This is a genomic window from Calothrix sp. NIES-3974, from assembly GCF_002368395.1.
Classification (GTDB): Bacteria; Cyanobacteriota; Cyanobacteriia; order Cyanobacteriales; family Nostocaceae; genus NIES-3974.
This window is the reverse complement of sequence record NZ_AP018254.1, coordinates 4,094,676-4,152,346: the sequence shown is the minus strand read 5'-3', so window position 1 is coordinate 4,152,346 and position 57,671 is coordinate 4,094,676. Positions and strand designations below refer to the sequence as shown.

Here is a 57,671-nt window from a genome sequence, read left to right as displayed (position 1 = left end):
GGGGGATGTACGAATAATTTCCGGGAGCGGTTTGAGGAAATGAGCGATCGCAAAAATTAAGGATGTCGCCCAAATCGTCACCGACCGACTGTAATCCCTTCTCAGTTCATCATACATCCAACCGCGAAAAAATAGTTCTTCTGCCAATGCTGTCCCCATTGCCGTCGGAATTGCTTCCAGAATCCAACGGCTAATAGGTGCTGTCGATGGTTGCCATTCCAACCATCCTAATCCAGCTTGGACTAAAAATAATAATTGAATACTAATTAAGCCAATTGCTAAACCATTGCTGAACTCAAGCAAATTCCTGCGACTAAACTCCAACCCATAATGGGTAAAAGCTTGATGCTGCTGGTGAATAGCTTGACTCCAAGCGGGTAGTAAAAGCAAAAATGCGATCGCCAGCAACCCCATTGTCAAAATGGTGACTAAATTCGCATCATCGGGAATCAGTAAGTATATGGGAATCGCAATCGGTAGCCATAAAAAGGCTAAACACAAAACAAATCCAAGTATCCGCAAAGGAACGGGTAGGTGGGCAATGGAAATTCCGTAAATACGCATATAAAACTATCACCAGACATCTGCTGATAGACGTATTTTCCTACGTCTCGTTTCGTCTTGACGAATAATCAAGGATACCTGGTAAAAAATTAACCTATTCATCTGGCTCAATTGTACTCGTCAAACCCTTATTTTTGAGGGTTTCACAATAAAATTCTGCATGTTCTTGAGCGCAGGTAATTACAAGGGCAATTCCATTGGTATGGGCCTCCATCATAATATCTACGGCTTGGGGCTGGGTCAAGCTCGGTACCGTAGTTAGTAAAACCTGTACTACGTACTCCATCGGATTAAAGTCGTCATTATGGAGCAAAACGCGATACCGAGGTGCAATTTTTCTAACTGTAGAAGGCTTGGCTATGGTTTCGACTGACACGGCTTTTGCTGTAATTTTGATATCATGACTACAATGGTAACGTTAGCTGTTTAATCAAACTTAAACACTAACTCAATAATTTTATAACATTATGGAAAATCCAGGTGCGAACCAATTCTGTTGGCGATCGCTAACCATCTTCTCAACCCAGTAATTCCCACGCAAGCTTACCACGTTACTATTTATTACTATTTAGCTTGAGGAAATATTTATCCCTATGGCTAAAAATACTCATTTTTCCGTTGGACAAATCCTGTACCTGCAAAATCACCACGTCCGCTTGTATTGCCAACTCATCGAACATGTTGTTTCCCGTCGTCTATTTTGGGTACGTCCCCTATTCCTGGTGGAAACTGCAATTGAATCAGAATCCCTAATTACCGATTTGCAAGACGCGTCTGATTTGCTGTGGCCAAGCGAATTCTTTCAACCAGCTTTGGATACAGAAGTAATTAATTACCTGACCCAACTAGGAGAGAAGTCCACAAAACCTTCGGCAACCTCCACTATACCTACCAATCAGATTCTCAACCGCTTTATCCAAGATTTTTGGTCAATCCAACGCTCTTAATCTGTTTTTATTTCCCTGCATAAAAACGCAAGCCTGTAATTATCTTGTTTCTTTTAATACTTGCCTTTACCTGAAGACTTTAGTATTTAACGATACATATGCCATTTATAGAACAGCTTGATTTTCAAAGACTAGAAACCAATTGGATTCTACCCGCATCCATTTCCGCCATCAGTAATTCTAGTGCTTCGTAATCTACGTCAGAGATGTAACCCCTTTCCGTTAGCTCCCAGTTAATCTCATTTTCAATTTCTGGTGTGAGTTTCTTGATATTTAACGCTTTCTCTACTAATTGACGAATCACATACTTGTTTTGCATAGGGAGTAATCCAATCAGCTCCAAATGTAATTATCTCTGTTGTGGCTGAGTATAAAACGTGATTTAAAACCATAGCAGGCTGTGATCTAAATCACAGTACTAAATGTATAAATAAACACATTTATATTCTTTTTCTGGATACCTTACACTCGTACACCATTAGCTTTTTCACGGGGTAAGTTTACTGATCCGAGTAATTCTCATAATCTGTACAAATGTTGATTGTGTATGAGCAGAAACGAGTAGTTGGACAAAATTAACTTTACTCGTTCAAACAAGGAAGAGAGAATCAGGAACACAAAAAGCAAGATATGCAATTAATTTTGTCTGAGTACTTATGTTTATCAAGAAATTTTCCGTAAAATGTATCAATTTGTACAGTTTTTTAGGAGATTATGACAATCTTTAAATAGAGGTTGGAAAGGAATAAAGATTCAGCAAAGAAATGTCAGACAAATGGTCGATGTGGAGAGAAAAAGTTTATGGTCAAATGAAGCTCATCTATCTTTAAAGCTGAATAGATTTAATAGGATTTTAACTATGCAAGCAACACTTTCCAATCCCAAGTATCAGGTAATTTGTCCCCAGGGAAATATAAATGCTGCCAATGCTTTAGAGTTTGAGCGAAGCCTAATCACTGCCATGCAACAAAATAATGCACAAGGGTTGCTTGTTAACTTAGAAGCAGTTGAATCGATCGATAGTGCTGGATTAATGGCTTTGGTTTCGGCTTTAAAACTATCCCAATCCCAGGGACGGGATTTTTGTTTGTGTTCAGTTTCGCCAGCATTACGAATTATTTTTGAATTAACCCAATTGGATCGGGTGTTTGAAATTAGGGACTAAAAATAGGATTTTCTCCATAGGGGCAGGTTTTTCCCGCGTTACCTAACAAGTCAGGAGGGGTAGAGAGTATTTGATGGGTAAGAAAAGGCAGGTAGTAGCGCTTTAGCACCTTGATTGCAAAGCTCTTTCGACGCTAAAGCCACTACTACAAACCCCTCAAAACCTATGGGAGAGACTACTAGTAGGAATAAAAATATTCCCAAGCAATCCGGATTTTGAATTATTTAGGCGCGAATATATTTATGATATGAGGTAAAAGCATTGAGTTTCCTGTTCTGTAGCAATTGATCATAGATATGTTCTCAACCAGGAATCAGTGTTAAGGTTGGAGTTAAAATGACTATAATCTTTGGAGTTGCTTAAAAATATAGCGAAGTGGCTGTTGCAGTCGATCGATTAATTACATCACAAATCAACAAACCCGCCCGATATTTAGGTAATGAGTTGGGTGCAGTCCATAAGCCTTGGGATGCGGCGCGCGTGCGCTGGGTGTTGACCTATCCGGAAATTTATGAAGTTGGGGCATCAAACCTGGGGCATATAATACTGTACAATATTATTAATGCCCAGCCTCGACAACTTTGCGATCGCGCGTACCTACCAGCACCGGATTTAGCTGCGAAATTGCGGGAAACCCAAACACCTCTATTTGCAGTGGAATCGCGACGGGCACTGGTGGATTTTGATATTTTAGGCTTTAGTTTGAGTTATGAGTTGGGGGCGACTAACATTCTGGAAATGTTGGATTTGGCAGGTATCCCCTTTACTTGGTCAGAAAGGGATACAGGCAACTATCCACTGATTTTTGCCGGGGGACAAACCGCCACCTCCAATCCCGAACCCTATGCCGACTTTTTTGATTTTGTGGCCTTAGGTGACGGTGAAGAATTATTACCGGAAATCGGCCTTGTCGTGGAAGAAGGTCACGCCGCCGGATTAAGTCGAGAAGAATTACTATTAGATTTAGCCCAAGTTCCCGGTGTTTACGTACCCCGCTTCTACGACCTGGCTGAAAATGGTTCTGTACGTCCTGTACGGAGCGATGTCCCCGCCAAAATTATCCGCCGTACTGCTACCCCCATCCCTGCCTACTCCATCGGTTTAGTTCCCTTTGTACAAACAGTTCATGACCGTTTGACCATAGAAATTCGCCGTGGTTGTACCCGAGGCTGTCGTTTCTGTCAACCGGGAATGTTAACCCGTCCAGCACGGGATGTGGAACCAGATCAGGTAATCGAGGCAATTACCAAGGGAATGCGCGAAACCGGTCATAACGAGTTTTCCTTGCTATCCCTATCCTGTTCCGATTACTTGGCCCTACCAGCCGTCGGCATGGAAATCCGAAACCGATTGCGGGAGGAAAATATTTCCCTATCACTCCCCAGTCAACGGGTAGACCGATTTGACGAAAATATTGCCAATATCCTGGGTGGGAACCGACAAGGTGGTCTCACTTTTGCCCCCGAAGCTGGTACTCAGCGAATGCGGGATATTGTCAATAAGGGTTTGACAAATGCTGAACTGTTACAAGGCATCAAAACTGCTTGGGAACAGGGTTGGGATAAAATCAAACTCTATTTTATGATTGGATTGCCAGGGGAAACCGATGCCGACGTTTTAGGTATCGCCGAGACTGTTGCTTGGTTACAAAGGGAGTGTCGGGGACAGAAACGCAAACCCCTGAGTTTTAACTTGACCATTTCTAACTTTACTCCTAAACCCCATACCCCCTTCCAGTGGCATTCCGTCGCCACCAGTGAATTTATCCGCAAGCAAGAATTATTACGGGAAGCCTTTCGGAAAATACGCAACGTAAAGGTGAATTTTACCGACGTGCGCATTTCGGCGATGGAAGACTTTATCGGTCGTGGCGATCGCCGATTGAGTCGGGTTCTCCGTCGAGCTTGGGAATTGGGTGCAGGAATGGACGCTTGGTTTGATAACGCCGAACGAGCCTATGTTGCCTGGGGAGAGGCAATTAAGGAAGCCGGGCTAGACTGGAAATATCGTCAGGTGGAAAACGGTCAGGGTTGGGTTTTAGAATCCCAGTCGCAGGAGACAACCGCATTGGATGCACCCTTACCCTGGGACCACATCGACAGTGGTATCAGCAAAAAATGGCTACAGGCAGACTTACAAAAAGCACTTGCTGCTGCTGTAGTCCCTGATTGTTCCTTTGCCAGTTGTTCCCATTGTGGTGTCTGCGGTACGGATTTTGGCCATAACGTGGTGATTGAACCCCCTGCCATCCCGGAATTCGCCGGCGAATTTATTCCCAAAACGACCAAAAAGCAGCGTCTACGGGTTGCCTTTGGGAAATTGGGGGAAATGGCACTGGTGAGTCATTTAGATTTACTGCGATTATTTGAGCGGGCAATTCGGCGTAGTCAACTACCCGTCGCTTTTACAGGTGGGTATCATCCGATGCCTCGGATTATGGTTGCCAACGCCCTGTCCTTGGGTGCAACAAGTAGCGGTGAATTGGTCGAATTTGAACTAGTAGAGGCAATCTCACCAGCAGAATTCCAGCAGCGTTTAGCCGCAGTTCTTCCCCCAGATATTCCCATTTATCAAGTGGAAGAGATAGAATTGGGAACGCCTGCCCTGACCCAACTCCTGAATGCTGCGGCATATCAATTACAGGTGAGCGCAAGTCAAGAGGCAACCCTGAGCCAATGGCAAAGCTGGATAGAGGAAATCTTGGCAAGGAAGGAAATTCTCTCAGAACATCGGACAAAATCGGGGAAAACACAAACAGTCAACTTGCGCGATCGCCTAACTGCACTAGCAATTGATTCTTTAGAGCAATCCCTTGATGGTGCTGTTGCCAACCTCCGTTATATTGGTAGTTGTCGTAATGATGGCAATTTACTCCGTCCAGAACAAGTGTTGCTGATGTTAGAACAAATTGCTGGCATTGAGTTCGATTTACGGCATGTCCACCGTAGCCGTCTAATTTTGGATCTGGAAACACCAATAAATATTGAGAGAGATGAAAGATCACATGAAGAAAAGAATTGATTTTTAACACAGTTGCGCTAGAATGGAATAATAGGAAAGTATTTTGGCGCTGCATAAGTAGATTGATTCTCGTTCCGTTATCAGGTAGAAAGCCTCAGAATTTTCAACTTAAATTTCTCGCATAATTCCCTGTTGCCGGATGTTCGAGATAGTTTTATCAGCTAGGGCTTTGTTTTAACTACGTCGAAGCGTGAATCAGTCAACCTGCAAGCTCCACAAACTTCTCTAACCATTGATTGAGATGACTGGATTCAGTCCTCACACAAAGTTGATGTATATTTGGAAAGCTGAAAATACCTGGCCATTTGGTTGCTCCAAATTTTCGCCAACTGTGCATCGCACAGACAAATCGGCAAATCCAAAGGTAAAACTGACATGCTTTGCAGTCAAGCTGAGTTTAGGAACTGTAAGTTAAATTCTACCCAAATATGAACAAACTTGCGGAAATGTATACGTAATAGCATAATCAGTAATCAGAACATATGTGTCTCCTTACAGGGACGCAACGTGAACAGATTTGGCGGTAGAAGCTCTTTACCGTTCTAGCCTATGGAGTAAACAAACCCGATAGTAGCTATACTGTCGCCATGCTGGATCAGGAAATAAACGTCAAAACTAATCATGTCTAGCTTTAGACCCTTACTTGGCTAGTTTTGAGTGATTTTTAAAGAGCAGCAACAGCAATGTATATTCAATTTTGTGCCACTAGTACCAGACGACGCAAATAAAGCTAATAACTTGAAATAGCTGAAAAGTCGAGAAGATAGGCAATATTACTTTTACTTATGCCTTGGTGTACTAGTTCAATGTCGAGTTCAGACACAAAGTGGCAAGATAGTCATGGAGCTAACCGATTGTTAGATTCCAATGATCATAGCTACCTGTCAACACAGATTCCCAACACTGGAGAGAACGCCGGGTAAGTAGTAGTGCAAAATTAATTTGACATTCCGCAACGCTGAAATCTTTGTGTTGGCGAAGCCTGTCCAAAGGAAATAAGCTTCGTTCCGAGTCCTGGGGACACACTACGTGTTTACGCAGTATAGCGAAGCTAAGGCTGCGGACAATATATATTTAATTTTGCATCAGCACTTACACCTATATGTACCAAAAGGCGCAAATGGGAATCAGTGATGCGATCTGCAAATGTGCAGCCTTGCAGCAAAAGTTATATGCAACTTAGCTATTTCAATCATCGATATTCCCCTATGATTGAATCTATCTCTAGTCAGGCAATCATCTGCATATCGCTGTAATCATCAATAGCCAATTCCCAGTATTCCAGTAAGGAAACTATGCTAGGTGATTACATTAACTACTCCCTACTCCCTGACCCCACCCAGTATTTTGGGCTGGTCGAGTGCCTAGGGAAATGGAACTGAGTCAAGATTTTGTTTGAATTTAAGATATGACCACGGGAAAAGTAGACGGACGGGTAATTTAATCGCTGAAAACCGGGAGCAACCCTTCTGGAATATTTTCAATCATTATGTTATGTAAGCGCGATACGCCAAGCGTAAAGCAGGATTGCTAATCGCAGTGTGACAAGATTTTGGGTTTAAGTAAGAATTTACACATTTTATCCAGAGCAGCGCGGAGTTAAGCGTATCGGAGCCAGATTTGGGTATCCATAATCTCCAGAACCGTTTGTGCTGCCAGTTTTTGAGGAAATTGAATGCCAAAACAAATTATTATTGCCGAACAGCATCAAATCGCTGCGGTTTTTTCCGAAGACCAGATTCAAGAATTAGTTGTTGCCACCGGACACCATCAAATTGGTGATATTTACCTCGGAGTGGTCGAGAATGTTTTACCGGGGATAGATGCGGCTTTTGTCAACATCGGCGACCCGGAACGAAATGGATTCATCCATGTAACAGATTTAGGACCTTTGAGGCTAAAACGTTCAGCTGCGGCCATTACCGAATTGTTGACACCGCAACAAAAGGTATTAGTCCAGGTGATGAAGGAGCCGACGGGGACTAAAGGGCCAAGATTAACTGGAAACGTCACCCTTCCAGGTCGATACGTTGTGTTAATGCCCTATGGACGGGGGGTAAATCTATCCCGTCGTATCCGGAATGAAAACGAGCGTAATCGCTTGCGCGCCTTAGCTATCCTAATTAAGCCCGCAGGAATGGGATTATTGGTGCGGACGGAAGCCGAAGGTAAACCAGAAGAGGCGATTATTGAGGATTTAGAGAACCTGCAACGTCAGTGGGAATCAATCCAGGAACAAGCCCAATCTAGTCGCGCACCTGCCTTGCTGAATCGGGACGATGATTTTATTCAACGGGTGCTGCGGGATATGTACGGTGCGGACGTGAATCGAATAGTGGTCGATTCCAGCACTGGTTTAAAACGGGTCAAACAATACCTGCAAAATTGGAGCGGTGGACAAACACCCCAGGGACTGCTGATCGATCATCACCGCGATCGCACAGCTATTTTGGAATATTTCCGGGTAAATGCGGCAATTAAGGAAGCACTGAAACCCCGTGTTGATTTGCCTTCCGGGGGTTACATAATTATCCAGCCCACCGAAGCACTAACAGTGATAGATGTCAACTCCGGTTCCTTTACCCGTTCAGCCACAGCGCGAGAAACGGTTTTGTGGACGAATTGCGAAGCCGCGACAGAAATTGCTCGTCAATTGCGTTTGCGGAATATTGCTGGGGTGATAGTCGTCGATTTTATCGACATGGAATCCCGTCGTGACCAACTGCACGTTTTAGAACACTTTAATAAGGCTTTGCGAGCAGATAAAGCCCGTCCCCAAATAGCCCAGTTAACGGAACTTGGTTTAGTGGAATTAACCCGGAAACGCCAAGGTCAAAATATCTACGAACTATTTGGTCAAACCTGTACCACCTGCGGAGGGTTAGGTCATGTAGTCCGCTTACCAGGGGAAACGGAAGCGCGGATTGCCGTCACCCCGATGGAAATACCGGAGCGATTTGTACCGATGCCATCCCGCTCGATGCCTAGTCTACGTCAAAACGACAACCGCGACAGCTATGAAATGGCCAATGAAGGTTTTGATAGCGATGTTGATTATGGCTCCTTGAATTTAATCCACCATCCTAGTTACCAGGAATTAGGAGATAATTCCAAACGTCGGGTTCGTCGTCGTCAACGTCCTAACGGTGGTAATGGCAAAGAAGAGACCCGTATTATTCCTGGTACGGCTGCTTTTGTCTCCGAACCAGACCTGGATTTAGAGACAGATAACGACCTGGAAAGAATGCCAGAATTGCCTACTCCTAACATTGGCAAAGTCGGTTGGGGAGAGCGTGCAGAGCTGATTAAACCCAAGTTAGATCCAGTTAAACCCATCGTCGAACCACCGGAAATTGTCACGGTGGAAATGTCACCCCTCGAACAGGAAGTTTATGCCTATGCGGGGGTTTCTCCAGCTTTGCATACGAACCGTGAGTTGAAAAATCCCAAATCGGTGATTTACAATATCGTCTCACCAGGAGAAAGCAAGGGTGATAAAGCCAATATCCCAAGCGAAATTCCCTTACCCATACCCCGTTCGGTTCCCACTCGGAAAGTGGAAATCAAAGATGAACCGGAAGATTTACCTTCCCCTCCTCCAGTAGCTGAGGAGGAAGTGGTCAAAGTTCCTGAGCCAATATTGAGGGGTGAGGAACCTGAAGAAGAAGAAGGAATGGCCACACCTGCTCCAACTCCTCGCAATCGCCGTACCCGTAAGCGTTCTTCTGCTGCTCGTGTGGAGCAAGAATGAGGTCGCTCGCATCATTTGATTGTCAAACCTGGAATTGGGGATAATTCCCCAATTCAATTATCCTCTATAGTCTTGCTTGTAAATAGGGAGTGGTAAAAACACTTTCATGGGTTATGGCGTAAAAGTACATGTAGGCGATTCCGAAAAAAAAGTTGTCCAGGAGTGGCTAGAATTTAGTCAGTATGTCCATACTAGGGAGGCGATCGCTGGTGTAGATGAAGTTGGTCGGGGGGCATTATTTGGACCAGTGGTTGCCGCCGCAGTTATTTTACCAGCGATCGCATATCCCGATTTGATGGCAGAGGGAATTCAAGATAGCAAAAAACTTTCCCCCCGTCGTCGTCAGAGTTTAGCCGCACAAATCCGTCGAGTTGCGATCGCTTGCCAAGTGGGGGTGATTTCCAATAGGTTAATTGATCGGATTAATATTTTACAGGCATCTTTGGTGGCAATGAAACGGGCTGTGGAAAAGCTAGAAGTCAAGCCTAGTCTGGTGTTGGTGGATGGAAACCAATTAATTCCCAACCTATCCATCCCTCAACAAACAATTATTAAAGGAGATAGTTGTTCTCTGGCGATCGCCGCAGCGAGTATTATTGCTAAAGTATATCGGGACGCAATTATCCTCCGTTTAGCTGTAAAATATCCAATGTACGATTTAGCACGTAACAAAGGTTATGGTAGTGCCAAGCATTTAGCAGCCCTACAGGAATACGGTGCATCAATTTTACACCGTAAATCCTTCAGCCCATGTCAGGGATATCAGCAGCTGGATTTGTTCAATTAATTTTCGATCATCCCCATATCTGTACTTTTCAGTCCATCCCCCAAAATTAAACTTGGTGTTGTCGAAACTTGAGAACGCACCCATTGTCGATAGTCTGCAATTAATTGATGTCGTAATCGCTGCTGAATTGTCAACAAAATACTTTTAAGCAAACTATGACCTGTTGCTTCCAAAATTGGACGAGGAGTTAAGGCAAATAAAGGCGGTAAATCAACGTGAACTTCTAAATTTGCCATCCCCCTCAGTCGGGTTTGTTGATGTAGTTCCTCTGGTGCTAAATATCCTTGCAAGTGCAGGGCAAATCTTTGATTAAAAGCTTCTATACCCAGAATTTCACACCCAGTAGATTCAATCCGAACCACACCTGAATTTTCCACCCAAACCCGCATATCCACAATCGGTTGAATTTTTAGCGAAATAAAATTTAATGCCCGCATTTTATAACGAAATACATCGCTTGATATTTGCTGGACACGACTCATATCCGCTAGAGCATTAATTAATCGGTATGGTTGACGTAAGTAATGTTGAATCGAAATTGACTCGTCGGGAACAGTTATTTCTACCGACTGATTTGCTGTGAATCTGGTAGTCATGCCTATATTATTATCCCTTTTAGCCCCATTATAATATTTGTGAATTATGAAAATATCTATCAATGTGCGAGAATTTGCTGATTCCGAAGATTGAGTTCATTTGACTGCTCTTTTGGAACCGAGTGATTCAGCTAGTAAATATGCACAACAGTAGATTTATACTTTATTGCTTCTTGAATAACTCTTGAGTAAAAAATTATTTTTTCCTTTGTTCTCTGACGACGATATAAGTATTTCTACAGCAAAATACTATTAATAGCTAGTCAATCGTAACTATAGTTAATGATTATTGCTAAATAAGTTACTTATATGTATGTCATGATAGTTATTACCCAAGGCTAAAGTTACGCGTCGCCATTAAAGACGAATTTTCAATTTGCAGTGTGTGATCTGGTAAATTTTGAGTAGGAATTTATCCTTGGTTACAAAATAAATACTGGGTACTGTATCAGCCCTATGATTATCTCAGTATTTTTACTTGTGTAATAAGTTTTACTTTTAAGTTATCCAGCATTTCTCATGGATAATACCAATTTGAAAAAAAGAATGCGATAGATGGAAACACAAAACTTCAATATCAATAACAAGGAGTTCCCAATCTCAAAACCAAGATGGTATAAGTTATGAACATTGAGTGACAACTTAAGCTTAATGTTCTCTCCCTTGAAGGTAAGTAGTGAGTGGTCTAGAGCGATAGTAAATTGACCGGAGTGAAAACACTACTTTCATTTCTAGTGAAAGTCGTAGATTATACTCCCTACCCCCTACTCGCTGTTTTTTAGGAATTTGTGAGATATCTAAATTATGAGCCTTTCAATTGCACATTTAGGTCCACCGGGAAACTACTCAGAGCAGGCCACATTAATCTATACCAATAGTCTAAGGGGAACTCTGGGGGAAACAGCAACTTTATGTCCCTACCCCAGTATTGCCCAGTCTTTAAAAGCTGTGAATGAAAAGCAAACCCAATTAGCTGTCGTACCAGCTGAAAATTCCATTGAAGGCAGTGTAACAATGACAATGGATACGATGTGGCAGCTAGATGGACTCAATATTTGTCAAGCCTTGGTGATGCCGATTGTGCATATGCTAATTTCCTGTGCATCCAATCTAGACAAAATTCAAACAGTTTATTCCCATCCTCAAGCTTTAGCCCAATGCCAAAAATGGTTAGAAACCCACCTTCCTAATGCCCAATTGATTCCCACCAACTCAAACAGCACAGCCTTACAATACTTACCCACCGAAGTCGATGCTGCGGCTATTTGTTCTCAACGAGCAGCAGAGTTATACAATTTACCGATATTGGCATCGGCAATTAATGATACACCAGATAACTGCACTCGCTTTTGGGTGATTAGTCAAACTGACCACCCCATTAATCAGCAATTATCGTCCTTGACTCCAACCCATACTTCCCTTGCCTTTAGTTTTCCAGCCAACGTTCCCGGTGCGTTGGTTAAGCCGTTACAAATCTTTGCCGAAATGGGAATTAACTTGAGTCGAATTGAATCGCGACCCACTAAGCGATCGCTGGGTGAATATGTTTTTTTTATTGATCTAGAAGCTGATGCGAATCAACCCCAGGTGCAAACTGCTATCTCCCAACTTCGCTCCCTAGTGGAAAAGCTGAAGCTATTCGGTAGTTATGATGTCATAAAAATCACAGCAGATTCAGTGATTTGATCGATTGATGGTTAAGTGGAATAAAATATCTTTGCACACTAAATATATTTCCCTTGGGTTTTGACTGTTGACAGTTTGTATCCAAAAATATGAATCACTAACTGTGGAAAGTATACTGTCACCTTCCCCTTGGTTCCTGGGTGGAAAGAAAGTTAACTTTTAACGATAACTTTCAAAGGTATCTTTTAACACCGTTCGAGCTGCCAAATGACTGCGAGTAGAAGTTAAAATCTCCGCTTCTCGATTTAACCTGGCCGCAGTATCTTGTAATTCCAATAAAGCCTGTTGTTCGGAAGCGACCCCGTAGAGATTGCTTGCTACCCAATAGGATAACTCAACTGGTAAATTCGGTATATCTTCAGGCAATTCGATATTTTGCTCCGTTAACTTACCCGACAGACGCACCACATCCTTAAGTAACTGTTCCACCTCCTGAGCTAGGGGACGTAGGTCTTCATGGGTAGGTTCATCTTCAATCCATTCAACTAAACCAACTCGGTAGGGTTTTTCCCGTACATATTCCAGAACCCGAAAACGCTGTTGACCCAAGGTTAAAATTTTCATGCGGTCATCACGGAGGCGTTGGTAGTGAATCACCTCCGCACAACAGCCCACATTAGCGATGGTACCCTTTGCTGGATCGACCATTAAAACCCCAAATCGGCGATCGCTATTCAAGATTGTATTCATCATGATGCGATAGCGAAACTCGAAAATATGTAGAGGTAGAGGTCGAGTTGGAAACAAAACTACGTCTGGTAGGGGGAACAGAGGTAGTTCGCGCACTGCAATTTTAGGAGATGATGTCATTGTCACCGTTGTCTGTGTTGAGAGTTTTAATATTTAATATTTATAAACCAAAATAATTTTTAAAACCTGATACTCTAAGTTGGATTTGGGATTTGGGATTGGGAAACCCTTGTTAGGTCAAGGTTTCATGTTTCCATTTTTTGCATTCTGTTTGCAAATTGGAATGACTCTCGCCCGTAGAATTATTTATATTCTATCATTTTTCAGTGGTAATAAAATCAAAAGCCCAGGATCTATCGATCAAGGGCTAGTTGAAATGGGGTGTGAAACTATGAAAAATAGTCAAACTATTGTATTGTGAGCATTTGAGGTTATTTTGACGGAAAAAGTGCCCACTCAATGGGTATATCAGGCTTGAAAACCTTGTATTTGTAATTTTTTGGGTCTTGTGAAAAGTAGAATAGATGGGTTAAAACTATTCCCTGTAGAAACGACCCGACGAGTCGTCTCTACCGAATCCCTGTTCCCTACCCCCGCTACAAAACTGTTACAGCAGACCCGATTGAAAATTTAGAGTTTAACTTCAATATCCACACCAGAAGGTAAATCTAACTTCATCAGTGCGTCAATTGTTTTTGAGGAAGGTTGATAAATATCAATAATTCGACGGTGAGTACGAGTTTCAAAATGCTCACGGGAATCCTTATCAACGTGGGGCGATCGCAATACGCAATAAATCCGCCGTTTTGTCGGTAAAGGAATTGGACCAATTGCTGTGGCGTTAGTACGATTTGCGGTATCAACAATCTTTTCACACGAAGTATCTAACAAACGACGGTCAAAAGCTTGAAGACGAATTCTAATTTTTTGCTGTTGTAGCGTTGCCATCTGAAGTTTTCCTGGTTCTTTCCGTTATAACTGGGCATCAAAGTTCGAGATTAAGAATTATCACTCTATTTGCGGCAAATATCTGGCAAACGCGGCTAATTCTAAGTCTCGAATTTTAACTAAAATTTACTGAGATTTGCCGAGAAAGAAGCAGAGATGTACTTTCCATCTCTGCCCTATAGTGGATTGATCGGAAATAGTTGTCTCCAGCTATTTCACAATTTTAGAAACCACACCAGCACCAATCGTCCGACCACCTTCACGAATCGCGAAGCGCATCCCCTGTTCGATTGCCACTGGACTAATTAGTTCCACTGTCACTTTAATCCGGTCTCCAGGCATTACCATTTCTGCCGCACTGCCGTCATCGGCGGTAAATGCTTTAATCGTACCAGTTACATCGGTGGTACGTACATAGAATTGGGGACGATAACCAGCGAAGAAAGGTGTTTTCCGACCACCTTCTTTCTCTGTTAACACGTAAACCTCACCTTCAAATTGGGTGTGGGGGGTAATCGAACCGGGTTTAGCCAGTACCATACCACGCTCAATATCGGTTTTCTGGATACCACGCAACAGTAATCCCGCGTTATCTCCAGCCATCCCTTCCTCAAGACTCTTCTTGAACATCTCAATTCCGGTCACGGTCGTGGAGCGGGTATCGCGAAGACCGACAATCTCGACCACGTCACCAATTTTCACTTTTCCACGCTCAATCCGTCCGGTAGCTACAGTACCACGACCAGTAATCGAGAATACGTCCTCAACCGCCATCAAGAACGGCTTATCCACGTCACGTTCGGGTGTGGGAATATAGGAATCAACCGCATCCATCAATTCATAGATTTTATCTACCCACTTATTTTCACCCCGTTTGGTTTTGGGATTAGCAATCATCGTTTCTAATGCTTGTAAACCCGAACCTCTGACGATGGGAATTTCGTCCCCAGGGAAGTCATAGCTAGACAAAAGTTCCCGAACCTCTAATTCAACTAGTTCGAGCAATTCTTCGTCGTCTACCATGTCTTCTTTGTTCAAAAAGACAACCAAGTTCGGTACACCAACCTGACGGGCTAACAAAATATGTTCCCGAGTTTGTGGCATCGGACCGTCCGCAGCCGAGCAAACCAAAATCGCTCCATCCATCTGCGCAGCACCAGTAATCATGTTTTTTACGTAGTCTGCGTGTCCTGGACAATCTACGTGAGCATAGTGACGGCTCTCGGTTTCGTACTCAACGTGGGCGGTATTGATGGTAATACCCCGCGCTCTTTCCTCCGGTGCGTTGTCGATTTCATCATACTTTTTCGCAGCCGCTTGACCTAAAGCCGATAGGGTCATGGTGATGGCTGCTGTCAGTGTGGTTTTACCGTGGTCAACGTGACCGATGGTACCAATGTTAACGTGGGGTTTAGTACGTTCAAACTTTGCGCGTGCCATTAATACTTGCTTCCTTTATCTAGTTATGCGTTCCCTTTGCTTTTTGCAATGATAGCCTCGGCTACGTTGCGAGGTACTTCATCGTAGTGGCTAAACTCCATTGAGAAGATGCCGCGACCTTGGGTTTTTGACCGAATGTCTGTGGCATAGCCAAACATTTCTGCTAAGGGGACTTTTGCTGTCACCTTTGCAATCCCATCATCTGAATCCATCCCTTCGATTTGTCCTCGACGGGAGTTCAGATCACCCATGACATCACCGAGGAAGTTTTCGGGAACCTCAACTTCAACTTTCATCATAGGTTCTAAGAGGACGGGGTTTGCTTTCATTGCGGCTTCTTTGAGCGCCATTGAACCCGCAATTTTAAAAGCCATTTCCGAAGAGTCTACATCGTGATATGAACCATCGACTAGGGTTGCTTTGATATCAATCAGTGGATATCCGGCTAAAACTCCGGATTCACAGGTTTCCTTCATCCCCGCTTCGGCAGGACCTATGTACTCTTTCGGTACTGCACCGCCGACTATTTTGGAGACAAATTCAAAGCCACTTCCTGGTTCTCCTGGCTCTAAATCAATCACAACGTGACCGTACTGCCCCTTACCGCCGCTTTGACGGATAAACTTACCTTCTACCCGAGTCACACTCTTGCGGATTGTTTCGCGATACGCAACTTGAGGCGCACCAACGTTTGCTTCGACTTTGAATTCCCGCAACATCCGGTCTACAAGTATTTCCAGATGCAACTCTCCCATCCCGGCGATGACGGTTTGGTTGGTTTCCTGGTCAACGGTAACACGAAATGTGGGATCTTCTTCCGAAAGCGCCTGCAATGCCTTAGAAAGCTTGTCCATGTCATTTTTGGTTTTTGGCTCAACCGCCACCGAAATGACTGGTTCCGGGACATACAGTGATTCTAGGATTACGGGTGAGTTTTCATCACAAAGGGTATCACCTGTTAAGGTATCCTTTAACCCCAGAGCTGCCCCTAAATCGCCTGCCCTTAGTTCCTCCACGTCTTGGCGGTCGTCTGCTTTCATGATCACCAGGCGCGAAACCCGTTCTTTCTTGCCTTTAGTGGCATTGTAAACATAACTGCCTTTGGTGAGAACACCCGAATAGACGCGCACAAATGTCAAACGTCCGTAGGGGTCTGACATAATCTTAAAGGCCAGGGCGGCTAAGGGTTCGTTGTCGTCGGCATGACGCTCTACGATTTCGCCACTGGGTAAAGTCCCTTGGATGGCAGGTACGTCTGGAGGTGCAGGTAAATAGTCTACAACTGCATCGAGCAAAGATTGAACACCTTTGTTTTTAAAGGCAGAACCGCACAACATCGGTACTATTTTGCCTGTGATTGTGCCAGTTCGCAAAGCGGACTGAATCTCGCTTTCTGTGAGTTCTTCTCCCTCGAAATATTTTGCCATTAACTCATCATTGGTTTCGGAAACCGCTTCGATGAGTTTAGTCCGGTACTCTAATGCCAATTCCTGCATGTGGTCGGGAATTTCCACATCTTGGATATCCGTCCCCTGGTCATTGGTATAGATTTTCGCTCGCATCCGCACCAGATCCACAATACCTTGAAATTCATTTTCGCTACCAATTGGTAACTGAATCGGTACTGCGTTGGCACGCAGGCGATCGCGTACTTGTTCGTAAACTCGATAAAAGTTTGCGCCGGTTCTGTCCATCTTATTGACAAAGACAATCCGCGGCACTTGGTAGCGGTCTGCTTGCCGCCAAACTGTTTCTGTTTGCGGTTGTACACCACCAACCGAACACAAAACCGTGATCACACCATCAAGGACACGCATGGAACGCTCAACTTCAATTGTGAAATCTACGTGCCCCGGTGTATCAATAATATTAATTTGATGACCTCGCCAACTGGTACTAATTGCTGCTGCTGTGATGGTAATTCCCCGCTCCCGTTCTTGGGCCATCCAGTCAGTCACCGCCGTACCTTCATGGACTTCACCTATTTTATGAATTATCCCTGAGTAAAATAATATGCGTTCGGTTGTTGTTGTTTTGCCCGCATCTATATGCGCCGCAATACCGATATTGCGTACTTTTTCTAGCGGGTGTTGCCGTGCCACAAGTTCCTCCTATTCTCAAGAATGCAGCATGATATCTTGTATATTACACTTTGTTAAGATTTTATACTTTTAGGGAAAACCGCAATGGAGCATAAAAAGATAAATATAGTGATATACCGCAGTTGCTAGCAAGGCGATATATCAAGGCTTTTTAGTAGCGATAATGGGCAAATGCTTTGTTTGCTTCTGCCATCCGGTGGGTTTCTTCGCGTTTCCGAATTGTACTACCGGTCTCGTTAGCTGCATCCATCAATTCATTGGCTAAACGACTAGCCATTGTCCGACCTGGACGTTGACGGGAATATTGGGTTAACCACCGCAAAGCTAAGGTTGTACCCCGTTCGGAACGAACTTCCATCGGTACTTGATAGGTTGCACCACCAACTCGACGGGCTTTTACTTCCACTAGGGGAGTGGCGTTGCGCACCGCACGCTCAAATGTTTCTAGGGGGTCTGCACCGGTTCTTTCTTCGATGGTCTTCATTGCATCGTAGACTATGCGCGCTGCGAGGGATTTTTTCCCGTGCTGCATAATCCGCCGAATCATCATACTAACTAAGCGACTGTTGTATACAGAGTCAGGTGGCACTGGCCGCCTTTTAACTACACCACGACGAGACATAGTAAGCTACTACCTTCTACTACCTTTGAATTATGGATAAAAGCAAATCGGAAATGAAAACAACTAATCTGTTAATATTCAAGTCTTTTCGGCTTGATGGTGTGAATCCAAACTTGAATACAGCTATTTTGGTTGACTTAAAATGACAGCGATGCTGATGAAGACAACAAAACGGCTTAATTCTTTTGTTAATTAGCGACTCGACATCCAAGGCGAATTTATTATATACCCTAAACGCCCAACTCGAACGCCAAACCTGGAAAACGATAACTTGAAAATTGCTCTTTGGGCAGCTTGTTGAGCAAACTTACTACACCGAAGCAAGTCTTCCGTTTGATTTTGACCAAAAAATTGATTTGGGAAAAATCCCAATCTTTGCAAACACAACAATAATAAATAATTCAAAACACAATCTACAAGAAATCCAAGGGATTTACACCGATTGGAGGTGTAAATCCTTCACTCAGACCGCCTGAATTGTTCTGCTGCCATATATTTGTGCTTGAATCTAACCAAATTAACAATAGTTAGTTATTCACTGTATAGCCATTTGGTTAACTTTGTTTCGGACGCTTGGTTCCGTATTTGGAACGCCCTTGCTTGCGGTCTTTAACTCCGGCTGTGTCAAGAGTACCGCGAACAATATGGTATCGCACACCGGGTAAGTCTTTGACCCGACCACCGCGAATCATCACCACTGAGTGTTCCTGGAGGTTGTGGCCAATACCGGGAATGTATGCAGTCACCTCAAATCCGGAGGTGAGACGAACCCGTGCCACTTTTCGTAATGCTGAGTTAGGTTTTTTGGGCGTGGTTGTGTACACGCGGGTGCAGACACCGCGACGCTGGGGACATTGTTTCAGGGCGGGCGATTTTGTTTTCTGACGCGCAATTTCGCGTTCGTTTCTGATTAATTGCTGGATTGTTGGCATGGGTTACAGCACGTCAAAAAGCTGCTCTTGTCTAAGTTTTAACAAATCCCAATTATATCTTTTACCAGGGGATTATGTCAAACTTTGATTATTTTTTCAGATTTATCTACATCGACTGCGAAGGAGTTGCCACATCCACAGGTGGCGATCGCCTGCTGGTTTTCAAAGCGAAAGCCTCCCCCCATCAGGTCTTCAGAATAATCAATCCCTAAATTATTGACATAATCACAGGATTGTGCATCTATAATCACTTTAATTCCTTGACAATCGAGGAGAATTAGTTTTTCATCTACTTGCTCCGATGGTGGGACTAGGGATAATTCGTAATACAAACCAGAGCAACCACCGGGTTTAACAGCGATGTGGAACCAGGAATGAGGTAAATTTTGCTTGGCTTGCATCCGTTTAATTTCTGCGATCGCACTCGCACTCAGATGGACAATACTCATAATTATTTTCTAAATAAAAACCCCATCTGCAATATACATGCGACAGGGTGACGATTTGAAGCAAGGTATTGATGATTGTTGCGAATTGTCGGTGATAGTTGTGAGCTAAAGACGCAATTTAGATTCAGCTTTAGCAGTTGGTTTTCTGACGGGAAAGTGAGTCGGGAGTGGGGAGTAGAACAATTTTACTTGCATTAGTTCTGGTGTACGCAGCACATCTCCCTAATCCCAACAGATAAATTCAAAAATTAAACAGAATTTCTATACTATTTTTTTGTAGTTTCAATGCGCGCATAATCATCTTGGTAGCGGACAATATCATCTTCGCCCAAGTATTCTCCATTTTGAACTTCAATTAAAATCAAAGGAATCACCCCCGGATTTTCTAAACGGTGCGGTGTACATTGGGGGACATAGGTTGATTCATTAGTACCAATCAAAATTTCTTTTTCACCACAAACCACTTTTGCTGTACCGGAAACAACAATCCAATGTTCACTGCGGTGGTGGTGCATTTGTAAACTCAAGCGATGACCAGGTTTAACTTCAATCCGCTTAATTTTATAACCACGTCCTTCTTCCAGAACCGTGAAGGAACCCCAGGGACGCAATTCCGTTGCAGCAACTCCCCGGGGAGTCGCAATTGCCAATGCTTCGACTTTTGCTGTTTCTTGAGCCATGTTTACCTCAGTGCCAAATTGTAATTAAAATTCCAAAAAATATGCCTTACCCATACAATTGATGGAAAAATATACGTCTATTTCGCAACCGTAAAAATTAGCAATTTCGTCACCCTTTGGTAAACATAGCAAAATGATTTGAGTTCGTGGTTTATACTTTGATGAGATTACCTATTTCTACACGAACTCTTCATAAAATTAATTTATATTTGGTGTCTGCTTTAAAATTTGATGGAGACGACCCGTCGGGTCGTCTCTACCGCATTGTCGGGTTGTTTTACCGCAGGAAAATACCGATACCATTATGCACGCGAGCTGCGGTATTTCCAGAACGGTCTACCAGCCTCCCACCTAGGTATAAACTAGTTGAACTACCCCCGTCTAAATTCAGGGCATTTACGCATCCCATACTCTGCATTAATTGAGCGTGTTCCTGTAAAGTTGGCCCAGCACCCGCAGCCCGGTTGTGAACTGCTGCAATAAGGATATTGCCGTTATTGGTTGTACAAATAGCACTCCGTACAGCCCTCTGAGCGATAAATGCGGGGCTAAATTTTTCACCTTCCCCGTCCAGCACAATCTGGCGATTTTCTAACAACAAGGGACCGGCACTGATAATGTGGGGATAGCGGCTAAATTCGCTGGGTAGGGTAGCTGATTGCAGGCGAACTGGTGTATTGGGTACTAGAGTATTGGCAATAGTATTGGCATTTCCTCGCAATACGAGTAAGTATCCGTTTTGGGGTATGGGTTCGCTTTGTTGACCAAGGGTGGGAACGTCGGTTCTTTTGGTGATTCGGTTATTTTCGACGGTGAGGATGGTTTCGTTGTTGGTCATGGTTGTGTAGGTGTTTCCCCAGGCTGATGTGTAACGGGAAACTCCTGCTTGCACGTAACCGCTATTGAGGTGGAGGATGGGAATGGGGGGATTTGTACCTACGAGTAATTTTTCATTCAAGGTCAGACGGCCAAAATAAAATTGACCAGAATCATTCCAGGCGATCGCACCCCGATTTAAAATGGGACCAGATAACCATTGGCTATTGCTACGAATTGCTCCCAAGGGTAAACGGTTGTTGCGATTGAAGTATCCACCGTTAATTGCTGCTACCACTCCTGCGTTTCGGGCAATTTCCACTAGGGGAGCTGTTCCTTGTTGAGAATTACTGTTTGTCAGAATTGGCCGTATACGAATTTGGCTCAGTCGGGGGTTAATTTCCAGCCAATTGACGGGAAATCTGTCTGACCCTAAGTTTACCATTTGTTGTCGCCAAGTGATACCACTAGCCCAAGCGATTTGCCGATTTACCAGCGCGTCAGCCACAATTTCCACCCGCATGGTGGGGTTGGTGGTTGCGGTGGTGGAAATTCGCGGAACAAAACCAAAGGGAACGCTCAAACGAATCAGGGTTTGATTGTTGACTACTTCAACTGCTTGCATCAGGGGTTCTGCTGCTGGTGGGGTGGGTGAAAGTTGTTTGAGAAGATTGGGTAGGGGGGGAATGGGGGGAATCGGTGGAGTAGGAATTGGCGGAGGTGGTGCGTAACGTCGTAAAATTTCGGCATCGGCAATCCCATCGAGGGTAATTGTCCAATCCCGGTTGGGTGGGGTGACTGGTTTGGATACCTCGTCCGGGTCTCCCTGAATTTGCCGAGGTGCTTCCTGTCGCAATTGCCAAGGGGTAGGACGACTCAGGGATATAATTACCTGTTGGGGGGCTGTTCCTGGTTGGGAGTTACCAATGCTTGTCAGATTTTGAATTTGGGATGGTGGGGTATTAATGGTGATGGTATTGCCTACAGTCTGAATTTGCCATCCCCAGCGTTGAGCAAGGGGGGTAATATCCAGGTAGCGATAGCCGTTTCTGATTACACCTGTTAAGTTTGTAGGAGCAGAGAACCATTGGATTGGTTGTCTTGTTGGTACGGATGTGCTTAATAAATCAGCTCCAAATAGTTGGTTTAAGACCCCATCGCTAAGGTGTATGCGTGGTCTTTGATTTCGGGAGTTACTGACAAACCAAGCTCCTTGATGGGGACGACCGTTAATAATTATTTGGGGTGATGGTGATGTTTGGACTGGAGGTGGTGGGGTTTGGGCACTAGCGATACTATTTATGCTATTACCGATGAATATTGTTAAAAATATTGCCCCAAAACCTCTTTTGAGAAAATCAGATTGGCAAAATTTGCTTGGATTATTTGGTGGCTCCTGTGAAAATCCGGTGGCGATTTTTCTTAAGTAATAATGCGTAAATAGTCCCATTTGTTTAATTTACTTGCTACTAATAGTTGGACGTAATTAGAATTAGTTTGGATCGACTTAATCTCAGTGTTGATGTTACAGATATCATTGCTCCCACCTTTGTTTGTAAATAGGGAGTAGGGAGTGGAAATAAGCTATTTTCTTGTTTGGTTTTGTCCAAACAACATGGGGACTGACTTGAAAGTGTAGACCCACAAGCAGCTTTCCGTAGGCTGTGGGGAGTGGTGAGTAGGAAAAACTACTTTCATCGATTCTGGCGTAAGCATTACATGTCGGCTACTCCCCACTCCCTATTCACTACTCCCTGACCTGAATACAATGGTTGATGTTACAGATTTCATTACTCCCTAGGGATGTTTCCCAAAAATCAACAAACGATGATATTTTTATCAGTACAAACGTGATAATGTAAATATGGACTGTTGTCTCTTGTCAAATAAATACGTATTTTCTCACTTGAATCGCCTAGAGGTGTGTTGGTGTCATCGGTTAGTAGATTTATTAAAGGTTTACTCTGAGAAGAACTCTAGTGTAGGCATTGAGTATCTCGATTTATTGCATGTGTAGAACTGCGAGTACAAATCGTAGTCGTGCAGGTAAGGGTACTTGTTATCGACTATCCAAGACCGCAACATCAGAATTTAGTTGGTGATTGTCAAACAAGCACTAAGTATCATAGGCTAGTTTTGTTGCTGAATTTGAGACAGTTTCAGCTAGGATATTTCCACAACCAAACCTAAGTCCGAACTTACAGGTGTGTAATAGTGACTACCTGGGGTATCCTCGTCTCTATCCATCGAGTTAGGAACTGAATAACCTAAGTTGGATTTTGGATTGTGAAGTATTTGCTGTATAAGCTTTTAACATGAACATCTGTCGTCACCCTTTTGTAAATTGTTAGTTATAACTTAGTCAGTAAATTATTGAGTATATTAATCAAGTACCTCTTAGACGCAAAGTACTAAATTCAACCCCGCATAAACCGTAAGAAACAACGGTATGATCTGAACACAGGCTCAACAGAAAAAACTATTCTCGATAGTGGTTTCTGTTACTTGAACGACTCAATAAAACGGAAATTGGGAATTCATAAACAACTTTTAGGGATGAAATTTACCGAATAAAAACTTAACTTTTAGGTGTCAGGGATAATCTATGGAAAACATATCAATGAATCAATCGAAAAAAATGACAAATTGGGAAAATTCGGCTGGGGATATCTACACTGGACCGCGTTGGTTGGTAGAAGAGCGGGATGCTTGTGGGGTTGGGTTTATTGCCCATCGTCGCAATGTTGCTAACCACGATATTGTCCGCAAAGCTTTAGTAGCCTTGGGTTGTTTAGAACACAGGGGTGGTTGTAGTGCGGATCGGGATTCTGGCGATGGTGCAGGGATTATGACCGCTATTCCCTGGCAGTTGTTCCAAGCTGAGTTTGCAGATAAAAGTATAAATTTTGTCTCTACGGCAAATTTGGCTGTGGGGATGTTATTTTTACCCCCAGAGGAGTCGGTGGCTGCTGTGTTGAGGGAGAAGTTGGAACAGGTTGCAGCACAGGAGCAAATTAGGGTTTTGGGATGGCGAGTAGTTCCCACTTGTCCAGATGTATTGGGAATACAGGCACGGGAAAATTTGCCGCAGATTGAGCAGGTTATATTGGCAGTAGATGATAGGTGTGGCGACGAGTTAGAGCGGCAGTTATATATTTTACGTCGTCGTTTAGTCAAAGCCACTAAAGAGATTTCTGAGGATTTTTATGTAGCTTCCCTATCGAGTCGGACAATTATTTACAAAGGGATGGTGCGTTCCTCGGTTCTAGGGGAGTTTTATCAGGATTTACAAAATCCTTTATTTACCAGTGCCTTTGCAGTTTATCATCGACGTTTCAGTACCAATACTTTACCGAAATGGCCCTTGGCTCAACCGATGCGGTTATTAGGTCACAATGGGGAGATTAACACCCTATTGGGGAATATTAATTGGATGATGGCTCGGGAAGCAGAACTGGATAATCCAATTTGGCAAGGTCGGTTTGAAGAATTAAAGCCCTTTGTCCAGTTAGATAATAGTGATTCGGCGACTTTGGATAATGTGTTTGAGGTGTTAGTGCGTTCCGGTCGGAGTCCCTTAGAGGCTTTGATGATTATGGTTCCGGAAGCCTATCAGAATCAACCGGAGTTGCAGAAGTATCCAGAAATTGTTGATTTTTACGAGTATTACAGTGGCTTACAGGAAGCTTGGGATGGTCCGGCACTACTAGTATTTAGTGATGGTCGTAGTGTGGGAGCGACCCTGGATCGGAATGGGTTAAGACCTGCCAGATATTGTATTACGCGTGATGATTATATTGTCGTCGCTTCCGAAGCGGGGGTGGTGGAGTTTGCCGAAACAGAGATTATTGAGAAAGGACGACTTGGACCGGGACAGATGATTGCTGTGGATTTGGAATCCCAGGAAATCCTGAAAAATTGGCAAATTAAACAACGCATTGCCCAGGAGCGTCCCTACGGAGATTGGTTAAAACAGTATCGTCAGGATTTATACTCCCTTTCTGGTCATGGTGGCAATGGGAATGGTAATGGGAATGGAACGGGTGGTAGTTTGAATGGGGAGCCACCGACCATTGACCGACAAGTGCTATTGCGTCAGCAAGTTGCCTTTGGATATACCAGCGAAGATGTGGAAATGATTATCCAGGCAATGGCACAGGATGGGAAAGAGCCGACATTTTGTATGGGTGATGATATTCCCTTGGCCGTATTGTCTGAAAAGCCCCATTTGTTGTATGACTACTTTAAGCAGCGATTTGCCCAGGTGACAAACCCAGCGATTGATCCGTTGCGGGAAAGTTTGGTGATGTCCTTGAAGGTGGAATTGGGGGGACGGGGTAATTTACTCGATCCGAAACCGGAATATGCACGAAGGTTAAAGTTAGATTCTCCCGTGTTGACAGAAGGGGAGCTAGAAGCAATTAAAAAATCCTCCTTTACAACCGTTGAATTACCAACTTGGTTTGCGATCGCCTCTGGTCCGGAGGGGTTAGGGAAGGCTGTGGAGGCTTTGCAACTCAAAGCTGCTGAGGCTGTACGCCAAGGTGCGGATATTCTCATCCTCAGTGATGCAGCTAAGGATGGGGTAGGAGCGGGTATTGATGCTGACCATACCTACATACCTCCCCTGTTGGCGGTGGGAGCAGTTCACCATTACCTGATTCAGCAAGGTTTACGGATGAAAGCGTCCCTAGTGGTGAATACGGCCCAATGTTGGAGTACTCACCATTTTGCCTGTTTGATTGGTTACGGTGGTGATGCGGTTTGTCCTTACATGGCATTGGCAACGGTGCGGGATTGGTGGGTAGATCCAAAAACCCAACAGTTTATGGAACGGGGGAAAATTCCCGTCCTTACCCAAGCGCAAGCGGTGGAAAATTACCGGAAAGCTGTAGCCGCAGGGTTATTAAAAATACTCTCGAAGATGGGGATTTCCCTGTTGGCCAGTTACCAAGCGGCACAGATTTTTGAAGCCATTGGGATTGGGGGTGATTTACTGGCATTGGGCTTTCGGGGTACAACTTCGCGGATTGGTGGATTGTCGATTCGTGATTTAGCCCAGGAAGTTTTATCTTTCCATGCCAAAGCTTTCCCTGAACTTAGCCTGAAGAAATTAGAAAATTTGGGATTCATCCAGTACCGACCCGGTGGGGAATACCACATGAACAGCCCCGAATTAGCTAAAGCTTTACACAAGGCGGTGGATGGTAAAGATTATAACCACTACCAAACCTATAAAAAATACCTCCAGGAGCGTCCTGTGACTGCGCTGCGGGATTTACTCGACTTCCAGAGCGATCGCCAACCAATTCCCTTGGAGGAGGTAGAACCGGTCAGCGATATTGTCAAACGCTTTTGTACCGGGGGAATGTCTTTAGGAGCCTTATCTCGGGAAGCTCACGAAACCCTAGCGATCGCCATGAATCGGATTGGTGGTAAATCCAACTCTGGCGAAGGAGGGGAAGACCCGGTACGTTATGGGGTTTTGGCTGACGTGGATGATTCGGGTCATTCTCCCACATTCCCCCACCTCCGGGGGTTGCGCAATGGTGATATTGCTTCAAGTGCCATTAAACAGGTAGCCTCCGGTCGATTTGGTGTGACTCCAGAGTACCTGATGAGTGCCAAACAAATCGAGATTAAAATTGCCCAGGGAGCAAAACCGGGGGAAGGGGGACAACTACCAGGGAAAAAAGTCAGCCCCTACATCGCCATGTTGCGACGCTCGAAAACAGGGGTGACTCTGATTTCTCCTCCACCGCACCACGATATTTACTCCATTGAAGACCTGGCCCAGTTAATTTTTGACCTGCACCAAATTAATCCCCATGCCCAGGTATCGGTAAAATTAGTTGCTGAAATCGGTATCGGTACAATCGCGGCAGGAGTCGCCAAAGCCAACGCCGATATTATTCAAATCTCCGGTCACGATGGCGGTACGGGGGCCTCACCCTTGTCATCAATTAAACATGCTGGTTCTCCGTGGGAATTGGGATTAAGCGAAGTTCACCGAGTATTAATGCAGAACCAACTGCGCGATCGCGTGATTTTGCGTGTGGATGGTGGTCTAAAAACCGGTTGGGATGTGTTGATGGGAGCTTTGCTCGGTGCGGAGGAATTCGGTTTTGGCTCCATCGCCATGATTGCTGAAGGCTGTATTATGGCACGGATTTGCCACACCAATAACTGTCCAGTGGGAGTTGCTTCCCAGAAGGAGGAATTACGGAAACGGTTTACCGGAATTCCCGAACATGTGGTGAATTTCTTCCTATTTGTGGCTGAGGAAGTACGCAGTTTGTTAGCCCATTTGGGATATCGTTCCCTCGATGAAGTGATTGGACGTGCAGATTTGTTGACAATGCGCAAGGACGCACGACTGACCAAAACCCAAAGTTTGAATCTAGATTGTTTGCTGAAATTACCCGATACCACAACAGACCGGAGTTGGTTGGTTCATGAATCGGTGCATAGCAACGGTGACGTTTTGGACGACCAAATTCTGATGGATTTGGATGTGCAGCAGGCGATTTCTACCCAGGGAGTGGTGACAAAACACATTAATGTGGTGAATACTGACCGTACCGTTGCCACCCGTTTGGCTGGACAAATTGCTTCTCTGTATGGTGATGATGGTTTTGCCGGACAAATTCACCTCAATTTTACTGGAAGTGTTGGTCAAAGCTTTGGTGCATTTAACCTACCAGGAATGATTTTGACCTTGACTGGAGAAGCCAACGATTATGTTGGGAAGGGGATGAATGGGGGAGAAATTATTATTAAACCACCTGCGGATGCTGGTTATAATGCGGCTGAGAACGTGATTATCGGTAATACCTGTTTATATGGTGCGACGGGTGGTTATTTGTTTGCCAATGGACTTGCTGGGGAACGGTTTGCAGTGCGTAACTCCAAAGGAACGGCTGTAATTGAAGGAGCAGGAGACCATTGCTGTGAGTACATGACAGGTGGTGTCATTGTCGTTCTGGGGAAAGTTGGACGAAATGTTGCTGCGGGTATGACCGGAGGATTGGGATATTTCCTGGATGAGGTTGGTAATTTTGCTGAGTTTGTTAACCCCGAAAATGTCAAAATTCAACGGGTGATCACAACTGCGGGTGAGAAGCAATTATATGAATTGATTCAAACCCACCTACAGCGAACAGGGTCAGCAAAAGCAGCGATGATTCTCAGTCGTTGGCAAGAATATCTACCAAAATTCTGGCAAATTGTTCCCCCATCGGAAGCTAACGAACCGGAAGCAAATCCAGAGTTTGCTCCAGCTTTAACGGCTGTTTGATCAAGGGCGAAGGGAGAAGAAACTAGTCTGAGAAAGAGTGGGATTAAAAAAAAGATATTTTATACCTGGATGCGAGCAAATTCAGTATAAATTTTGAGAAAAATCCGGCTTTTTATTTCAGGCTAAAGAGACGCGATATATCGCGTCTCTACGCCGAATGATTGGTTACATCGTGGTTTTATGTCTAATTGCACCTACCTACTCATTCCTACCCAAAACCACATTGAGAGTGGGTGATGGGGTAGTCTCCATCACCTAAATCTTTCGATATTACCCGACTGAATCCAGTGAAAACAAGCAAGACTAAAAATGCGATCACAACTTGGCCAAAATTATTACTTCACTCCTAACTTAACGTGAATTTGACGGATTGTAAACGCTACAATCTCTGTGAATCAATGATTTTGAAAGTTAAGGTTTAAAGCAACCTCATCCCATTAGTTGAGAACAAAGTTAATAACTGACTGATTCCAGGTTTAATGATTTTATTCTCAACATACTAGGAGGTTTTTAAAAACTTCCTACGAATGATACTGGACAAGAGTTTCAGGCTTTATATCATCGAACTCACGTTAACTTACATCTTACGGGTAATAGGTAAAATTAGGTAAAATGACGTGAATTCGACGGATTTTAAACACTACAATCCCTGTGATTTCCTAGGGAAATATATATATAGTTTGGGTTTCGTATTTTTATTTGTCACATTTTTTCAAATTGGTATCAGTTAGAAAACACCAATAAATTTGCTCAATGAAAAATTAAAAATGGTGGGTTGCAGACCATTTCACCCACCAGATAAATCAAAGACTTTTCCCGGATTTCTCACAAATTCCTCAAACTTTCAGTAAGTAGTCCGTGATGAGAGTAGGAAGTAGCAGGAAAATCAACCCACTACTCAAGGCTTATCACTCCCTTGTGAGAAGCGCAGGTTTTGATTTCCCTTGAAAATCCCTAATAACTTTATTTTTTGGCGATTGTTTGCAATTGTTTATCTTCTAGCGCCAACATTTCTGGCATAGTCACAAAACGATAACCAGAATCACGGAACTGCTTAATCATTGAGGGTAAAGCCTTCACCGTACTATCACGTACACCCCCACCATCATGCATCAATACAATACCACCTGGTTTGGAATTTCGCATGACGTTACTAATTAACCTTTCCGCAGGAGGACGCTTGTAATCATGGGAATCGGCTGACCACATAATTACTGAGTAGTTTTTACTACGGGCATAGGCAGCCGGGCCATTTCCTAAAATACCACCCGGTGGACGAAATAAATTGGTTCGCACCCCTGTAACTTGATATATAATTTCTTCAGTGGCATCAATTTCGTAGGCAGCAGCTTTAGGACTCATGCGATGATACCAATGATGCCAGGTGTGATTGGCAATGGTGTGACCTTCGGCAACAATCCGTTTGCCAATATCGGGGAAATTTTTCATGTTTCTGCCAATCACGAAAAACGTACCCTTGATATTATTTGCCTTTAATATATCTAATATCTGCTCCGTATATTTAGGCCAAGGACCGTCGTCAAAAGTTAAAGCTATAATTTTATCGCGAGGATTTGGTTTGACATCGCTTAATGTTTGACCCTGGTAGCGTTTAGGTATTTGCTGATACACTCCCTTTGCTGATGCCTGTTGCTGCCAACTGTCAAACATTTGCCCTTGGAACTCGGTGACGCGCTGACTCAGATTCGCGCTTGCAACTAAATTACCTGCGATCGCTCCTGATTCTATGTGATTATTTAAAGCCTCTGGTTGCAGGGGTAGCATCATACCCACTGTAACTGAGACAATCAAAGCGACCCCAGCGATTAGACAAAACCAAATATGTTTTGGTAATCTCAACATTCCTTTCGCGTTCACTTCATCAGCTCCTTCGCTGTCTAGAAATAAAAATCTCAAAATCTAGATATTGATTAATATTGTTTGATTAGTATCAGTATTTTTCCTGACCAATACTTATGACCAATGAATACTTATTATTTGTAATCATTAATGCATAAAAATTTGGATTGACTTGATTTAATGAATTACCGTCACTCTTCATCCAAAACTTGAGAGTCAAAATTATAGCCTCCCTTTATCTATCAAATAGAAATTTACTCATTATCTGATTCCCCAGCACAATTGATATGGGGAAAAAATTATAGTTATAAAAATTAGATAGTCGCTGGAATTAATTTTGAGCGATCAATTTGACTCCATCATTTGAACAATAGAGCAAGCTCTAACTTCAAAGTGAGTAGTTGTAGATGTGTAGCAGCTTACCGTAGTTTATAGGGAGTAGTGAGCAAGTAAAAACTACTTCCATAGTTTCTTTCTGATATAAGCAGTACATGTTCTGTGTTTCCCACGAGTGAGTGACAAGCATTGAGTAATCGGTTGATTTGTCTACTACTCCCTGAAAGTCTTAGATGTTTGTGAGAAATCCGGGATATAGGCTAGTCGGATGAAAAACTCATAATCGGGGAAAACCATTTTCCTCGACTGAAAATATTGTTTTCAATTAGGGAAAGCCAAGATGCAGTCTATTTAAAATTGGGAAGTTGAACTTTAGTTAACTTGATATATTTATTTCTCTATACCAACAATGAGAAAATGCTTCGCTCCTGTCGAGTTCAGCTATTCTATGGTGGCATAAAACACTAAGCTCATTTTTGCCCGGTGAGAGCGAATAATTTACTCCTGTAGAATCTTAAGCTTTAGTCTCAATCTTGACAAGGTATATTTTACTGCCAGGCTACATTTTAATCTTTGGAAGAAAATATAAATGTTTTCTAGCTGTAATTGAAAATTGGCTTGCTTCTAGTTATGATTAATACTAATACAGTAATATTAATATAACCTTATCCTCATATTTGATTTGTACATGGTTTATTAATATTACATGAATAGCAATAAATATTACAGTGAATATACTTAAATAGCCAATCTTCCTGACTCCCTAAATAAAATTTAGCTCGTAAATCAAAATATTTCCAGTATTTGGCTAACTTTTATTGGCAGAATTATCCTCCCTAGGTGAAATACCGGATGGGAACACATTGGTTTAGGGTTATCTTAAATTATGCCAGCCATTGATTAAGAGCGAATTGGACAGTAAAAATTGTTAATAGTAAGCCGCAAAAGCCGAGAACAAAGTATCCTCCCCTGGGTGTGCGTACTAACAACAGGGAGAAAGCCACGGGAATAGTGGCAATACCGTAGACATAACGTTCCACGGATGCGGTTAATCCGGTATTCAGAATTATTGCATAGGAAAACATCGCGTAGGCAAAAGCAATCATTGGTAAACGAGGACGGGTAATCAGCAAAACAATTAAACCCCCAAAAATCAAAGTCAGTTTGACTGATGGGTCACGGGTAAAGATGCTACCTGGAAATGGGTTGCGGGTGAGAACCCACGTTACCATCCAGATGACAGCAAAGGTATAGGTCAGAAGATGACTATTTATACGTGAACGTATACACCATAACAGGATACAAGCAAAAAAAATTATCAGCATTAACAATGGGTGGACAATGTTTTGCAGATTACCAGAGGCGAGATTATCGACACCAAGAAACACTTGTTGAAACATGAATCGCCATCCTTGCCAGGCAAAGCCTGCGGATGTGCGCCACCCTCTCTGGGCACGGAGAAAAGCCAGGGGTTCACGAAAAAGTATGTATTGATAAATACAATAAGTAACTAAACCCATACCTGTGAAAATAGCTGCGAGGTAAGCCTTGGGGGGACGTTTTTGTCGGAAGGAAGTAATGAACATTGCGGGAATCAAGGCGACACCAGTGATACGGGTAGCAGTGGCAAGACTACCAAAAATAGCCGTGGCGATGTAATTGCAACGGTCAAAAGCCCGAAGGCTGGCTGTTGTCAAGAGTAAAAATAAACCCTCGGTGTAAATTACGGTACAATAAAGTGAGTAGGGACACCAAGCCATAAATGCGATCGCCCACCAAGCAATTTTGGAGTTGTAACGCTCTTGTACCCAGTGGTAGAGGACAATTAGGGCAGCCAGAAACGCTAGATTATTCACCAACAGAGCGGCAATCGGAAAAGAAAAACCGATGCGCATTCCTAACCAGGTCAGTAGGGGATATAAAGGGAAAAAAGCTACGGAATGCTGGCGAGTATCATCGGCATACTCGTACCCAGAATGAACAATTCGGTAATACCAAATACTATCCCAAGCAAAAAACCGATCCCACCAACCATATTGATCGTAGGGGGGATCAATGGGGATAGAAATCCCTGGTAGGATTAACTGGGCTACAGTTTGGTTCTGAGCGGCAATCGGCACAATGATCATGGCGACAAGAACAATGAGTAATCGACTCAGGAACCAAATTATGAGGGGAGGAAAAATTATTGACCGCAGAGATTTCAGCATGGAGGTAATACTGTTTGACTTCAGAGTTGATACATTTAGGGGAGTAGGGGAAACAAGGGAAAAAAATGTATCAAAATTTGGGTGAAATGGTGTGACACAGGCAACAAATAGGGAATTTTGGATCTTTGATGGGGAAATATTCGCTGTATAAGCTTTTTACATGGACATCTGGCGGCATAATTGTTCAAATTGGTATTACTTTTGGGAGACTACGAGAATCACCCCACTGACAATTAGACCTAAACCAACTAATTGCAGCCAAGGTACGGTTTCTTTAAAAATAAAATGACCAAATAATACAGAGAACACGTATACTAGGGAGGCAGCTGGGCCTGCTACACTCAATTTGACGCGGGTTAGTAGTAGTATGTAGGCGATCGCACCGACACCATAAAATCCCAAACCCAGGATTAATTCTGGTGTGGTGATAATACCAATAATTTGTTTGCTAGGGTTACTGATATTGACTTGACCAAGTTTACCAGCGCCAATTTTCAGAAGCAATTGTCCACTGACACTAGATAATACGGATATTAGTAATAGTAGTAATTCTTGGGGATTCACGGGAATGTAGGAGTTAGGGGATAATCAAGACGCTATACCCGCAGGGTTGTCGTAGACTAGCGCAACTACGTGCCTTTTCTCATCTATCAAAATTTAATGTGGTCGAATACTAATTTCCCCCTCCCCTCCGTACTTCCGCACCTCCGCAGCTTGATACCTTTGCTCCATACCGCCAATTTCTTTGATGGTATATAGGGGTCTGGCTTTGATTTCTTCGTACATGCGTCCGATATATTCCCCTAGAATACCTAAACATAGTAACTGAACTGAACCGAGAAAAAATAGGGCTATGGTAATCAATGTATAGCCAATCAAAGATGATGCCATGTTCGATAAGCGCCAGTAAATCACAATCAAAATCATCACCATTGCCATCCCTGCGGAAATGATCCCCAAGTAGGTGGCAAACCGTAGGGGAATAGGAGAAAGGGAAACAATACCGTTAAGGGCTAAGGCTAAAGATTTCCCGAATGTGTACTTTTCTTTACCAGCGTAGCGAGGGTCTCGTTCAAACAAAACTGAAGTTTGATTAAATCCCACCCAAGCACGGAGACCGCGAATGTAGCGATTACGCTCCGGCATTGCATTCAGGATATCAACCACCCGTCGATCCATCAGGCAAAAATCCCCCGTATCGGAGGGTATATCCACATCAGCCAAACGCCGCAAAACTCGATAGAATGTATAGGCGAAAGCTTTTTTGAGGAATCCTTCCCGCTTACGGGCAATACGCTGGGCATAGACAACTTCGTTACCCTGTCGCCATTTTTCCACCATTGTCAAAATTAATTCCGGTGGGTCTTGTAAATCCGCATCCATGACGATTACAGCCTGTCCCAGAGCGTGGTTTAAACCAGCAGTGACGGCAATTTGATGACCGAAATTACGGGCAAAGCTAATGTATCTAACACGACTATCTTGCCTGTGGATTTCCCGAATAAGAGAGAGAGAGCGATCGCGACTACCATCATCGACCAATATTAATTCGCATTCTGCATCTAAGTCCTCCATCACCAAAGAAAGACGACGATACATTTCCGGAATATTCTCTTGCTCGTTATATATGGGAATCACAATGGAGTAAGTTGGTTGCATTTGTTTGTCATTTCGAGAATGGAAGCAGGGAAGAGAAAGGTGAAGAACTCAAATCAATACTTGGTTTGTTTGACAGCAATCCGATTGAAGTCGTGAAAAATAGCGTGTTCTTGACTGATGACTGATGACTGTTAACAAACCTACATGTAAGGTTTCACAAATCATTTAGGACTGCGGTATTTTTTTGCGGTATTTTTTTACATACCAGAATATGAGACGTGATATATTGCGTCTCTAGCAACAAAATTAATCTGTCGTCTTCTTTTTGGAAATTACGATTACACAGCAAAACCCTCCAATATCTGTCCCATTTATTCTCAAATGAGTATTATGAGTAAAAACTTGAATCTTATCAAGTAATGCCAATTATCTCAAATGAGGCAAAAGATGAAATCAAAAAAATCATTGCTAAATATAGCTTTTGTCTCAACGATTACGTAGCTTACTTCCCACATAGCGTGTATTACAAATTACGTACGCGAAGCGTTGCCGCAGGCTATTACGTAGCTTGCTTCCCGCGTAGCGGGTATTACGTAGGCGCAGCCTTGCCGTAGGCTATTACAAATTACGAATTATTATAATTTTTATCTCCTATTTTCTGGCAATGACTAATATAGAAACTCCCCAGGGGAAGGAAAACAAGGGTAAAAAATAACGTTCGCTAGCGAATATTTTAGTAAGGATACGATTGAGTAAAGGCGATGGAAGTTTCAAGTCGTCGCTGATGGTAGCTTGGGATTCTACTTTCAAGATTTTTTGATACATTCTGGTGAGAAATACTAGGGGAAAAAGGAAAGTATTGAAATAGGAACTTTTAGTAGGATGAAATCCAGCATTTTGAATTAAGCGGGATAATTGACGACGACGGTAACGACGTTGATGATGGTTGATTTCGTCGTGCTGACTCCAGAGAAATTGGTATGCAGGAACGGTAATAATTAGCCATCCTCCCGATTTTAAACGAGAATACAAAGCTTTTAAAGCAGCTAAATCATCTGGGATATGTTCAATCACATCCAAAGCTAAAATTAAATCAAAATCCTCCTCAAAGGGGATGAGATCCGGTAAACGGCCTGGCTTAACTAAAGTAAGTTGGCGTTGGTTGGCCAACTCACAGGCGATCGCTTCCACTTCCATTGCACTCACATCACCATGTTGGGATAGCATGGCCAGATTTCCGCCAGTTCCACAACCAACTTCGAGAATTTGTGCATGGGGGGGGAGTTGCAGACGACGAATAACACTATGAATGATTTGCCGACGAGCGACAAACCACCAATGGTGATCCTCGACTGCCGCATATTGTAAATAAAAATTCTGATCCATAAAAAAAGATAGTAGCGCGATCGCGTTACCATCGACTATAGGATTTAAATATATAATTTCAGATTCTTAATTATGGGTGAAGCAAAGCGTCGCAAACAAGCATTAGGGGAAAAATACGGACAGGAAACCGAACGTATTCTTCCTTGGGTTCCCATCACCAAAAAACAAGCGGAACAATTCGTGACAATTACTACCCGTGGTGCATGGATTGGGATTGGTTTGATGGTGACAATTTGGGTGACAATCCGTTTTATTGGTCCTGCATTTGGCTGGTGGGAAGTGGTTGGTTGATTTTGGCAGAATAGGGTCGTCGGGAGATAAGTAGTTAAATTAACATAGCGCGAAAGTCCCCACCCTCAAATTTTAGTAGGGTGGGGATGAATTTATTACTTACTCCCCCTGCTCCCGAAAGCTACCTTTGCTTGGCTCCACCGTCAATTTTCGGTCTCAGACAACTAGGGACAACTAGGTAATCATTCCGTTGACAGTTAACGCAATTTAAACGCCAATAGCAGTTTTCCCTTCCAATTTTGCTAACCGTTCTGCCAATAACTGTTCCAAGGATTCTAAAGCCTTAGTAAAGCCAGCAATTCCTTCCTCTAATTTTTCAGATGCCATTCGGTCTTCAGCGTGCATCCGCTCATAGGTTGCTTTGTCCATTGTAATTTTTTCAATTGGCATTGCTGCGGCTTTGGCTGCATCCAGTTTTTGGGGTAATTCTCCCGTGGTTGACTGTAATTCTGCTAACAACTTAGGTGCAATAGTTAACAAATCACATCCAGCTAACTCGATGATTTCGCCAATATTGCGGAAACTTGCACCCATGACTTCGGTTTTATAACCAAATTTTTTGTAATAGTTAAAAATCTTTGTCACAGATTGAACACCGGGGTCTTCCGCACCCACATAGTCACGTCCAGTTTCTTTTTTATACCAGTCGAGAATACGTCCCACAAAGGGAGAAATTAGAGTGACACCAGCTTCTGCACAGGCGATCGCTTGATGTAATCCAAATAAAAGGGTCAGGTTACAGTGAATTCCTTCTTTTTCCAGAATGGATGCTGCTTGAATCCCTTCCCAGGTGGTGGCAATTTTGATTAAAATTCGCTCTTTAGAAATTCCCGCAGCTTCGTATTGTTTGATTAAATCCCTAGCTTTGGCAACCGTTGCCTCGGTATCATAGGAAAGTCGTGCATCAACCTCTGTGGAAACCCGACCGGGGATGATTTCCAATATTTTTAAACCGAAGGCAACCGCTAACCGGTCAAAGGCTAAACTTAAAATATCAGCTTGACTAGCACTGCTTCCCAGGTCGCTTTTAGCTGTGAGCAAGGTTTGATCGACGATTTCCGCATATTCTGGCATTTGTGCAGCTGCTGTAATCAAGGAGGGATTTGTCGTTGCATCTTGCGGCTTAAATTGCGCGATCGCTTGAATATCTCCTGTATCTGCAACCACTACGGTCATTTTCCGCAATTGTTCGAGTAAATTATTCGTCATAACATAACCTCTTGAACTATATCTGCTCAGGACTTGTCTAAAATATTTGTTTGAATCGGCAGCTAGAACCTTTATTTGCAGTCAGCAGTCAGTTGATAATTCGCATTTAGTCCCATCCAATTCAATGATTCAAGCTATCTGATAATTCCCCTATCCTGAACGGTGGAGTCTAAATACCTAGTAATCAACTTTCCCTATCCACATCTTGATTTAAGTCCTGCTCGCTCCCCCTCCAGCCCTATTCTATGCACGCAAATACCAAAATTGTTGTACGTTTGTATGCAGTTTTGTTAAAAAATCTTGTATTTTTTCTCCCAATGGAAATCATCACACTTTGATACCAAATATCTAAAGAAAAGCTTAAATATAACTATAGGACTTACGCACTCGTTACGAGAAATCAGATGTTTGGGATTCCTTCCTGATGTTGTAATGACGGTGTTTACGTTGTCCTTGCGTCAGTCCTGATCACTACAGAAAATTTGCCTTCAAACAAGATAATCAGGAAAAATGTCAATTGTTAAATATCAACAAAGAATTTTTACTGTAAGTTAACAAACGTCACAAATGCTCTCAAAAAAATAGTGGCAGGTAAATTTAATTGTACCAGCCACTATTTGGGGAGATTGATGATGATAATTTTCCCGGATATAGGAATCCGATTTACAGATTGATGAAATGACTTGCGTAGTTAGGGAACAGGGTTGGTGGGCACTCTCAATAGGGGCATACTTATTTTTTGACACTAGCGCCGGTCATACAATAAAAATCAAATATGATTCCTATATCACATTTGAAAACATAATTGATTAATCTCAACTTATGCAACTAAAGACACTAAGTTTTTCTGAAACTCTTCTTGATCTGCAAATATTTCAAAAACTTTATCCATTCCAGTTAATTCAAATAAAATCCGAATTTGCTCATTAATCGAACACAGAACGAGTTTATTATTTGAAGCTCGCAAGGTTTTAAAAGCCAGAACTAGGGAACCCAGTCCAGAACTATCCATGAAGGAAACGTCTTTTAAATCAACTAAGACGATTTTGACTCCTTGTTGAGCTACTTCCGTGATTTGTTGGCGAAATTCCTGGGAATTCTCCGCATCAAGGCTGCCACTGGGCTGAAAAATCTTTACCTGTTCTGTCTGCATAGGATTAATTATGTATCTGAAATTGCTTGTGGAAACCGTAGATAGAAATAGAATGTGTCTATTATATCCCCATGATAGTTGATTTGAAAAAATGTCGCCAGATACATCTAAAAATGGTTTTTTTGTGTGAAAACAGATGTAAATGAGAATATCTACACCTCAAAAATTAAGTTAACAGCGACTTACTTGGGCACGATAGATCAGCCTACCTTTTTGCAGATAACCAGGCGATCGCACAATCACTAGATCACCTGGTTGGGCTGTTCCTTCACGGATTTGATGATACTGAGGATTATAGGCAATTGTTGCGCCAACGTTAGCTATTTCCGTAATTTCCCAGGCTGTTAATAGTTTTTTTAGGGGATTTTCTACTAAAGGAACTATTTTACTTGCTGCTAAATTCGGATTTTCCCTTGCTTTGGCTGCGGCAATGGGAAATTGTACCAGTAGTGATTCCATTAAGTCCAATATTTCCCGTTGTAAATCATGACGAATGCTTTCCTGGTTTGTTGTAAGCTCAGTTGTTTCTTGTGGATTATGTTTTGTTGCTAAACTCGATTTCTCACTTTCTCCAGGTTCCACATCGACTACAGAATCTATCAGTAATTCATCGAAACTAACCTGTAGAACCCGCGCTACCTTTAAGAGTACCTCAACACGCATCTGCCCTACTTCCCCACGTCGCAACCGCAACACCTGTCGCTCCGAAATTCCCGCTAGTCGTTGCAGGGCTTTCCAGTTGGGAATATTCGCACGTTGCATCATCAATTGTAGCTTAGACGCAAAATCAGCCATTGGTTTCGATGGTCAAATGGATTTTGGTGGGTAAGAAAAAAGTACGTAGTAGGGCTATAGTCTACGACAACCCTGTGGGTATAGGGCTTTATATTAAAGCTTTTTCGTCCCTAAAGCCACTACTACGAACCTCCTAACCTATGGGATAGACCACTACTCTTCCAACAAACTCCGCAACATCCAAGCGGTTTTTTCATGCACTTGCATCCGTTGGGTTAATAAATCTGCTGTTGGTTCGTCGTTAACTTCCTCAACTAGGGGGAAAATTGAACGTGCTGTCCGAACAACTGCTTCCTGTCCTTCCACTAATAAACGAATCATCTCTTTGGCTTTGGGTACTCCCTCTGTTTCAGGTATTGAGCTTAATCTGGCATATTCACTGTAGGTCCCAGGTGCAGGATATCCTAAAGCTCGAATCCGTTCCGCAATTAAATCCACCGCTAGAGCTAACTCGTTGTACTGGGTTTCAAACATTAAGTGGAGGGTCTGGAACATGGGTCCAGTGACGTTCCAGTGGAAGTTGTGGGTTTTCAAATACAGGGTGTATGTGTCTGCTAGTAACCGTGATAAACCCTCAGCTATTTTGCCACGGTTCGCGTCGTCAATACCGATATTGATTGCGGTTGTAGAAGTTGCCATAATTTTCTCCAAGATATTTAGGTAATGATTAATTTTGGTCAAGCTAAATGCATCTTTAAAACACTGCGAGGTGCTTTGCGTATCCGCGCTAGTATGGTTTCTTTTCCCAGTCGCTGACAAGCTTCGTAGCGATGACAACCGGAAAATCCGTAAAACTCTCCATCCACCTCTAAAACATCAATGGGTTCTTGCTGACCAATTTCAGCGATTGATTCCATCAGTGCTAATACTTTCTGCTGGTCGTTCACCCGAGGTAATGGTCGTTTTATCTGTTTGAGTGGTATTTCTTCTATTCTCACCTATACCTCCCTCCTCATAGGATCTTGGATTTTAGATTTTGGATTATCAGCTTTTCCCCGTGGACAAATTGACTCTTGCAGTTGATAGTCACAGGTAAAGCTTTCCCGCAAAGTACAACCTCCATCGATATTTTTCGCTTCTGAAATCGGATTACTATACAACTCCTTTGGATCCTTGATTGTGTGCTTTGTTTTTCTGACTTAAGTAAATCATACTCGTTATGACTTCGTTTTGCAAGGAGTGGGCGAAAGTGGAAATCGCTAATTAAAAATCGCAAATTCCGTACTAGATGTACCGAAATCTCAGTTAACCTGGAATTATTGATCTGAAAAAAGCAGCGATTTTAACTTATTCATAGTTTTCAATTGTTACAATACTTAACGTATTGACTCTCCTGCGGTGGCAAAGCAAATGATGGTAAAAACGGACTCACATACCTTGGCACAGGTTAAAGCCCAAAAGGATACCAATATGGAACGAGATTCGCCGAATTCGACGAGTGCGATGGTGCTTGTGAAAAATTCAGAAAGCGAATTGAATAGCTTACCGGAAGGAGGAGGATTAAAGCGGGTTACAAGTATTAATTACAGACCTGAGATCAAATATGATGCGCAGGCGATCGCGCAGTATTATGGTCAACGTCCCTTCAAGGTATTGGGGAGGATTTTGACCGTTTTGATGCCAACTTTAGCCTTTGGGTTGGGGATTTGGTGGGATAGTAAGCGCGGGATCGAGGTGAAAAAAGACCGTCGTCGTGCCGTCCAGTTTCGGGAGTTATTAACAAAGTTGGGTCCTGCCTATATTAAAATTGGTCAGGCATTATCTACGCGTCCGGATTTGGTTCCGCCGACATTTTTAGAAGAATTAACCCAATTACAAGATAAATTACCTGCCTTTGACAACGAAATCGCCTTTCAATTCATTCGTGAGGACATTGGGCAAAGTGTGGAGGAGATTTATGCAGAAATTTCTCCCGAACCGATTGCCGCAGCTTCCTTGGGGCAAGTATATAGGGGTAAACTGAAAACAGGGGAAGAAGTCGCCATTAAAGTCCAACGTCCCAACTTGCGGGAAGCGATTTCCATTGATTTATATATTTTACGCGGACTTGCGGCTTGGGCAATGGGTCGCTTCAAACGCATTCGCAGTGACCTCGTGGGAATTTTGGATGAACTAGGCGATCGCGTATTTGAAGAAATGGATTATGTCCGTGAAGGTGAAAATGCGGAGAAGTTTTTCCGCCTTTATGGTCACATGAAAGACATCTATGTACCGCAAATTTACTGGGAATATACCAATCGTCGGGTATTGACGATGGAGTGGATTAACGGCACAAAATTAAATCAAATTGAGGAATTAGCAGCCCAGGGAATAGATGCCAGATATTTGGTAGAGGTGGGAGTCCAGTGTTCATTGCGACAGTTACTAGAACACGGATTTTTCCATGCTGATCCCCATCCGGGAAATTTGTTAGCCACTAGGGACGGGAAATTAGCCTATCTGGATTTTGGGATGATGAGTCAGATTGAACCTCCCCAACGTTACGGTTTAATCGAAGCAATTGTCCACGTGGTCAACCGGGATTTTGAAGGTTTAGCTAACGATTACGTTAAGTTAGATTTCCTCGCTCCGGATACAGATTTAACCCCAATAATTCCCGCTTTTGCTAAGGTTTTTGCGAATGCTGAAGGTGCAAGTGTTGCTGATTTCAATATCAAAAGTATTACCGATGATTTATCGGAATTAATGTATGAATATCCCTTCCGTGTCCCTCCTTACTATGCCTTAATTATTCGTTCCTTAGTGACGATGGAAGGAATTGCCATATTTATCGACCCGAATTTTAAAGTTCTCAGCGAAGCCTATCCCTATGTAGCCAAACGGTTATTAACAGACCCTGCACCCCAATTAAGAACATCTTTACGGGATTTATTATTTAAAGAAGGAAGTTTCCGGTGGAATCGTTTAGAAAATCTTCTCCGCAATGCTCGCAATAATGACGAGTATGATTTTGATTTAGTGTTGAACCAAGCAGTTGATTTTCTCAGTTCCGAGCGTGGCGCTTATATTCGGGAAAAACTAGTAGATGAGTTATTTAAAACCCTGGATGCAGTTCGGAAAAACATCCTACATAATTTGACCTATTTGTTGCGGGAGCAGGTGGGAATTACGGCAGTAAATGAAACTCCATCGGCCAATTTAGAGCAGCAAAAGACCTTAGAACACATTCAAAATATAGCGGCTATTCTCCGTGATACTCGGGGATTTGATGCGAGTCATTTGAGTCAACAAATTGTGAAAATCATATTTAATCCCGGTGTTCAAAAACTTGGTCAACAAATAGCCAGTCAGATACTAGAAAAAACCATTGCCAGAATTATCCGTGATGTTTTAGCAGGTGAAAGTCTGGAAACTGCTATAAGCAAAACAGGTTTTTAGCTCAATACTATTTATTTAGAACCTTAAAGCTGGAATTGGCTAGGTTGGCAAATCCACGCAACGTAGTGGCTACCCAACCTCATTTTCTTAATTTCTACTTGATTAACCGACTGCATAATCGGTAAATTGACGACTATATGGAGAATGAAATCCCAAAACAATATCTTGTTTAGGAACACCTAACTTTTCTAATTCATTAGCAATTCCTATTTCTCTACCATCATGTTGAATCCAGATTTTCTCATTGATGATATCCAAATGTAACACACAACCGTAAACCCGACGCTTGTTACTCCAACCAACATGAACTAATTGATAGTGGTCTTTTTCGCGGTCAAAAATAGTTTGTGCTTCTACTTGTTCGTTGATAGATTTGTATTTACTATACTCTGTAAGTAAGGTTTCAATATACTGGCGATATCTCTCTCGTTTTGATTTCTCTATTTTTGCCATTTTACTATCACCTCGTCTTCTGGATCGTATACTATGATTTTGACATTATTATTGATAATAATTTTTTGTGTAAATGGTATTTGAAAAAACAAAGCGGGATTTGCGATCGCAATTACTGGATATTTTGCCATCAATCCCCCCGGATTCATCCCCTAAGTTGTTGCTTTTGCCTTTAGTTTAGCCATTACAAATTACAAATCAAGTAAGTCATCACAAATAAACCTGATTACGTAAAGGATTGCAAAAAATATTCAAAGCCTTGAGATTACCTCCTTTCACTGCACTGCACTCGCTACCGACTTATACCGATTCAAAAAATGTTGACAACACATACTCAATATGAGACGTAGCAGTGCTACCTACGTCTCTACAAAATTCATCTGTCGCATTCTTTTTTCAAATTGGTATTACTGACGTAGCTTACATACCAAGTAATATTATTACGAATTACGAATTAGTACTATGTGGAAAGATATCGACCTGCACATCAGCAAAATTCAAGGCAAAAACTTTCAAACTCATCAGCGTCGCAGCTTGAGCGGTGGTTGTATTAATCAAAGCTATACAATTAGTGATGGTGATAATACTTATTTTGTGAAGGTGAATCAGGCTTCCCAGGTTGCCATGTTTGAAGCCGAGTATTTAGGTTTACAAGAGATATTCGCGACCAAGACAATTCGCGTTCCCCAACCCATAGCCTGGGGAATATCCGGTACTCAGAGCTATCTGATTCTTGAATATCTGGGGATGGGGGGAGGAGATAACAACAGTTGGCAAAAAATGGGATGGAATTTGGCGGCGATGCATCGTGTCACTAGCAATCAAGGATTTGGTTGGCAACGTGACAACACCATCGGTTCCACCCCCCAAATCAACACTTGGAACCCAAGCTGGATAGAATTTTATACCCAACAGCGACTAGCATACCAGTTTAAATTAGCCCATAAACGGGGAGCAAGATTTCCCTTGGCAGATAAATTACTTGCAAGCATCGCCGACATTTTGAGCGGACATGAAGTTACACCATCTTTAGTACATGGAGATTTGTGGGGAGGTAATGCGGGTTTTTCTGCGGAGGGAGAACCAGTTATTTTTGACCCTGCTACCTATTACGGTGATCGGGAAGTCGATATCGCCATGACTGAATTATTTGGTGGATTTCCCCGTGTATTTTATCAAGCCTATCAAGAAGCTTATCCCCTGGAAGCGGGGTACGAACGGAGGAAAATCCTGTATAACCTTTACCATATCCTCAATCATTTCAACCTTTTTGGAGGTAGCTACGCATCCCAAGCGAATCGGATGATTGAACAGTTGGTTGTTTGATTGGGAACAGGGTAATATGGTTTACGCAATGGTCGCTACATGTCGCTACATAATTAGGGGCTATAGCCGTTGATTATTCTAGTTTTATATTGCTGTATCAGCTAGTCCCCCATTTTCTTTTGCCTTTTTCCGGGTGCATGTCAAAAATCATGTGGAAAATACTGTTTTCCTTTACGGATAAATGCGGATAGTTTATATCAAGGATTTATTTTCAGTGTTCCCTGACAGCATATTTTCCCAGGTTGAATTGTGAGTTGATTGAACTCCACATCGGAACCAAGGTTGAGAGTAATACCAGATGGGTTTTCTACAACAATCTGTCCGGCTTGAATTACCTGAATTTCCTGAATTTGTAAGATATTTTGACTAACAAGCTCCAATCCCAGGTGAAATTCTAGGGGAATGGCAGACTCCTCTGGATCAAAAATTGTGAATATTTTCAGTTGTTGCATCCCCAATTCGATCGATTGGTAAATAATACGCTTGGTTTTTGGATAATTTTCTGGTAAAAATTTAACCAGTATCTCCTGCAAGGCTGGTGATAAAATTTCTGAGGCGAGTGATGCCCTAAAAGCTTCCTCACTAAACGTTGCATCTGCGTACACAGGTACTGGTTCCAGTAGCTTGATAGCTTTGCCGCGTAACACAGCACTGAGATTTGTAGTAATATTTGTTGCATTTAACTTGATATGTGTAATATGAATTCCCCGGTATATTGCTTGACTAGCAATGACGGAAACAGCTGGGATCGAACCAGAAAGAAGTTGGCGATCGCTAGTATCGATCTGGATTTCTAAATTATCAATGGCGCTGACTTGCGATCGCAGCCAAATTTGAACTGCACGGGTGAGAACTTTGGTGACAATCCGAATGGAGGAGCCGTGATTTTGTGGTTCTGTCATGGGATGATGAGATTGGTAGTCAGTGTCAATAAAACAGAAAAGAATATTGATCTACTAAATAAGTTTCAACTGTAACATTTGCGCCTATTCAGTAGAAAAACGAAACGATATATTTATTTAACTGGGTTTGCTTGCGGTCAATTGTTATACATGGATACGAGGTTACAAAAATTTCTTTCCCAAATGGGTATAGCTTCTCGTCGCCAAGCGGAAGTGATGATTTCCCAATCGCGTGTACGAGTTAATGGTATCGTTGCACAAATTGGTCAAAAAGTTGATCCCGAATGCGATCGCATTACGATTGATGGCAAAGCGATTGCGATCGCCCAACGTCCCCAATTAAGTTATTTATTACTCCATAAACCCGCAGGTGTTGTATCTACATGTGACGATCCCCAGGGGAGACCAACGGTATTGGATTTAATTCCCCCAGAGTTGGCAGCAGGTCAGGGAATTCATCCGGTTGGACGTTTGGATGCAGATTCAACGGGTGCATTAATCCTCACCAATGATGGTGACTTAACATTTTGGCTAACCCATCCTAGCCACAGTATTCCCAAAACCTACCGTGTTGTAGTGGAAGGACACCCCACAGAGTCCACCCTCAAACGCTGGCGACATGGTATAAAACTCGATGGACGAATGACTCGAACTGCGAGAATACGCGTAATCAAAAAATATGCGCAATCAACCCAGTTAGAAATAATTCTCCAAGAGGGTCGCAATCGCCAAATTCGCCGCGTGGCGGAGATTTTGGGACATTCAGTAATCGAACTCCATCGAACAGCGATTGGTTCGATTCAGTTACATCCTCCGGGAAAGGCTAGTTTACCGGAAGGTTCCTATCGCTTACTCACAGATTGGGAGATTCGCGATTTGAAACATCAATGTAACCAATTTCCTATTAATGATTCTGCAGGTTTAAGGAGTAAAAACCCATGAAGTGGCTTACTAAAAAGAAACAACACCACGAATCCGCTCCTTCGTTCGATGAGTTAAGGGTTATAGCCTTACAAGAAATTGCCACCCAATTAATTAGCAAACGGGAAGCAAAGGGTTTCGATTTGTATGAAATGATTTTGCAAACCAAAATCCCCTACCGGATTTTGCAAGCAATTGAAGCTGCTGATTTGGAAAATTTACCTGAACCAATTTATACTCAGGGTTTCATTCGTATTTACGCTGATACCCTAGGTTTAAACGGTACAGAGTTAGCTAGTAGTTACCCCGTTGGTGTGAACCGAGTTAGTCTCAAACCCAAATGGAAAGGTAGTTCTGGTCAAATTCGTCCAGTGCATTTGTATTTATTTTATATTGGGTTAATTTTTTGCTCGGTGACAGGGTTATCCCAACTGTTTGGAGTCACGGAAATGCGATCGCGTAATTTAGAGCGCGAATCCATTCAAGTATTAAATCAGGAATTGCAACCTCGTTCGCAGGTCAAATCAGCTCTGGTGACCACAAATAATCCCCAAGAGCAAGATGTGAAGGTCGGTTTGATGTTGAAGGATGCTTCTTGGGTGCGGATTGAAGTTGATGGTAAAACCCAATTTGAGGGAGTGTTACCCCAGGGAACACAACGTACTTTGACTGCACAGAATAGTTTAACAATACGTGCTGGAAATGCGGGAAGTGTCCTGGTCAGTGTGAATCAAAAGACAGCAAAACCCCTGGGTAAACCGGGTCAGGAAAATGTCTTAACGGTTGCAGCTAATAATCGTTCTTAATTCTCCATAATTTTCATAATAATGTTGTGTTGATGTAGAGACGACCCGTCGGGTCGTCTCTACGTTTTTATTTTGATATTGATTACAAAAATGTTGGCAACATATCTACATGAGACGTAGCAATGCTACGTCTCTACAAAATTTATCTGCTTGCTATTATCACCCATTCCCAACTCCCGACTCCCTTCTCACCATTTATGTGAAAATACAGATTTTTTTGGGAATAATACATGGGTTATGACCCATTAGCCCATGTTTTCCCGAATAATCAGCATGAACAACTTACAGTTGCAAGTCCCCCGTTTGCTTGGGAAATTAGGTGTAGTTATATGTTGTGTGGTGGGTGTGTTTCTCCCCCTATTTCTCAACCACCCTGTACAGGGACAAATCAATTCACCGGAAATCAACCAAATGCGATCGCAACAACAACAGTTGCAACAACAACGTCAACAAATCATCCAAGAACGCGATCGCTTGATAAATTTACAGACAGAAGCGGAAAAAAGATTACAAGGTTTAAATACCAATCTCCAAACCACCAATTCCCAAATCCAAGACAGCGAACAACGGTTAAAAATCGCTACAGAAAGACTCAAAACCCTGCAAAACCAACTCCAAGCTGCGGAAACTGCCTATATTTCCCGGCAACAAGCCACAATTGCTAGGTTACGTTTTTTACAGCGTTCCCCTAAAAGTCATGGTTGGGCAATTTTATTACAAAGTCAAAATTTAAACGATTTTATTCGCCGTCGTCGCTACCTCAAGTCTGTATATGAAAGTGATCAAAAAATCCTCGCCGAATTAACAACCGAGGCAACTCTCCTACTTAACCAAAAAACCGCCGTTGAAGCTGCGAAAAACGAAACTGAACTGATTCGTCAACAATTACTAGCTCAAAAAGCCGACTTTCAAGCCCAAGCTCAACAACAGGATCAACTTATCCAACGCCTCAACAACGATAAAATCGCCCTCTCTGCTGCGGAAACCAAATTAGCTGAAGATAGTGCCACCATAGGTAAAATGATAGCCGAAAAGATAGCCGCTATGCAAGCACGGGCGGCCGCAGCTAAAGCTCTAGGTAAAAGTTTTACTAGCGGTACAGGTATTTTCGCCTTCCCTAGTAACGCCAGAATTAGCAGTGGTTTTGGTTGGCGTATGCATCCCATCCTCGGCTATCAACGATTTCACAGTGGTATCGATTTTGCCGATAGTTATGGCAGTCCCATCCGTGCAGCCGATTCCGGTGTAGTAATTTTTGCTGGCTGGCAGGGTGGCTACGGACGTACCGTAATTATTAGCCACGGAAATGATATCACAACTTTGTACGCCCACTGTAGTGAGTTACATGTCTATGAAGGACAAAACGTTCAACGGGGACAAATCATCGCTAATATAGGTTCTACGGGTTTGTCCACCGGTCCCCACCTCCATTTTGAAGTACGTCGCAGTGGTACTCCCATCGATCCCGCACCTTATTTATAAAATCCAAAATCTAAGATATTCCCAAATCCTGCAAAGCCAAGCGAATTTGTTCCACCCGTCTGCGATTCACCCCCAGGTCTGATTCCCCGACACGGGAAGCGGAACGCACATGGATCACATTTTCATTTTCAGGTAAATAAAATTCCACATCGTCCACAAATTTAAAAATACGGCTTTTGCTAGTCGCATGGATATAGTTGTCGGTTTTTTCAATTACTTCTGTACGAGGAACAACGCTGACAACTTTGAGTAAAGTTTCCCGTGCTTGTTCGCGACTCACGTGATAGGGAATCGGATCAATTGCATGTTGGGAATCAGCACCTTGGCTAACAACGCAATTAGGTGTTCGGGGACAAGCTGATAAGAATGGTTGATTTTGAGAAGTTTCCGCAGCAATAGCGTTAGTTAAGCTGTCTGGAATCAAGTAACCCGTCCAGCAAAGGAATATGGCAAAAATAATAATTATGAAACGAAGCATATATTTTTGAGGTGAATACAGAATACAGGAGAAATTTCTGAACTTGAAATTGGAACCATCTAGATCGATAATTCGGGTTTTGGTGTTGCTGAATTTGGGTAGGAATTATATTTATTGACTTATTGACATTATTGGATTAAAACCGCAATCATCGTAGAGACGTAGCAATGCAAATACATCATAACGTACAATTTTCAATTCATATCTTTGTATTCAGTAATACCCGGTTTCTGGAAATTATCGATATTCATCACCACAATCACCAATAATGGCGAATAAATCACGGGATTGAATGGAGATTGCATTTATTTTCTGCCAGTCTTCCCCATCTAATTCAAAGTCAAATACTCGCTGATTATCTTGAATATGTTCGGCTATACCTAATCTAGCTCCCACAATTACCCCACCAACACAGGGATTTTCTAAAATCGCTCTCACTGCTACATTTGCAATACTCACTTGATGTTTATCGGCGATTTGCTTAAGGCAATGAAGTAATTCTTGAAATAATTGCCATCCTCCCCAAGCATCAATCATTTGTTTATATTTTTTCTGACTGACTGTTTCTAATCCAAAGCGATTTGGCTCCGGTTTGCCTAGATACTTTTCAGATAAAAATCCACCACATAATGTTCCATAGGTGAATAATTTGATATTGTGCTGTTGACAAAATTGCACCATCGCAACTTCTGGACGACGGTCAACTAGGGAAAATTGCACTTGGTTAGAAACAATTTTAATTCCTGCTGCGGTAATAATTTCTAAGTGTTCGGTGTCAAAGTTGGTCAGGGCTAAATGCTTTATTTTCCCTTCTGCCTGTAAATCTGCCATAAATTTTAAGGCATCTAGGTAATTACTGTCGCTGTAATCCCACCAATGGAATTGGAGCAAATCCAAACTTGGAACATCCATGCGACGTAGGGAAGTTTGAATATTTTTCTCAACAATTTCCCGTGTCATTTTACCAGGACGGGGAACCCATTTGGTAAAGGCTTGTATGGATGATAAAGCTGCTTCCCCACGGGTTTTCATCAGTTGACGACGGAATTCACCGATTAAATCCTCCGCAGGTCCATAATGGTCTGCTAAATCCCAGGTGGTAAATCCTGCATCATGGTATTTAAACATCATCTCAATTGCTGAATTGGCATTGATGCGTCCGTGTCCTCCGGAAACTTGCCACATTCCATTCAACAGACGACAGATGTTTAAATCAGGGGTAAATTGTAATCGACTGGATTGAGGAAAAGTCATCTGGATTTTAGATTTTGGATTTTAGATTTTGGATTATTCGATTTTGGATTATTTTGACCCTTGATTACTGATTACTGGGTGTTAAGAGGTTACTCCTGTATTCTGTTTCCTACCTTATTTCCAACCATTTTTCGCTTGGGTCAGTACATACTCCGAGACCGCTTGGATTTCTTCCACGGTTAGACGGTCTTTATAGGCGGACATGTTATTCTTGCCGTTAGTGACTAGTTGGGCGATCGCATTCACATTGTCAAAGCCGTTCCTCTCTAGTGTTTTAATTTTCAAGTTTTTTCCTCGCCTCACTATATTACCGCCATTAATGTGACATCCTGCACAGTGGGTTGTAAATATTTTCTCTGGGTTAATCATATTTTCTGCGTATGCCGGGGAAATGGCTATGATAAATGTTACAGCAAAAACGATGCAAAGTTTACTGAGTATAGCTTTTGTCATAAAATTGTTGATTTTGATTTCTGAACTAACTAATATTTTGCATGTTTCTGGAGAAATTACCAATCTACTTCCAGTTCTTCCCTTTGATAGATGTAGTTTATCTTCAGGATTGATTCTATTGGCAATAATGATGAGTTTATGAAATTTATGTAAATTTTAAATTCCTATTAATATCTAACAATTAAAGAAATTATAAATTATTTTTTTTGTACCAAATGAATATTCAAATACCGATAATATTCTAAGTGTGAAGTATTTTGGCAGATTGTTACCAATGATTTGTCAATTAGTCCTGTTTAAGTGAGTAGGGTGTTTTTAGTTTTATTCGCTGGATTAATTATCCCGAATTATTGTTGTACTGACGGTTAACAGTTGACAAATAGTTGATAGTCATCCATCAAAAGTAGTGAATATGCAAATTAAATGAGCAACAGCCGATTGCGGTTCATCTATATTTTGGATTTGGAATTAGTTGTTTAGAGGCGCTATGGGTGATTTGTTGAAGAGATGACTAAAACGTTGTGTCTATTATAAACAGACATGATGGCGTTTAATTGACTTTGGCTGGTATCAATTATTTTTTCGCAAGTAAATACATATTTTATTCACAGGAATTACGCAATCACTACGCAGTTACGTTATTACAATATCAGGTAGACACGCAGCGGAACGACTTGCTTACGTAGCAATCTCAATATCTTGTTTTATGGCAATAAATGCGTAAGTCCTAATTCATCTATTCATAGCGATGAATTTTAGTAAATACTCAGATTTTTAAATTTAAAATTTTTGAGATTTAGAGACTAACTGTCATAATCATTATCATTTATTTCTCTATAGACTACGTGCCGCAAATTTATTTAAATGTCTTTATGACATGTTATTGTCACATGCTTGCCACTCATGAAAACTTAAATTCTTATTTTCCATTACCATGAAAAATCAAAGCAGAGAAATATTAGAAAATCCCTTGACATTTCCACAGCGAATGGTTGCCCATATTAATGCTTTGCGTCCCCGTCAATGGACAAAAAATTTAATTGTATTTGCGGCTCCGTTATTCGCTTTTAGTATTAATTACCCATCCTTCTTTGGTAGCAGTTTGGCATTCATTTTATTTTGTGCAGCATCGAGCGGATTTTATTTAATTAACGATATTGTGGATGTGGAATCAGACCGTCAACATCCGGTTAAATGTAAACGTCCGATTGCTGTGGGTTTAGTCAGTATTCCTGTCGCAATTATTATGGCCATATTTTTACTTGCGGGTGCTGTCACCCTGAGTTGGCTGCGTTCTCCCGGATTAGGTGCAATAATTAGTGGGTATGCAATTTTACAAGTAGCCTATAACCTACGTCTCAAGCGGATGGTGATATTAGATATTTGTACGATCGCAACAGGTTTTGTTCTCCGTGCAAGTGCGGGGGCTGTTGCTACTAATATCACCATGTCTCCCTGGTTTATGTTGTGTACAGCGATGTTAGCGCTGTTTTTGGCAATTGAGAAACGTAAGGCTGAATTACGGTTAGCAAAGCTTAAAGGTGGAAAACCTCGTGCTGTCCTCCGTCGGTATTCCCTATCACTCTTACAAAGAATGGAAAGTATTGTGACTACGGGTGCAGTCGTCTCCTATGCGTTATGGAGTTCAGGTCCGGTGGTGCGAGGTGCATCAACTTCTTGGATGTTAATTACCTTACCATTTGTGTTATATGGTATTTTTCGCTACCAGCTATTGAGTGACCCCCAGGAAATTGACAGTGATGTTCACAGTGATGTGGAAAGGGGAGGACGTAGTGAAAGACCGGAGGAGGTTTTACTGAAGGATTTACCAATTTTACTCACGGTGATTGGTTGGGTTTTGACTTGTTTCACCATTTTATGGTTAAGAAGTGAGGGTTTAATTCAACCTGGTTTATAGGGGGAAATAATGTTGCTGTCGTTATTCCACAAGTTATTTACAGGTTTATTTTTTGGTCAGCATCAAGCGTCCATAAATAATTACACTCATCATCGGGGTAAATATCATTATTGTTCTGAAACAGTGGCAGATATTGATATTAATTGGTTAAAGTTATGTCAATTTCAAGGCATTATTTTAGATTTGGATAATACAATTATTTCGGAAGATGATCGTTATTTATCTCCCCACGTGGAAGCATGGATTAGTGAAGCTAAATCTGCTGGCTTCAAAATGTTTATGCTCTCGAATGGAAAGCGTCGTCATCGGGTAATATATTGGTCAAACCGCTTAAATATACCTGCTTTAAGTCCCGCAAGAAAACCTTTACCGAAAGCCTTTAAACATGCAATTTCTGTGATGCAAATAAAACCGCATCAAGTTGTTGTTATTGGTGATTCTTTTCATACTGATATTTTGGGAGCAAAAATTATAGGATGTGCAAGTATTCAGGTTGCTTCCCTTCCCCATCCACCCCGATGGTGGGAAAAAATAGCTGGTCGATTTGTCCAAAAATCCTATCCTCATTTACGGGAACTTTGGTTATTTGAAAAGCAGGATTATTGAATTTCATTAAAAAATATTCGAGATCTATATGCAACAATTTTTGATGATAATTTTAATCTGTCTCACTGTCATTTTAAATACAGGGGCACAAACTTTGCTGAAAATGGGTTCGGGTCAAACACCACTAAATTTATATTTGTTAGGGGGAATTGGGTTATATGGAATTAGTACCATTTTCTATATTTTAGTTTTAGGAAAATTTAATTTATCTGTTGCCTATCCAGTGGTAATTGGGTTGACGATTGTGGCAACAACAATTGTCAGTGGCATAATTTTACGGGAAAAAATTGTTGTTTCCCAATGGATTGGTGTGGGTTTATTGATTAGTGGTATTTGGGCAATTTCTTTAGGAAAGTCTACTTCTTGAGCAGTGTTAATTTATCTAAAAATATTCTGATGAAGATGATTATACAGGCTTTGATTTCATTTTATCAGCAGTATAAATTGCAGATAAATGTATTTATATTTTTCTGGTCAATATTTGCTTTTACTAATAGTGGAGTCGATTCTTCCGAAGGATTATTTCACTATGAAGTTGCAGTACAAATAGTCAAGCACGGTCAACTTGGATTTGCGACCCAACCGGAGGGAGTTTTCCAAGTTGCACCCAATGGTAGATTCTATGCAGGACATGAAATCGGTAATACCTTATTTATGCTACCAACGGCATTTATGAATGTGATGTTGGAAAATATTGCTTCTCAATTTGTCAGCTCAGAGACCATTGAAAAAGCTAAACAGTTTATTTTATCCTTTCAAGCGGGTATTTACTCTTCCCTGACGGCAACGATATTTTTCACCATTCTTCGAGTCGGCTTTCAGCAAACAATTATATCCAGTTTTATCGCTACTAGTTTTCTTGCTTTTACAACCTTTTTCTGGACTTATTCCCGCAATCTCTTTGACGGTGTTTTATGCACCACCCTTCTCACTATATCTTGTTTATGTTTAATTCGTCATCGTCAAACTCAAGAATCTAAATTCATAATTGCTTGTTTTATAGCATTAGGTTTTGCCTTGATTACTCGTGTGTCAATGGTATTACCAATTTTTGCTGCTTGCATTTACCTATTCATTTCCCATCAAGCTTCAATTACCCAAAAGCTACGCAACTTGATTTTAGCTGGAGTCACCCTCATTCCCTTTGCTATTTGGCAATCTTGGTACAACTTTTTACGCACAGGTATTTTTTATAAATCACCCGTCCAAACAAGTGTTTATGCAGGAAACAATGCTTTAGATGGAAATATTTTTGTCGGTCTATCTGGTTTATTATTCAGTCCCGGAAAAAGTATTTTTATCTATGCACCATTGATTCTAATTTCCATCCTGATATTCCGGAGATTTGCGCGTCAATATCCCAAGGAGGCTATTTATATCAGTATCCTGACAGTACTGTGGTTACTACTTCATGCTCGTTTGCGAAGTTGGTATGGTGCTGCTGGTTGGGGTCCAAGACATTTAATCACGATTTTACCAATTATATTTTTACCTTTTGCTGTCAACTTAGAATATATTTGGTCGAAAATTTCTCTGAAAATCACCGCTATAATTTTGGCTGGATTTGGATTCATCTTAGGACTATCCTCCATTATTTCTAATTGGCATTTCCGGATGATGTATGCAATTGAACGCAATTTAGGTGATGACCAAAATTTTATTTGGGGATGGACTCATAGCCAAGCAATTGATATGCTGCAAGCTGGAGTTGGTAATATCATCCGCATTATCACCAAATCCCCAATTATTGTTATCCAAAACACCTACTCGGAAGCTAATGAATATGCTAGCAGTACACTGAATTTATGGGCTAATTCCCTCATCTATGCAGGTATTCCCTGGTTTGTTGTGGTAGTATTAATTATCCCTCTGTTTGTGCTCATTTTTGTGTCTTGGCGAAATATTTTACAAATTTCTCAGCAGGAATCCTTTTTGCAAGCAAGATTAAATGCTTTGCTCCGGTAGTAATACCCTTAATTGGATTTTGCGGAAAGTTGTTGGGGGATTTATTCTTCCAGCAAATACAGATTTTGGATTATTTATCACGATTCAAAAAACGGTTAGACAAGACGTAGCATTCCTACGTCTCTACGAGAAATTTTCAATTTGTATTCTGTATTCTTGCTACATAATTTCCGGAACATCTACCCATTGCGATCGCAAATTTGATTCTTGGGCTAAATCCATTAATAATTGGGAATATACCCCTTCACCTAATCCGGGAATTACTGGTTCACCCCTGTCTATTCCCTGTACCCAATTATCCACCACCCGCAAAAATGCCGATATTCTCCCGTCTGGGTAATCATGGGGAAACAACAAATGACTGGGTATCTCCATTTCTATCGGCTTTTCTCCTGGTTGCACATTCCAAATCCGAAATCCATGAATATAATCTTTCTGATTTTCACTTCCCAATACTAATGTCCCCTTATCCCCATACACCTCCAACCAATGGGGACGGGATGCATGAACCACCGCACTAATCGACACCTGACACGGGGTTCCATCGACGAGTTCTAAAGACAACATACAAGTATCATCGCTATCTACTGGTTTAAATTCCCCTGTCTGTGGATCAAGACGTTGGGGTATTGCGGTTGTGAAATGAGCGTTTAAACGTTTTACCCCCCCAAATAACCAGTAAATATAATCAAAAGCATGGGACGCAAGGGAACCTAATGCTCCCCCACCCATCTCCCGACAAGAGTACCAATTCCAAGGACGGGTGACATCTGCACGGGAAGAACCTAACCAATCAATTTTGATCAAGCGAATTTCACCCACCAATTTCTGCTGCAATAACTGGGCAAAATATTGCCAAGCAGGTACAAAACGAAATTCAAAGTCCATTGTGGCAACAACCTTTGCTAATTGTGCCATTTGATACAATTCCTTGGCTTCTGCCAGGTTCAAAGCTGTCGGTTTTTCCAACAATAAATGCTTTTTTGCTGCTAATACAACTTTTGCCATTGGATAGTGTAAAAATGGCGGTGTGGAAATTGCCACTGCATCCACCTCTGCAAGGGTCAAAATATTTGACAGGGAATCACAAGCATGGGGTATATGCTGAGTTGTGGCGATTTTTTGGGCTGTTTCGATGTTGCGATGGTAAACTGCAACTACTTCGGTGCGGTGATGAGCTTGAAAAGCTGGAATATGAACCTTTTGTCCAAAACCTGTGCCAACAACGGCAACTCCTATTTTACCCTGATTCATGACGATGTGAGGTTGAGGATACAAGATACAGGATACCGGATGCTGGGGATGATGGGGAAGTTGGGGGAGAAATATCTGTCTCTATCAGCAGCTGTGTGACGCGCGTTTGTGGGGGATATATGGGGATTTATATTGAGTTGCAATTATTTTGAGTTCACATGTGGGACAAGATTAGGAGTTATTGCTTGAGGATGTATTTGAGCGAATCACCCTAGTTAGCCCGCGTAATAATACGTATATTTCATTGCTAAAAATTTGCTATTTTGATACATGTTCTTCATCTATTTTTGGAACAATCCCTGACTGCCATTGCTCAATTCTACTAATGCCGATTCCCAAAATGTGGAGACGGAGACGTAATGTATTACGTCTCTACAGACACAATCCATCTGTCCCATTGTTTTTGAGATTGGTATGACTTTTTCATGTTGTTTCGCGATCGCCCTTTCATTACCTATCTTTAACCAGCTATGTTAAACTTGATCCGGAAACCCCATATTGCTCTGGGAATATTATTATCGTTCTCACTCTCAACGGTTGTACCCTTGAGGTCTGTATTGGCTGAAACCCCAGTAGCGACATCCGCAACAAGTCCTTTTGCAACCGCTCGCAATGAACTACCTACGGAACTTTACACTTTGTATCGAATTGTGGAAAGGATTGCCCGGACTAACGGTTATGACAATCAGACTTGGCAAGTGACAATTGTACCGGAATCCCAAGTTAACCAGTTAAATCGGGGAACAAATTCCATTGTGATTCCCCAGAATTTACTCTCCCGGATTCCTGGAGATGCTTCCGCTTTAGCTTGTGTTGTTGCTCAACAGATGGGACAGCACATCCAGCAGCATCTTCCCATCACAGAAGAACTACGCAATGACTACATTCGTCAAATTCGTAGCGAAGTTGAAAATTCCCTCTCTACCCAACAGCGAGGCAATTCCACAGGTTCGGTGATGAGAACAGTTGGTGGTGCGATCGCTAATCGACTTTTACCGGGATTAGTGGGTGATTTGGTGGGGGGGATTATTAACAACCCGAATCATCGTCGTCGTGATTCCCAAAGACGAATCGAACAAACCATCGAAACCAGAATCAAGGAACTAGACAAGCATCTTCAGCAACGTGGTCATCAGCAACAGC

The 57,671-nt window shown here is 42.2% G+C and carries 48 protein-coding genes (2 of these 48 cut by a window edge); 18 read left to right on the top strand and 30 right to left on the bottom strand.

The genetic code is table 11. From position 1 onward, the window contains the following. Together CDC37_RS16725 and clpS are read right to left on the bottom strand one after the other, a co-directional pair. Window positions 1–564, bottom strand: the 5' portion of a protein-coding gene (locus CDC37_RS16725; RefSeq protein WP_096623342.1) for a CPBP family intramembrane glutamic endopeptidase. Its footprint begins 273 nt before the window's first position; only the first 564 of its 837 coding nucleotides appear in the window; it begins with the start codon at window positions 562–564; the stop codon falls past the left edge of the window. Window positions 565–658: 94 nt separating this feature from the next. Further along, the gene (gene clpS / locus CDC37_RS16720) at window positions 659–940 is read right to left on the bottom strand and encodes an ATP-dependent Clp protease adapter ClpS (protein ID WP_096623340.1); all 282 of its coding nucleotides are present in this window, start codon (window positions 938–940) and stop codon (window positions 659–661) included. A 217-nt stretch (window positions 941–1,157) separates the two neighbouring features. Here clpS and CDC37_RS16715 point away from each other — a divergent pair, with 217 nt between their 5' ends. Then, window positions 1,158–1,511 carry a hypothetical protein gene (locus CDC37_RS16715; protein WP_096623338.1) on the top strand — a complete coding sequence of 118 codons (354 nt, stop codon included), beginning with the start codon at window positions 1,158–1,160 and terminating at the stop codon, window positions 1,509–1,511. 124 nt (window positions 1,512–1,635) lie between these two features. Here the strand turns inward: CDC37_RS16715 and CDC37_RS16710 are convergent, their stop codons facing one another. Beyond that, a complete protein-coding gene (locus CDC37_RS16710; protein ID WP_096623336.1) occupies window positions 1,636–1,830 on the bottom strand; it encodes a hypothetical protein in 195 nt (64 codons plus the stop codon). Between the two features lie 540 nt (window positions 1,831–2,370). On the opposite strand from CDC37_RS16710, the gene CDC37_RS16705 reads away from it, so the two are divergent. The 4 genes from CDC37_RS16705 to CDC37_RS16690 all read left to right on the top strand — a co-directional run bounded on the left by CDC37_RS16705 (window position 2,371) and on the right by CDC37_RS16690 (window position 10,235). Further along, a complete protein-coding gene (locus CDC37_RS16705) occupies window positions 2,371–2,676 on the top strand; it encodes an STAS domain-containing protein (RefSeq protein ID WP_096623334.1) in 306 nt (101 codons plus the stop codon). 375 nt (window positions 2,677–3,051) lie between these two features. Continuing rightward, the gene (locus tag CDC37_RS16700; RefSeq protein ID WP_096623332.1) at window positions 3,052–5,697 is read left to right on the top strand and encodes a TIGR03960 family B12-binding radical SAM protein; all 2,646 of its coding nucleotides are present in this window, start codon (window positions 3,052–3,054) and stop codon (window positions 5,695–5,697) included. Between the two features lie 1,675 nt (window positions 5,698–7,372). Beyond that, window positions 7,373–9,448, top strand: coding sequence for an Rne/Rng family ribonuclease (locus CDC37_RS16695; RefSeq protein WP_096623330.1), 2,076 nt, complete (start codon window positions 7,373–7,375; stop codon window positions 9,446–9,448). A 106-nt stretch (window positions 9,449–9,554) separates the two neighbouring features. Next, window positions 9,555–10,235 carry a ribonuclease HII gene (locus CDC37_RS16690; protein WP_096623328.1) on the top strand — a complete coding sequence of 227 codons (681 nt, stop codon included), beginning with the start codon at window positions 9,555–9,557 and terminating at the stop codon, window positions 10,233–10,235. Here the strand turns inward: CDC37_RS16690 and CDC37_RS16685 are convergent. After that, window positions 10,232–10,831 (bottom strand): DUF1997 domain-containing protein, encoded by a 600-nt coding sequence (locus CDC37_RS16685; RefSeq protein ID WP_096623324.1) that lies wholly within the window; start codon window positions 10,829–10,831, stop codon window positions 10,232–10,234. The genes CDC37_RS16690 and CDC37_RS16685 overlap by 4 nt on opposite strands. 804 nt (window positions 10,832–11,635) lie before the next feature. On the opposite strand from CDC37_RS16685, the gene pheA reads away from it, so the two are divergent. Beyond that, complete coding sequence (pheA, locus tag CDC37_RS16680) at window positions 11,636–12,517, top strand: prephenate dehydratase (protein ID WP_096623322.1); 882 nt, start codon at window positions 11,636–11,638, stop codon at window positions 12,515–12,517. Window positions 12,518–12,676: 159 nt separating this feature from the next. On the opposite strand, the gene CDC37_RS16675 is transcribed toward pheA, so the two are convergent. The 9 genes from CDC37_RS16675 to CDC37_RS16630 form a co-directional block, all read right to left on the bottom strand. Continuing rightward, complete coding sequence (locus CDC37_RS16675; protein WP_096623320.1) at window positions 12,677–13,327, bottom strand: LON peptidase substrate-binding domain-containing protein; 651 nt, start codon at window positions 13,325–13,327, stop codon at window positions 12,677–12,679. A gap of 510 nt (window positions 13,328–13,837) precedes the next feature. Further along, window positions 13,838–14,155 carry a 30S ribosomal protein S10 gene (gene rpsJ, locus CDC37_RS16665; RefSeq protein ID WP_008232935.1) on the bottom strand — a complete coding sequence of 106 codons (318 nt, stop codon included), beginning with the start codon at window positions 14,153–14,155 and terminating at the stop codon, window positions 13,838–13,840. A 210-nt stretch (window positions 14,156–14,365) separates the two neighbouring features. Beyond that, window positions 14,366–15,595, bottom strand: a complete 1,230-nt coding sequence (tuf, locus tag CDC37_RS16660) for an elongation factor Tu (protein WP_096623316.1) — start codon at window positions 15,593–15,595, stop codon at window positions 14,366–14,368. Window positions 15,596–15,618: 23 nt separating this feature from the next. Next, on the bottom strand, window positions 15,619–17,697 hold the full coding sequence (gene fusA / locus CDC37_RS16655) for an elongation factor G (protein ID WP_096623314.1): 2,079 nt from the start codon (window positions 17,695–17,697) through the stop codon (window positions 15,619–15,621). A gap of 151 nt (window positions 17,698–17,848) precedes the next feature. Continuing rightward, on the bottom strand, window positions 17,849–18,319 hold the full coding sequence (gene rpsG, locus CDC37_RS16650) for a 30S ribosomal protein S7 (protein WP_096623312.1): 471 nt from the start codon (window positions 18,317–18,319) through the stop codon (window positions 17,849–17,851). Window positions 18,320–18,873: 554 nt separating this feature from the next. Further along, on the bottom strand, window positions 18,874–19,251 hold the full coding sequence (gene rpsL / locus CDC37_RS16645; protein ID WP_096623310.1) for a 30S ribosomal protein S12: 378 nt from the start codon (window positions 19,249–19,251) through the stop codon (window positions 18,874–18,876). Window positions 19,252–19,328: 77 nt separating this feature from the next. After that, window positions 19,329–19,700 (bottom strand): HesB/IscA family protein, encoded by a 372-nt coding sequence (locus CDC37_RS16640; protein ID WP_096623308.1) that lies wholly within the window; start codon window positions 19,698–19,700, stop codon window positions 19,329–19,331. A gap of 266 nt (window positions 19,701–19,966) precedes the next feature. Beyond that, window positions 19,967–20,380 carry a phosphomannose isomerase type II C-terminal cupin domain gene (locus CDC37_RS16635; RefSeq protein WP_096623306.1) on the bottom strand — a complete coding sequence of 138 codons (414 nt, stop codon included), beginning with the start codon at window positions 20,378–20,380 and terminating at the stop codon, window positions 19,967–19,969. A gap of 277 nt (window positions 20,381–20,657) precedes the next feature. Further along, entirely contained in the window at window positions 20,658–22,646 is a 1,989-nt protein-coding gene (locus CDC37_RS16630) for a phosphodiester glycosidase family protein (protein WP_096623304.1), read from the bottom strand. Between the two features lie 1,155 nt (window positions 22,647–23,801). Here CDC37_RS16630 and CDC37_RS16625 point away from each other — a divergent pair. Further along, window positions 23,802–28,493: a glutamate synthase-related protein gene (locus tag CDC37_RS16625; RefSeq protein WP_096623302.1), complete on the top strand. Its 4,692-nt coding sequence runs from the start codon at window positions 23,802–23,804 to the stop codon at window positions 28,491–28,493. Between the two features lie 963 nt (window positions 28,494–29,456). Here CDC37_RS16625 and CDC37_RS16620 read toward each other — a convergent pair. The 5 genes from CDC37_RS16620 to CDC37_RS16600 form a co-directional block, all read right to left on the bottom strand. Further along, entirely contained in the window at window positions 29,457–30,356 is a 900-nt protein-coding gene (locus CDC37_RS16620; protein WP_096623300.1) for a polysaccharide deacetylase family protein, read from the bottom strand. Between the two features lie 1,217 nt (window positions 30,357–31,573). Next, window positions 31,574–32,899, bottom strand: coding sequence for a hypothetical protein (locus CDC37_RS16615; protein ID WP_231943091.1), 1,326 nt, complete (start codon window positions 32,897–32,899; stop codon window positions 31,574–31,576). Between the two features lie 195 nt (window positions 32,900–33,094). Further along, window positions 33,095–33,463, bottom strand: coding sequence for an EamA family transporter (locus CDC37_RS16610; RefSeq protein WP_096623298.1), 369 nt, complete (start codon window positions 33,461–33,463; stop codon window positions 33,095–33,097). 93 nt (window positions 33,464–33,556) lie between these two features. Continuing rightward, a complete protein-coding gene (locus tag CDC37_RS16605; RefSeq protein WP_096623296.1) occupies window positions 33,557–34,558 on the bottom strand; it encodes a glycosyltransferase family 2 protein in 1,002 nt (333 codons plus the stop codon). A gap of 591 nt (window positions 34,559–35,149) precedes the next feature. Next, window positions 35,150–35,884 carry a class I SAM-dependent methyltransferase gene (locus tag CDC37_RS16600; protein ID WP_096623294.1) on the bottom strand — a complete coding sequence of 245 codons (735 nt, stop codon included), beginning with the start codon at window positions 35,882–35,884 and terminating at the stop codon, window positions 35,150–35,152. Window positions 35,885–35,956: 72 nt separating this feature from the next. Here CDC37_RS16600 and CDC37_RS16595 point away from each other — a divergent pair, with 72 nt between their 5' ends. Beyond that, window positions 35,957–36,175 (top strand): DUF2839 domain-containing protein, encoded by a 219-nt coding sequence (locus CDC37_RS16595; protein ID WP_096623292.1) that lies wholly within the window; start codon window positions 35,957–35,959, stop codon window positions 36,173–36,175. A 207-nt stretch (window positions 36,176–36,382) separates the two neighbouring features. On the opposite strand, the gene CDC37_RS16590 is transcribed toward CDC37_RS16595, so the two are convergent. From CDC37_RS16590 to CDC37_RS16570, 5 genes are all read right to left on the bottom strand, one after another. Further along, entirely contained in the window at window positions 36,383–37,384 is a 1,002-nt protein-coding gene (locus tag CDC37_RS16590; RefSeq protein WP_096623290.1) for a transaldolase, read from the bottom strand. 820 nt (window positions 37,385–38,204) lie between these two features. After that, window positions 38,205–38,537, bottom strand: a complete 333-nt coding sequence (locus CDC37_RS16585; protein ID WP_096623288.1) for an STAS domain-containing protein — start codon at window positions 38,535–38,537, stop codon at window positions 38,205–38,207. Between the two features lie 171 nt (window positions 38,538–38,708). Beyond that, window positions 38,709–39,332, bottom strand: a complete 624-nt coding sequence (locus CDC37_RS16580; protein ID WP_096623286.1) for an XRE family transcriptional regulator — start codon at window positions 39,330–39,332, stop codon at window positions 38,709–38,711. A 153-nt stretch (window positions 39,333–39,485) separates the two neighbouring features. After that, the gene (locus tag CDC37_RS16575; protein WP_096623284.1) at window positions 39,486–39,971 is read right to left on the bottom strand and encodes a Dps family protein; all 486 of its coding nucleotides are present in this window, start codon (window positions 39,969–39,971) and stop codon (window positions 39,486–39,488) included. Between the two features lie 38 nt (window positions 39,972–40,009). Then, window positions 40,010–40,270 (bottom strand): sulfiredoxin, encoded by a 261-nt coding sequence (locus CDC37_RS16570; RefSeq protein WP_096623282.1) that lies wholly within the window; start codon window positions 40,268–40,270, stop codon window positions 40,010–40,012. A gap of 412 nt (window positions 40,271–40,682) precedes the next feature. On the opposite strand from CDC37_RS16570, the gene CDC37_RS16565 reads away from it, so the two are divergent. Next, a complete protein-coding gene (locus CDC37_RS16565; protein WP_096623280.1) occupies window positions 40,683–42,710 on the top strand; it encodes an ABC1 kinase family protein in 2,028 nt (675 codons plus the stop codon). A gap of 102 nt (window positions 42,711–42,812) precedes the next feature. On the opposite strand, the gene CDC37_RS16560 is transcribed toward CDC37_RS16565, so the two are convergent. Further along, window positions 42,813–43,163, bottom strand: a complete 351-nt coding sequence (locus tag CDC37_RS16560) for a XisI protein (RefSeq protein WP_096623278.1) — start codon at window positions 43,161–43,163, stop codon at window positions 42,813–42,815. Continuing rightward, on the bottom strand, window positions 43,151–43,294 hold the full coding sequence (locus tag CDC37_RS16555; RefSeq protein WP_157780769.1) for a hypothetical protein: 144 nt from the start codon (window positions 43,292–43,294) through the stop codon (window positions 43,151–43,153). Before CDC37_RS16555 ends, CDC37_RS16560 begins: the two co-directional genes overlap by 13 nt. Window positions 43,295–43,625: 331 nt before the next feature. Between CDC37_RS16555 and CDC37_RS16550 the strand changes: the two genes are divergently transcribed. Then, window positions 43,626–44,489: a fructosamine kinase family protein gene (locus CDC37_RS16550; protein WP_096623274.1), complete on the top strand. Its 864-nt coding sequence runs from the start codon at window positions 43,626–43,628 to the stop codon at window positions 44,487–44,489. Window positions 44,490–44,686: 197 nt separating this feature from the next. On the opposite strand, the gene CDC37_RS16545 is transcribed toward CDC37_RS16550, so the two are convergent. Further along, window positions 44,687–45,391, bottom strand: a complete 705-nt coding sequence (locus tag CDC37_RS16545; RefSeq protein WP_096623272.1) for an LmeA family phospholipid-binding protein — start codon at window positions 45,389–45,391, stop codon at window positions 44,687–44,689. 150 nt (window positions 45,392–45,541) lie between these two features. Here CDC37_RS16545 and CDC37_RS16540 point away from each other — a divergent pair, with 150 nt between their 5' ends. The 3 genes from CDC37_RS16540 to CDC37_RS16530 all read left to right on the top strand — a co-directional run bounded on the left by CDC37_RS16540 (window position 45,542) and on the right by CDC37_RS16530 (window position 48,600). Beyond that, window positions 45,542–46,333, top strand: coding sequence for a pseudouridine synthase (locus tag CDC37_RS16540; protein ID WP_096623270.1), 792 nt, complete (start codon window positions 45,542–45,544; stop codon window positions 46,331–46,333). Beyond that, on the top strand, window positions 46,330–47,118 hold the full coding sequence (locus CDC37_RS16535) for a helix-turn-helix domain-containing protein (RefSeq protein ID WP_096623268.1): 789 nt from the start codon (window positions 46,330–46,332) through the stop codon (window positions 47,116–47,118). Before CDC37_RS16540 ends, CDC37_RS16535 begins: the two co-directional genes overlap by 4 nt. A gap of 273 nt (window positions 47,119–47,391) precedes the next feature. Then, complete coding sequence (locus CDC37_RS16530; protein ID WP_096623266.1) at window positions 47,392–48,600, top strand: murein hydrolase activator EnvC family protein; 1,209 nt, start codon at window positions 47,392–47,394, stop codon at window positions 48,598–48,600. A 10-nt stretch (window positions 48,601–48,610) separates the two neighbouring features. Here CDC37_RS16530 and CDC37_RS16525 read toward each other — a convergent pair whose 3' ends face one another. The 3 genes from CDC37_RS16525 to CDC37_RS16515 form a co-directional block, all read right to left on the bottom strand. Then, complete coding sequence (locus CDC37_RS16525) at window positions 48,611–49,078, bottom strand: DUF1499 domain-containing protein (protein ID WP_096623264.1); 468 nt, start codon at window positions 49,076–49,078, stop codon at window positions 48,611–48,613. A 237-nt stretch (window positions 49,079–49,315) separates the two neighbouring features. Next, a complete protein-coding gene (locus CDC37_RS16520; protein WP_096623262.1) occupies window positions 49,316–50,332 on the bottom strand; it encodes an aldo/keto reductase in 1,017 nt (338 codons plus the stop codon). 114 nt (window positions 50,333–50,446) lie between these two features. Beyond that, window positions 50,447–50,785, bottom strand: coding sequence for a c-type cytochrome (locus CDC37_RS16515; RefSeq protein WP_096623260.1), 339 nt, complete (start codon window positions 50,783–50,785; stop codon window positions 50,447–50,449). A 934-nt stretch (window positions 50,786–51,719) separates the two neighbouring features. On the opposite strand from CDC37_RS16515, the gene CDC37_RS16510 reads away from it, so the two are divergent. From CDC37_RS16510 to CDC37_RS16495, 4 genes are read left to right on the top strand one after another with little or no spacing between them, the layout of a single operon-like run. Beyond that, window positions 51,720–52,703, top strand: coding sequence for a decaprenyl-phosphate phosphoribosyltransferase (locus tag CDC37_RS16510; protein WP_096623258.1), 984 nt, complete (start codon window positions 51,720–51,722; stop codon window positions 52,701–52,703). 9 nt (window positions 52,704–52,712) lie between these two features. Then, window positions 52,713–53,309, top strand: coding sequence for a YqeG family HAD IIIA-type phosphatase (locus tag CDC37_RS16505; protein WP_096623256.1), 597 nt, complete (start codon window positions 52,713–52,715; stop codon window positions 53,307–53,309). Window positions 53,310–53,337: 28 nt separating this feature from the next. Next, window positions 53,338–53,676: an SMR family transporter gene (locus tag CDC37_RS16500; protein WP_096623254.1), complete on the top strand. Its 339-nt coding sequence runs from the start codon at window positions 53,338–53,340 to the stop codon at window positions 53,674–53,676. Between the two features lie 29 nt (window positions 53,677–53,705). Then, a complete protein-coding gene (locus tag CDC37_RS16495; protein WP_231943090.1) occupies window positions 53,706–55,274 on the top strand; it encodes a glycosyltransferase family 39 protein in 1,569 nt (522 codons plus the stop codon). A gap of 159 nt (window positions 55,275–55,433) precedes the next feature. On the opposite strand, the gene CDC37_RS16490 is transcribed toward CDC37_RS16495, so the two are convergent. Beyond that, on the bottom strand, window positions 55,434–56,528 hold the full coding sequence (locus CDC37_RS16490; RefSeq protein ID WP_096623250.1) for a Gfo/Idh/MocA family protein: 1,095 nt from the start codon (window positions 56,526–56,528) through the stop codon (window positions 55,434–55,436). A 470-nt stretch (window positions 56,529–56,998) separates the two neighbouring features. Between CDC37_RS16490 and CDC37_RS16485 the strand changes: the two genes are divergently transcribed. Continuing rightward, window positions 56,999–57,671, top strand: partial view of a hypothetical protein gene (locus CDC37_RS16485; protein WP_157780768.1) — the 5' portion only. The gene runs 323 nt beyond the window's last position; only the first 673 of its 996 coding nucleotides appear in the window; its start codon is at window positions 56,999–57,001; its stop codon lies beyond the right edge, outside the window.

What these genes read in the sequence shown, in the direction of transcription:
- CDC37_RS16715 (WP_096623338.1), top strand. Translation starts at nt 1,158, where the DNA reads ATGGCTAAAAATACTCATTTTTCCGTTGGACAAATCCTGTACCTGCAA.
- CDC37_RS16710 (WP_096623336.1), bottom strand. Translation starts at nt 1,830, where the DNA reads ATGCAAAACAAGTATGTGATTCGTCAATTAGTAGAGAAAGCGTTAAAT.
- CDC37_RS16705 (WP_096623334.1), top strand. Translation starts at nt 2,371, where the DNA reads ATGCAAGCAACACTTTCCAATCCCAAGTATCAGGTAATTTGTCCCCAG.
- CDC37_RS16695 (WP_096623330.1), top strand. Translation starts at nt 7,373, where the DNA reads ATGCCAAAACAAATTATTATTGCCGAACAGCATCAAATCGCTGCGGTT.
- CDC37_RS16690 (WP_096623328.1), top strand. Translation starts at nt 9,555, where the DNA reads ATGGGTTATGGCGTAAAAGTACATGTAGGCGATTCCGAAAAAAAAGTT.
- CDC37_RS16685 (WP_096623324.1), bottom strand. Translation starts at nt 10,831, where the DNA reads ATGACTACCAGATTCACAGCAAATCAGTCGGTAGAAATAACTGTTCCC.
- pheA (WP_096623322.1), top strand. Translation starts at nt 11,636, where the DNA reads ATGAGCCTTTCAATTGCACATTTAGGTCCACCGGGAAACTACTCAGAG.
- CDC37_RS16675 (WP_096623320.1), bottom strand. Translation starts at nt 13,327, where the DNA reads ATGACATCATCTCCTAAAATTGCAGTGCGCGAACTACCTCTGTTCCCC.
- rpsJ (WP_008232935.1), bottom strand. Translation starts at nt 14,155, where the DNA reads ATGGCAACGCTACAACAGCAAAAAATTAGAATTCGTCTTCAAGCTTTT.
- tuf (WP_096623316.1), bottom strand. Translation starts at nt 15,595, where the DNA reads ATGGCACGCGCAAAGTTTGAACGTACTAAACCCCACGTTAACATTGGT.
- rpsG (WP_096623312.1), bottom strand. Translation starts at nt 18,319, where the DNA reads ATGTCTCGTCGTGGTGTAGTTAAAAGGCGGCCAGTGCCACCTGACTCT.
- rpsL (WP_096623310.1), bottom strand. Translation starts at nt 19,251, where the DNA reads ATGCCAACAATCCAGCAATTAATCAGAAACGAACGCGAAATTGCGCGT.
- CDC37_RS16640 (WP_096623308.1), bottom strand. Translation starts at nt 19,700, where the DNA reads ATGAGTATTGTCCATCTGAGTGCGAGTGCGATCGCAGAAATTAAACGG.
- CDC37_RS16635 (WP_096623306.1), bottom strand. Translation starts at nt 20,380, where the DNA reads ATGGCTCAAGAAACAGCAAAAGTCGAAGCATTGGCAATTGCGACTCCC.
- CDC37_RS16630 (WP_096623304.1), bottom strand. Translation starts at nt 22,646, where the DNA reads ATGGGACTATTTACGCATTATTACTTAAGAAAAATCGCCACCGGATTT.
- CDC37_RS16625 (WP_096623302.1), top strand. Translation starts at nt 23,802, where the DNA reads ATGGAAAACATATCAATGAATCAATCGAAAAAAATGACAAATTGGGAA.
- CDC37_RS16620 (WP_096623300.1), bottom strand. Translation starts at nt 30,356, where the DNA reads ATGTTGAGATTACCAAAACATATTTGGTTTTGTCTAATCGCTGGGGTC.
- CDC37_RS16615 (WP_231943091.1), bottom strand. Translation starts at nt 32,899, where the DNA reads ATGCTGAAATCTCTGCGGTCAATAATTTTTCCTCCCCTCATAATTTGG.
- CDC37_RS16605 (WP_096623296.1), bottom strand. Translation starts at nt 34,558, where the DNA reads ATGCAACCAACTTACTCCATTGTGATTCCCATATATAACGAGCAAGAG.
- CDC37_RS16600 (WP_096623294.1), bottom strand. Translation starts at nt 35,884, where the DNA reads ATGGATCAGAATTTTTATTTACAATATGCGGCAGTCGAGGATCACCAT.
- CDC37_RS16595 (WP_096623292.1), top strand. Translation starts at nt 35,957, where the DNA reads ATGGGTGAAGCAAAGCGTCGCAAACAAGCATTAGGGGAAAAATACGGA.
- CDC37_RS16590 (WP_096623290.1), bottom strand. Translation starts at nt 37,384, where the DNA reads ATGACGAATAATTTACTCGAACAATTGCGGAAAATGACCGTAGTGGTT.
- CDC37_RS16585 (WP_096623288.1), bottom strand. Translation starts at nt 38,537, where the DNA reads ATGCAGACAGAACAGGTAAAGATTTTTCAGCCCAGTGGCAGCCTTGAT.
- CDC37_RS16580 (WP_096623286.1), bottom strand. Translation starts at nt 39,332, where the DNA reads ATGGCTGATTTTGCGTCTAAGCTACAATTGATGATGCAACGTGCGAAT.
- CDC37_RS16575 (WP_096623284.1), bottom strand. Translation starts at nt 39,971, where the DNA reads ATGGCAACTTCTACAACCGCAATCAATATCGGTATTGACGACGCGAAC.
- CDC37_RS16565 (WP_096623280.1), top strand. Translation starts at nt 40,683, where the DNA reads ATGATGGTAAAAACGGACTCACATACCTTGGCACAGGTTAAAGCCCAA.
- CDC37_RS16560 (WP_096623278.1), bottom strand. Translation starts at nt 43,163, where the DNA reads ATGGCAAAAATAGAGAAATCAAAACGAGAGAGATATCGCCAGTATATT.
- CDC37_RS16555 (WP_157780769.1), bottom strand. Translation starts at nt 43,294, where the DNA reads ATGGCAAAATATCCAGTAATTGCGATCGCAAATCCCGCTTTGTTTTTT.
- CDC37_RS16550 (WP_096623274.1), top strand. Translation starts at nt 43,626, where the DNA reads ATGTGGAAAGATATCGACCTGCACATCAGCAAAATTCAAGGCAAAAAC.
- CDC37_RS16545 (WP_096623272.1), bottom strand. Translation starts at nt 45,391, where the DNA reads ATGACAGAACCACAAAATCACGGCTCCTCCATTCGGATTGTCACCAAA.
- CDC37_RS16540 (WP_096623270.1), top strand. Translation starts at nt 45,542, where the DNA reads ATGGATACGAGGTTACAAAAATTTCTTTCCCAAATGGGTATAGCTTCT.
- CDC37_RS16535 (WP_096623268.1), top strand. Translation starts at nt 46,330, where the DNA reads ATGAAGTGGCTTACTAAAAAGAAACAACACCACGAATCCGCTCCTTCG.
- CDC37_RS16530 (WP_096623266.1), top strand. Translation starts at nt 47,392, where the DNA reads ATGAACAACTTACAGTTGCAAGTCCCCCGTTTGCTTGGGAAATTAGGT.
- CDC37_RS16525 (WP_096623264.1), bottom strand. Translation starts at nt 49,078, where the DNA reads ATGCTTCGTTTCATAATTATTATTTTTGCCATATTCCTTTGCTGGACG.
- CDC37_RS16520 (WP_096623262.1), bottom strand. Translation starts at nt 50,332, where the DNA reads ATGACTTTTCCTCAATCCAGTCGATTACAATTTACCCCTGATTTAAAC.
- CDC37_RS16515 (WP_096623260.1), bottom strand. Translation starts at nt 50,785, where the DNA reads ATGACAAAAGCTATACTCAGTAAACTTTGCATCGTTTTTGCTGTAACA.
- CDC37_RS16510 (WP_096623258.1), top strand. Translation starts at nt 51,720, where the DNA reads ATGAAAAATCAAAGCAGAGAAATATTAGAAAATCCCTTGACATTTCCA.
- CDC37_RS16505 (WP_096623256.1), top strand. Translation starts at nt 52,713, where the DNA reads ATGTTGCTGTCGTTATTCCACAAGTTATTTACAGGTTTATTTTTTGGT.
- CDC37_RS16500 (WP_096623254.1), top strand. Translation starts at nt 53,338, where the DNA reads ATGCAACAATTTTTGATGATAATTTTAATCTGTCTCACTGTCATTTTA.
- CDC37_RS16495 (WP_231943090.1), top strand. Translation starts at nt 53,706, where the DNA reads ATGAAGATGATTATACAGGCTTTGATTTCATTTTATCAGCAGTATAAA.
- CDC37_RS16490 (WP_096623250.1), bottom strand. Translation starts at nt 56,528, where the DNA reads ATGAATCAGGGTAAAATAGGAGTTGCCGTTGTTGGCACAGGTTTTGGA.